Here is a 56,988-nt window from a genome sequence, read left to right as displayed (position 1 = left end):
CTACTAACAAATAATATAGTTTGGCACTTACAGTAATACAAATAGAAAAGATAAATATTAAAAAAGCCAAGATTCTATACTAAGAACCTTGGCTTTTTCTATTATTCTTTCGGAGCAATCATTTTTTTCGGATCTACAATTTCATCAAATTGTTCTTCTGTTAGTAACCCAGAGTGCAGTGCTGCTTCTTTTAAAGTTAACCCTTCTTTATGAGCATGCTTCGCAATTTTCGCTGCATTTTCATATCCGATGTGCGGGTTTAATGCTGTGACAAGCATTAATGAACGATTCACATTCTCTTTAATTACTTCTTCATCTGCTTCAATACCAACTGCACAATTATCATTAAATGAAACAATTGCATCTGCTAATAAGTGAGCGGATTGTAAGAAGTTATATGCAATAACTGGTTTAAATACGTTTAACTCAAAATTACCTTGGCTAGCAGCAAATCCAATTGTTGCGTCATTTCCCATCACTTGCGCTACAACCATCGTTAACGCTTCACTTTGTGTTGGATTTACTTTACCTGGCATAATAGAGCTTCCTGGCTCATTTGCCGGAATAATAATTTCTCCTAGACCACTACGTGGACCACTTGCCAACCAGCGCACATCATTCGCGATCTTCATCAAATCAGCTGCTAATGCTTTTAATGCACCATGCGTATATACAACTTCATCATGGCTCGTTAATGCGTGGAACTTATTTGGCGCAGAAATAAATTGCTTACCTGTAAATTGGCTAATTTCCTCTGATACCATCTCACCAAATTTAGGGTGAGCATTAATACCTGTTCCAACTGCAGTACCACCAATCGCAAGCTCTTTCATATATGTATTGCTCTCTGCAATCATACGCTCTGTTTTTTCAAGCATACGGTGCCATCCGCTAATTTCTTGTCCTAATGTTAACGGCGTTGCATCTTGCAAATGTGTGCGACCAATTTTTATAATATGTTCAAATGCAGTTACTTTTCCTGCTAAAGTTTCTTTTAATTTCGTAATTGCTGGTAATACGTGATTTTCTACTGCGATTACACACGCTACATGAAGCGCCGTTGGAAATGTATCATTTGAACTTTGAGACATGTTCACATCATCATTCGGATGAATATGTACATCAGATCCCTTCTCTTTCAAAATTTGATTCCCACGGTTTGCAATTACTTCATTCACATTCATGTTTGACTGTGTACCACTACCCGTTTGCCAGACGACAAGCGGAAAATGTTCATTCCATTTCCCTGCAATTACTTCATCTGCTGCTTCCACAATTGCTTCTGCTTTTTCTTCTGATAGCTTTCCTAATTTTTGATTGCTAAGCGCTGCACTCTTCTTTAAAATTGCAAATGCTTTTACAATTTCAAGCGGCATTTGCTCTGTTCCAATTGGGAAGTTTTCTTTACTACGTTGTGTTTGTGCTGCCCATAATTTATCAGCTGGAACTTTTATTTCTCCTATTGTATCTCTTTCAATTCTGTACTCCATTTTTTCATCCCCTTGAAAATAAAATACCTACATCTCTTATAATAACAGACTTTCTCTTAAATGATAAGGATTCTCACTCTTATATATAGATATTCTGTATTTATTTTTAAAAATTCCTCTTGACCTAAACTTAAGTTTAGGCTGTATCCTTTCCTTTGTAACCTACTATAACAATACTGGAGGAATTCAATATGAAAAAATATGCTTTCATAACAGGTGCGAATAAAGGAATTGGATATGAACTTGTTCGTCAATTAGCCGAAAAAGATTATCACGTATTTTTAGGCGCTCGCAATAAACAGCTTGGACAACAAGCTGTACAATCTTTACATGTATCAAACGTTTCCTATATTCAAGTAGATATTTCAAGTTCACAATCCATTCAAGAAGCAAACAAGAAAATTCATGAAACGACTGACCACTTAGATTTATTAATCAATAACGCAGGCATAGCACTAGACTTCAACACGCTACCTAGTGAATTAAATATTGAAACTTTACGTCAAGGATTTGAAGTTAACTTTTTTGGAACATTCCAAATGGTGCAAGCCTTTTTACCATTATTAAAGAAATCAAGCAACAGTAAAATTATCAATATAACAACTGACATGGCTTCATTAACAATGTTTGCTAATGGTGAAACACATCCAATTAATGCGTTAGGGTATAATTCTTCAAAAACAGCTATTAATGCTTTAATATTAGCTTTTAGTAAAGAATTTAGTACAAACGGCCCAGAAATTTTTGGAGTAACTCCCGGTTTTACAACTACTGACCTTAATGGTAATTCCCCAGGTGGCCATACGACCAATGAAAGTGCTAAAATTATTATTAAATATGCAGTAAGTGAAACAAACTATAATGGTAAAATATTAAATAAAGATGGAATTATAACTTGGTAGTAAAAGGATGAATTCTATGTATTATACGATCGGTCAAGTCGCCAAAATGCAACACTTAACTATTTCTCAAATACGTTATTACGATAAACAAGGACTGTTCCCTTTTCTTCAAAGAAATGAAAAAGGGGATCGAGTTTTTGACGAAGAAGCACTGAAATATTTAGAAATGATTTTATGCTTAAAAAACACCGGTATGCCAATTCAAAAAATAAAACAATTTATCGACTGGTCTATGGAGGGAGAACCTACTATCCTTCAACGGTTGGAATTAATGAAACAACAGGAGACCAATGTCTTACAGCTCATTCAAGACACTGAAAAAAACTTAAAAAAGATACAACAAAAAATTGCTAATTATGAGAACGAAATAACTTTAGCAAATACTATTACCAAATAAAAAAATCACCTTCTACATGTTGTAGAAGGTGATTTTCATTTTATGATGCTTGCTTTCCTTTATCTGCATCATCCACATACCAAATGAATTTGCCTGTATATCCATAAATAACTGCTAAGATTAATGAAACAAAGCTTAACCACATAAATGGAACGTATGAGAACGTTGCTACACCTAAAATACCAGCCATAAAAATACCATTATCAGACCATGGAACCATACCTGAAGTTAGCGTTCCACCTACTTCTGAGTTACGTGCTAATACACGACGGTCTATTTTTAATTTATCATAGCTATCTTCCATAATTTTCGGTGTTAAAATTAGTGATACATACATCGCACAACCAAATATATTGGCTAAGAATGCTACGATTAATGTAGACAATGTTACATTACCCGCAGAATTTAATTTCTTCTCAAATTTTGATACAATCACTTTTAAAACACCTAGTTTTTCAAGTAATCCACCAAATCCTAAACCGAAAATGATAACGGCTACTGAGCCAAGCATACCGTTAATTCCACCACGGTTTAATAACTTGTCAACAAACTCAACACCAGATTGAATTGAGAATCCGTTATACGCTGTTCCAATCGCATCTCCAAAGTTCATTCCTTGGAAAAGAGTTGCCCAAATTGCACCAATTAATGCTCCCATTGCAATTGTTGGCATAGACGGTTTCTTCATTGCTAATAGTACAATGACAATGATCGCCGGAACTAACATCCATATTTTAATATCAAAGTGTTTTAATAATGATTCCTTTAAAAATTCTACTCGATTTAAATCTACGTTATCTCCGCCATACATCCAACCAGCTACAGTAAACATAATGCTAGTGATAATATACGCTGGAACGTCTAATACGAGCATAGCTCGTACGTGTGCAATAACATCTACTTTTGCCATAGATGCTGCAAGTACTGTACTATCAGAAAGTGGTGATAATTTATCTCCGAAATAAGCTCCTGAAAGAACTGCACCAGCAACAAGTGGTAATGGTAACCCAAGACCTTCACCAATTGCCATCATAGCAATACCTGCTGTTCCAACTGTTCCCCATGATGTTCCTGTCGCGATAGAAGTTATCGAACAAATAATTAATGTTGCTAATAGGAATATGCTAGGATGAATAAATTCTAATCCATAATAGATTAATGTTGGTACAACACCACCAGCAATCCATGTTCCAATTAAAGCACCTACTGCAACTAAAATGAGTATTGCTTCTAATCCGTTAGAAATCCCTTTCGTAATTGCATCTTGCAATTCTTGATAACGAAATCCTAATCTTAATCCAAGCGCAATTACTAAAAACCATGAAATAAATAGCGCTAATTGAATTGGGAGATCAAAAATCGTTTGGAAGGAAAAGACAACAGCAAGAAATAGTAATAAAAGAACTATGATTTCTAGCATCGATGGTAATCTTACACTTTTCATTTTTTTCTCTCCTTACAAGTCGATAACATGACGTATGTCGTCTTACATGTATGTAATATACAATTAGCGAAGACAAAACAAAATTTTCATATTATTTCGATTTATTTTTCCAGTATAATATATGGACACCTTTTCTATTGTAAAAGTAGATGCTACTTTTCGCAATGGAAAATATAAAAAATGTTACATTTTTTATATTTAACAATCAAAGAGTAACTTTTTTTATATTTGCTACCATAAAACTTTTTACTATTATGCTCACCGTTTTAAGGACTATCATTATTCCCCACATAAAAAAAGCACACATCATTCAAATGATGCGTGCTCCACTTTTATTTATACATATCTTGTATTTCTTCTTTATTTTTAAGGATTTCCACAAAATTATCGCTACAACCTTTCGGAAATAACACTCCAAGCCCATATGAATGCTCAAACTGAAAATGAGGATACTTCGCTTTGACCTCATCCCAAAATTTATACACACCGAAGTTTCGATCTTTCACCTCAATATCGTGAAATAGCACGATACCGTTATTCGCAAGTTTCGGTAACCATGTTTTATAATCATGAGAAACTGCTTCATACGTATGATAGCCATCAATGTGCAACAAATTTATCGTTCCATCTTGAAACTGATCCACAGCCTCGTCAAAAGTAGACCGAATTAAATTACCTATATTTGGATAACTCATATTTACCACTTTATCTACGATTTGGAAAACACCTTCTCCATATGGACCTGTATGCCCGTCTCCTGTCCAAGTATCTACAGCAAAACATTTTGTAGCTAATCCCCCATCCTTTACCCCTTGACAAAAACTGAAAAAAGAAGCGCCTAGATGTGTACCTAGCTCAACTAATATTTCTGGTTTTTCAAATCTTACTAAATCGTATGCGAACTCCAAATGCCCAAGCCAGGCAGTATTCGCACGAATAAATGGACTAAAATTATCAAATTCAAATGTTGGTTTATGAGTAACCCAGTTCATCGCTTATCTCCTTCTACACATATTTTTAACAAACCAAATTACTCTTATCTTTATTTTTTTATCGTCATGATTATGATTCTATTTCATGAAAATATGAAGAATTAATCCTTTTTTATTGTGGTAAAGCATCATATACATATGGGTCTGTTGGCTTATTAATTTTCTCCACTTTACTAATTTTCACAAGTGGAAATAGCGTTCTTTTATATGTCGTTTTATCTAATATCCCTGTTACTTTTACCCATGTTTCTTCTGAAATTTTTTCAACATCTTGTCCCATAACAATCATCCCCCAGACCGATGCATCTGCAATGCAACAAGTTATGCCATATCGAGCCACTACTGCTTTATTCCCCGTCACATCTCTATCCTTATATATGAACCCTGCGAATGTAATTTCTTTCCCTTTAAATCCATTAACATCTTGACCAATTATACTCATTGTTTGAACATAGTCCTTATCCTCTACTTGTATTTTACGCTGCCCTAACATACTTTTTGTTAATTGCTCTTCTGTTTGATAATTTGTTGATAAATTCGAAATTTCATCTTGATCAACTAATACTTCTCGCCAATCTGAATTAACCTGCCTTCCTTCTATTTCGTTCTTTTTCATACTTATCGCTTGGGCACTTTGATTCATACCCCTTTTTCCTGCTAAACTTCCATCAATTGTTACACTTCCAAAGAGAAAAGCGCTAATTATCGGAACAACAAATAAAACATATACAAACAAACTTTTCATCCCTAATTTTGATTCTGTATGATGCTTACAACAATTACAATCATCCTGTTTTTCTCTCCCATCTCTCCAAACTTGTAAAGAACCAAGAAGTAAGATCACTACAAAAGCTATATACATAAATTTAATCATTTTTGGAGCGATAAAATTATATATATTTCCGGTTACAAGTAATTTAAATAAGAGCATTGCTAAACCAATTAAAATAATGCCACGGATATAACGATGATATGCTTTCTGCTCCTCTTTCTCCATTGTCTCTCACCTCCTATAACATTGTAATTTGCACGACTGTGTACACCGATAAAATAATAATTCCAATCAAAAAGAATACAAATCTCCTTTGAAAATATGCAAATAGCATGAACGTATTTTTCATATCAAGCATAGGTCCAAACACAAGAAATGCGAGAAGCGCCTTTACCGAAAAAACATGTCCAAAAGATGCGGCTATAAACGCATCGGCTGCAGAGCAAATTGATAAAACATAACCAAATCCCATCATTATAATTGGAGCAATTACTTCGTTATGTGCTACTGTATCCAGTACATTCCGATCGAAAAACGTTTGAAATACACTTGCTAAAAAAGCACCAATTAATAAATACTTACCAGTATCAAAAAACTCATCTACAGTGTGATTTATAACATCTTTCCAACTCTTATTTTTGCTTTTTTGAACGGAAACCTCTACGTCTTTTAAAACATTTCTCCCGCGATAGCAATAATACACAATTAGACCTATGAATAGAGCAACAAGAATTGTTATCCCAAAGCGTGCATATACAACGTAATCATTTTTTTGAAACGCATATATGGTAGATAAAAGAACAACTGGATTCATTATAGGTACACTTAATAAAATAACAATGCCAACATGAAGAGGTAACCCCTTTTGAATGAGCCTTCTTACAATTGGTATAATGACACATTCACACATTGGAAAAAGAATCCCCACAAATACTGCTGGAATCATTGCAACAATTGGAGATTTCAGCATTACTTTTTGAATCATATCTTCTGTCACAAACACTTGAATGAGTGAAGAAACGATTACGCCTAATAAAATAAAAGGTACTGCTTCAAAAATAATACTTAAAAAGAGTGTGTTCACATTCAACCATACTTGTGGCACACTTTTGTGTAAATTTGCTAGGCTTGTAAAATCTACAAAAAATAATAAAAAGAGAAAAATAACAATAAGTACTATGCCTGCTAATTCTTTTGAAACTCTATTAAAAACCAACCTTCTCGCCTCCATTTTATTTATACGTAAACATGTGCTTGTCCAAATGCTTCTGCTACTACAACACAAATTTTATAGTCTATTCCTATTCTTAAATCGTAATCATTATGATTTATTATTGATTTTTTCTTTTTCATCACTTATTATAAAACGTAATCATTACGATTTAAAGGGGAGAGAGAATTTCATGAAAAAAGTACCTATCACTGTATTAAGTGGGTTTTTAGGAGCCGGAAAAACTACCTTAATACATCATATTTTGACTAATAAGAACAACTTAAAAGTAGCTGTTATCGTTAATGATATGAGCGAAATAAACATTGATGCCTCCCTTATAAAAAAAGGTGGTTTTTCACGTACGGAGGAAAAACTAGTAGAAATTCAAAATGGCTGTATTTGTTGTACACTACGAGAAGATTTAATAATAGAAGTGAATCGTCTTGTTGAAAACGGAGATATTGACTATATTGTAATTGAATCTTCTGGTATAAGTGAGCCTATTCCAGTTGCTCAAACGTTTACTTATACAGATGAAGTTCTTAACATTGATTTAACAACAAATTGTCGCCTCGACACGATGGTTACCGTTGTAGATGCAAATAGATTTTGGGATGATTTTGCAGATGGAGAAAGTTTATTAGATCGAAAACAAGCAATCGATGAAAATGATACTCGGGAAGTTATTGATTTATTAATAGATCAAATTGAGTTTGCAAATGTAATTATCCTTAATAAGATAGACCTACTAGAAAAAGAAGATATGATAGAACTTCATTATTTACTAAAGAGACTAAACCCTAGTGCAAAAATTATTGAATCTTCATTTAGCAACGTACCACTGCAAGAAATTTTAAATACAAATTTATTCAATTATGAGGAAGCCAGTCAATCGGCTGGCTGGATACAGGAATTAAACAGTGAACATCATACACCCGAAACGGAAGAATACGGTATCAATTCCTTTGTGTACCGTCGTAAATACCCTTTCCATCCTGAGCGTCTTATGAATTGGTTAGAAAAATGGCCTGTTGATGTTGTAAGAGCGAAAGGCTTTTTCTGGCTTGCATCTCGAAATAATATGATAGGGCTTCTATCTCAAGCAGGTTCCTCTATTACAATTCAAGGAGCTGGTGAATGGATAGCAGCATTACCTGAAACTGAAAGAAATCAAATGATTGCAGAAGAACCGGAAGTATTAAAAAACTGGGATGAACAATATGGAGATCGAATAACTGAGCTCGTATTTATCGGAATTGACATGAATTGTTCTTTAATTGAACAATCATTAGATAGTTGTCTACTAACAGAGAAAGAAATGAAACAAGATTGGGATATATTTATTGATCCTATTCCAGCTTTTACTTACAGTTCATAATAAACAACAAGAAGGCTTCCTTAAAATGGAGCCTTCTTCACTTTGTCGTACTCTTATTTAGCAGATTCGCTTTAATAATAAACACAATTGTCCCTAAAACAACTAATATAATATATACGATCGCAACCACATCACCTATTTTTTCTAGGCCAAACGGTAATATGATTGTGGAAACTCCGACTATATAAGAAAACACCCCTGAAAGCTTCGCTAATTTATTTTTATCTCCAACAAACGTCTCTTCCTGATAACCTGCCAACAAAAACAATCGCTTTTTCACCTGTATTTGATATCCTAAAAAGATAATAAGTAATCCAACAAATAAACAAACCAAAAATCCCGCTTGCATATCATCCCCCCTTTACAATATTTTACTACACACAAAAAAAGTTTTTAATAAGAAATTTCAGTTTATTAATACTCCATTTCGTGATATATTGCATATTGTATCCAATATCTATTTTCAGAAAGGCGGATTTTAAATCATATGAATCCCAATCGATTAAAAGGAATTATAATGGTCATAATCGGTGCTTGTTTATGGGGGGTGTCCGGAACAGCTGCACAACAACTTTTTCAATATGACAATGTTTCTACTGAATGGTTAGTTACAATTCGATTGCTTATATCCGGCGTTATCTTGCTCATTATTTCATCATTCGGAACGAGAAAAAAAGAAATATTCGGCATATGGAAACAAAGATCGGATGCTTATAAAATGATATTGTTTGGCCTATTCGGTATGCTTGCTGTACAGTACACATATTTTGCTTCTATTAAAGAAGGAAATGCTGCCGTCGCAACATTATTACAATATTTAGCTCCTATATTCATCACTGTATACTTACTTTTCAAATGGAACGTTCGTCCATCAAAAATTGATTTCATTTCAATTACTCTTTCATTAGTAGGTACTTTTCTCTTACTAACAAACGGGTCTGTTCATAACTTGGCTGTTTCTACACCAGCTATTGTTTGGGGCATTTTATCTGGATTATCTCTTGCTTTTTATAGTTTATATTCAAAGGAATTGTTAGAAAAATGGTCTTCCTCTGTTATCGTTGGATGGGGCATGATTATTGGGGGTATTGGTGTAACGATTCTACACTTTATTTCTACAAACGAATTCATTTTATTATCGACTATGAAATATGTAAAACTAAGTACCCTACCACTCATCACATTTGTCGTCATTTTCGGGACACTTATTGCCTTTTATTTATACTTAGACAGCATACGATACCTGACTCCGAAAGAAACAACATTATTCGGTTGCACAGAACCACTCGCAGCTATTATTTCTTCTGTACTTATATTGCACGTGCCCTTTCAATCTTTTCAGTTATTAGGCGCTTTTTGTGTCATTGTTATGGTACTCATCTTAAGCCAAAAACCGGATGAAGGAAAACAAAAATTAAAGCTTGTTAATGCCAAAAAGGAAACTATACAATGAAAGGATTGAATTCACTATGCCTGTCCCTCAAAATTATAAAAAACCAGGAAGAGTTTCGGCAAAATCACTCGTTTTAAATCAACTACAAGATTGGATTATTGAAGGCGTACTTCAACCTGATGAAAAAATCAATGATGGGGAATTGGCTGAAGCACTAGGAGTAAGCCGAACACCTGTAAGAGAAGCACTTCAAATATTAGAACTTTCTGGTTTAGTGGAAATGGTACCTGGACAAAAAACGAAAATTGCTCCTATTAAGTTAGACGACATATCTATCATTTATGAAACGATGGCTGGTCTTCACTCTATTATAGGAAAGCAAGCACTTCAAAACATTACAGACGTTGACATTAAACTACTTTCTGAAATAAATGATGATTTTCAGTGCTCTATAGAGAAAAAAAACTCAAAACAAGCTTTAGAATTAGATATACAATTTCACAATACAATTTCTTCTATTGCTAAAAACCAATATATTGAACCCTTTCTAGAAAATATGCAACTTCACGTTTTACGCCTTGAATATTTGTTTTTCCAAAACTTTGTTCCAGCAAGTCAATCTATTGAAGAACATTATTCTATTATTCAAGCATTGCAGAAGCAGGACGAAAAACAAATGGAACAAATGATGTCTCAAAACTGGCTCCGTCCAATGAAAGAAATACAAAGAATAATTTCTACAAAATAATAAAAGAGCTGGCTACACAAAATCGTAACCAGCTCACCTTTTACTAATTTATATAGCTATGCCTGAATATTCGCATAATCTTCCATATCTTCGTACTCTTTTTCCAATTCCTCTAAAGACAGCTCGTATAATTGTCGGTCGCGAATTTTAAACACACCTGCTCCAATTAACTCATCAATTAAATGCCTCTTACGATTTTCAACAGCAAAACGGAGTTGACTACTCATCTTTTAAAAAACTCCTTTCTACGATCATTGAAAATGATAATCTTTATCAATTACCACTTTTGATTATAAAAGATGACTCTTTATAAGTAAAGTAATTTCATGAAATATTTACCTTGCAAAGTATTTGTGGCCACATTATATATATGTATGCCGTACAAAAAATGTTATGACACTTTTTCTTATCCTTTTTCTTTCATACTTTGCAAGTTGTCTCACTATGATGAAATTCACCATCTATTTCTACTTGAATGGTGACATGTTCTACATGAAACTTCTCCTTTAATACATCCGTAGCCTCTTTTAATACATTTTGCGTTTCATTACCTTCAATAATTAAGTGGCAAGTTAATACTTGAAAATCCGATGTGACAGACCATATGTGCAAATCATGAACTTCTTTTACAACCGGAATATTTAATAATGTACTTTTTACCTCTTCAACATTTATGTGCTGTGGTGCACCTTCCATTAATATATGAACCGTATCACGTGTGACACGCCATCCACTAATAATGACTAAAATAGACACAAGAATACTAGCAATCGCATCTGCAGCAGTCCATCCGAAAAATTTAATAAGTAGCGCAGCAATAATCGCTCCAACTGATCCTAATAGATCACCTAATACGTGTAAGAAAGCACTTCTTAAATTCAAATTACCTTTCACATCGCCGCCTCTCATTAATATCCAAGCTGATAAAATATTAATAAGCAGACCAAGTACAGCAATAATGAGCATTCCATTACTAGCAATCTCAACTGGTTCTTTAAAACGGCGAATTGCTTCAATAAAAATGTATACTGAAATGACAATAAGAACGACACCGTTGCATAATGCCGCTAACATTTCGACTCGCTTATATCCATATGTTTTCGCAATTGTTGCTGTTTTTTCTCCGAGCTTAAACGCAAGTAAACTTAAAGCTAAAGATACTGCATCACTTAACATATGCCCCGCGTCAGATAATAGTGCTAAGCTATTTGTTACAAACCCGCCAATTACTTCAGCAATCATAAAACTTGTTGTTAGTAAGAATGCAAGTAGTAACGCCTTTTTATTGTTAGAATGCCCATGATCATGCGAATGTCCCATACAAATGCTCCTTTAAGTGCAATATCTGTACATTAGTATGAAACAAACTCCCCGTCTTTATCCCGTATTAATTGCCCGTAAACGCCCGCTTCCTCTGTATACAAACTTCGCTACTTTTTAAATAAGTCCTTTTTCTCAACAAAAAATAAGACTACTTCTTTTTCAGCTTCATATTGTTTACTAATGAAAGAATTTTTAAGGAGGTTACGAAAATGAAACGTTTATTTCTCTGTATGGAGCGTGAACTTGTTGTAGTGAAAGAACAATATGGTAACTATGAAACAGCGTATCACTTACAAAATATGCAGCCTACCTGTATCGCTGTTGATCCATTTCAAAAGAATCGTATATATTGCGGTACATTTGGACGAGGCCTCTGGTTAAGTGACGATAGTGGAGATTCGTGGAGACCGATTGGAGATTCTTATCGTTACTTTGATTTCCCGAAAGAAGATGGTATTTTACATTCTTCAATCACTTCCATTACGATAAGCCCTAATGAACAAGTTAACGGCTATGGCGTCGTTTATGTTGGCACAGAACCGAGCGCTTTATTCCGCTCTGAAAATGGTGGTGAAACGTGGACGGAACTTAAAAATATGAAATCATTATTATCTTCTTATACGTGGGCTTTCCCGCCTAGACCTTTTACTCATCACGTACGCTGGATTACAGTTGATCCAAACAATCCAAATACAATTCATGTTTCAATTGAAGCTGGTGCTGTTATTCAAAGTAACGATAAAGGACATACATGGATTGATAAAAAATTCGGTGCTCCTATCGATGCTCATCAATTACTCATGCACCCTGAAGCCCCAAATCGCCTTTATGCATCATGTGGTGACGGGTTTATGGGCGGACCTGATCGCGCATACCTTGAAAGTTATAACAGCGGAAACAACTGGATTTCATGTAGTGATGGACTGGAGCATCATTATTTATATAGCATGGCTATCGATCCAGCTGATTGCGATACAATTCTCGTTTCTGCTGCACCGAGTGCTGATCTTGCTCATCACCGTATTCCTTATGAATCTTATATTTATCGTAAAACGAAAGATACTCCGTTCCAGCAAGTACAGCAAGGACTACCATCAGCAATCGGTACAGTCATTTCGATGCTTGCGACAAACGAAGCAGAACCACATACATTTTACACTTTAAATAACAATGGCGTGTTTCAATCCACTACTAGCGGCGAATCGTGGGAACAACTAAACATTCCGTGGAAAGATGAGTATAAAACGCAGCATCCGCATGCGTTGCTCGTTACTAGTTCTTAACGAAAAAAAGACTGCCTAATGGTTTTAGGCAGTCTCTCTTTTATTTCTTTAAATCAATAACGATATCATCTAATATAATATCTTTCTTTTTCGCTTCTTTATTCGGCACTTCAATTTTCTTCTCTTTTCCATTCACATACTCCACTCCACCATGATTTTCAGGTGTATGCACTCGTAAGTGCACACGAGGTGTAACGATAAGCTTTGTTGCATTTTCGTTTAACTTTTGGAATGTAGCACTCCAACTACTTTTATGTGGCTCTGCTACTGTACTAGTTCCACCATTTCCTTCACCTGCATATTTATTTCCTAAATCATCTTTTATTTCTAATTCCACATCAGCGCTATCCCATATACTTCGTAACGCCTTAGATTCTTCCTGATTGAAAAAAACGATAAATGACATCGGGGTTACTTCCATTTTGTCTATATTTACTTTTATTAATTCATTTTCAGAAGCCCCATTAACCTTTACTTCCTTACTATCCATTGCCTTTAAACTAAGTGCGAAATTCCAATTCCCCTTAATTGAATTACCTTTATAATCCATCTCAATTTCTTCCATATCCCACCAAACATTTGCAACATCTAACCTTTTACTACTATTACCACTCATTGTAGTCATACCTACGTACTTTTTCTCTCCAACTTTTGTTACTTGAGAGCTTCCTCCCCCGCCATTAAACCCCATCACCTGCGGATATCCAAATATATTTGGCTTCTCCCCTAAATCTTTATCACTCTCAATAGAGTATGTGATTGTGATTGTTCTACCATCGAACACAGCATCATTAATTGTAACCTTAACCCCATTACTCTCCCGCGTCATATTCAATTCAGTCGAAAACTCTTTATAATTTTCATATAACCCTGTTCTACCATTATCTAAAAATCGGAATATGTCCCCTACTATTGGTAATCCTCCAGCGTATGTAGGAAATCCGATGCCAAGCATGGCAACCGATACGCCGACTAAAATAGATGCAGCAGCGACACCCTTTTTCCAACTTTTCATCTTTTTCTTCGTACGTATCGATTGTTTTAAGTTACGCTTCACTTTTTCTTTTTCAATTTCAGAAGTCTCAATTTCCTTAAGTTCTTTTTCATCTATATCAATATCATTTAATAGTTCATAAATGTCTTTCATATTGCACTACCTCCAAAACTAATATTCGTAGCATTTTGTTGTAGTTTCTTTTTCCCCCGGTACACTCGATTATCGATTGCTGCCCGGGTTAATCCTAACTTGTCTCCTATTTCCTCGGTCTTCATACCGAGAAGATATTTCATAATGAACACTTTTTGATCTAACGGTTCTAATTGATTAATAAGCTTCAATAATTCTTCTCTATCTTCCATAACGATTAATTCGTCTTCTGCTGATTTCTCCGTACTGATATGAAATTCATCCGAAATAATTTCTACTTTTTTAGTCGCTTTCCGGTAATAATCAATTGCTTTAAACTTCGCAATTGCCGCAATCCATTTTTTAAAATCACTCGGCTCCCCATGAAACTTATTTGCATTATTCCAAATGGATAGGAAAATATCATTTACACATTCCTCTATCAATCCATCATTTTGAACCGGAAGCAGAACTTTGTGCGTGATTCCCTTTATGAGTGGTAAATATGTATCGACAACAAATTCTAGCGCATCTTCTTTTTGCCGCTTTAATCTTTTTATATAATTTTTCTCATTTGATTTCATGTAGCGATTCCCCTTATTTTTTTGTAAAAGCTTTTACACCCTATATAACGTCTTAAAAAATATTTTCTCTCATCTTTTTATTATTTTTTGTATGTAATGGAATACTTTCCCTTAGCCATTGTCTCACATAACTATGCATTCAAAGAAAATTTTCTCAAGTCTGTAATTTAATTCATGTAGTACACTATTTATATAGTCATTCTTTAACTTAGTGTACATTTTATTTCGTTAATCTACTTTTTAAAATTAGGAGATGAGATGTGTATGTGTGGAATTACAGGTTGGGTAAATTGGAATAAAGATCTTTCTAATGAACATGTTATTTTAGAAAATATGGCAAATAGTATTCAGCATCGTGGTCCTGATGCTGAAGGATTTTGGTTTTCACCTCGTGCGGCCTTTGCACACCGGCGTTTAATTGTAATTGATCCAGAAGGCGGAACACAGCCGAAGACATTTCGTACTGGTGATTATACGTATGCTCTTACTTATAATGGGGAAATTTATAATTTCCGTGAACTGAGGGAACAACTTCAAAAATGTGGTCATACATTTGAAACGCATTCAGATACAGAAGTGTTACTACATGCTTATTTAGAATGGAAAGAATACTGCGTACAACATTTAAACGGCATTTTCGCTTTCGCCTTATGGGATGATCAGAAGCAACAACTGTTTTTAGCTCGTGATCATTTAGGCGTAAAACCACTCTTTTATACAGAAAGAAATGACAGTATTATTTTCGGCTCTGAAATAAAAGCATTATTAGCTCATCCATCTGTCCCTGCTGAAATTGATGCGAATGGCATAAATGAAATATTTGGATTAGGCTTATTTCGAACTCCAGGATGTGGCGTCTTTAAACATATTCAGGAAGTGCGTGCCGGACATTCTATAACATTTACACGTGATAAAAAAGTGGTTCAAAAGTATTGGAATTTAGAAAGTAAGATCCATACAGATTCTATAGAAGATACATCATCACATATTTTATCTATTTTACAAGATACAGTAAAAAGACAATTAATTGCCGACGTCCCTCTCGTTTGCATGTTATCAGGAGGATTAGATTCTAGCGGTATTACTGCACTAGCGGGGAAAGAATTTGCTGCTGAAAATAAAACACTTCATACGTATTCCGTTGACTTCGTAAATAGCGCAAAAGATTTCGAGCTGACATTTGCTCGCACTGGTTTAGACGCTCCTTGGGTAAAACGCGTTTCTGAACATGTAGGGACATCTCATCATGATATTATTGTGAATGCTGAAGAATTAGCAAAACACTTATTCGTTCCCCTTCTTGCAAAAGATTTACCGAGCGCTGGTGAAATGGAAACTTCACTATATTTACTATTTTGCGAAATGAAAAAAGATGCGACCGTAGCTTTATCCGGCGAATCTGCTGATGAAGTATTCGGTGGATACCCTTGGTTTCATCAAGAAGAATTACTATATGTAGATAAGTTTCCTTGGCTAACAAATTGGAAGAATACATCTCCTCTTCTACTAAATGAAGTAAGTAACCAATGTAATCTAGAAAACTATATTGATACACGATTCCAAGAAGCGATACTTGAAGTACCTACTCTTGAAGGCGAAAGTAAAAAATCCGCGAAACAACGTCAAATGTTTTATTTATTTTTAACGAGATTTCTCCCATTCTTACTTGACCGTAAAGACCGTATGAGTATGGCTGTAGGATTTGAAGTTCGTGTACCATTTTGCGATTATAGATTAGTTGAATATTTATGGAACGTTCCTTTCAACATAAAAAGCATTGATAATATTGAAAAAGGCATTTTACGTAGAGCACTGAAACCTGCTTTACCTGACGATGTACGCAATAGAAGAAAAAGTGCGTATCCAACTTCACAAGACCCACATTATTTACAAACAATCCGTCATTTATCACTCGACATGTGCAGTAATAAAAACAATCCTATTTTCTCACTTATTAATCATTCCACATTACTTGCCATTGCCGATCAGAGTAATAAAGAAATTAACAATTTCGAAGCAAGAAGTGCTATGGAATATATGCTTCAAGTAAATGAATGGTTAAAAACGTATCACATCCATATCGCTTAACAAAAAGGAGTTCAAGGACAAAAACCTTGAACTCCTTTTTATATTAATTAGCACATTGTTTATTTTCAGTGTCAATGGACCATCCAATAATTGTGGCGCAATCTCTACCTTTCCACTGCAGTACATTTGTTAATACTGGTTCAATCTGCAAGCAACTTCCGTCGTGCAATATTTCTATTAAAGATTGCTCATCATCAAACCTTCGTTTATCACACTCTAAAATACCGTCCGTTGCCATTACAATGTGATTCATTCCTTTTTCTAATCCTCTTACACCTGACGTAAAGCAAGGTGTATTTGCTGCAAAAATATTTTTCCTACCGATATATTCGTAATTCTTCCGTTTATTTAATCGCCCTTTTCCATTTTTCGTTTTCTCAGAATGAAATAAATAAGCGAAGCAATCACCAACTGATAGCCAATATAAAAATTCACCTTTTCGTAAACATATTAAACATGCAAGTTCCTCATCCTCTTGATCACATTTTTCAATAAACAACTCATCTGTAAATAACGCTAATAAGTACATATGTGTATGATGAAAAGCTAAATGTATCGGGTAGGAAAATAACTCTTTTAGTTTCTCTTTTCTTTCTGAAATTGCTTCTATTATATAATCTATATTTTTTGTTTTGTGGTGTGTATCAAAAATCATAACAAATTCAAATTGTAATTCAGGATCCCACCAAGCAAGCACCGCATCTCCTCGTTCAAATGCATCACTCTCTTGATTCCCCCCATATACGCCGACTGAAAGAGGACCACATTTTTCAACATGTATTTCATCTACATACATCTGTTCATGACTCATCCATTTGAATGTATTCACAGCTATCATCCTCTCTCTTGCTAAATGTATACCTTTACACATAGATTACCTTATATTTCAATAAAAATAAACTTTTTCAATATTTTTTATCCAAATAAAAGGATTTTACTTCTAAGTTAACGAATATATCTTATTATACGATATAAAAACAGGGGGATATATTATTATGAAAGACATCAATGAACATTGGGAAAGCATTTATTATCACTTACGATATGAGTATGAAGACAACCTTTCCCACCAAGCTATTCGTATTTTACAAATCGTTTCTCGTGAGAAAGATATAACAATTGGAAAAGTTGCTACTGAGCTTAGTCTCTCCCATAACACAGCGTCTGAGCATGTAAAGCGCCTTATTCAAAAAGGATTTATCATAAAAGAAAGAAACAAACAAGATGAACGAGTGGTGAACCTTACATTAACGAAAGAAGGAATTGAAGTATTAGAAAAGCATACTTTACTAGATAAAGAAAAGATAAAAATATTAGAATCTCAGTTATCAAAAGAAGAACAACAATTAATAGAAAAAGCCTTTTCGTTATTAGCGAAGGAGGCAAAGTATGCATTTCCTCGTTAAAGTAATTGTTTCGGCACTTATTATCGGCGTTATTACTGAAGTCGCTAAACATTTTAGTACGATAGGCGGCTTTATTGCTGCCCTTCCTCTCGTAAGTTTACTAAGCCTATTTTGGATTTCTTTCGAAGGCGGGAACAAACAAGAATTGAGCCAATTTGCTATAGGCGTATTATATGGATTTCCTGCATCCGCACTACTATTATTTATCGTCTATATTGGTTTAAAAAATTCGTTTTCACTTAGTACATCTGTCCTATTCGGTATAGGTGTTTGGTGCATTGTTTTTGCTTGTCAAAAATTATTTCAAGCTTAGGTGGGGATTATTATTCGTAAAATTGTAGAGGTATTAGGAAAAAATATAGAAGTAAATATAAAAGGAAGTAGTAAACAAACTGTAGTCATTCAAACCGGAATGAGTTGCTCGTTTTATGATTGGCTTCCTATTATAGAAAAGCTTTCACAACATTTTACAGTCGTTTCATACCATCGCCCAGGTTACGGAAGAAGTCAATTAGGGAATTATTCGCGTACTACAAGACAAGTGACAAAAGAGCTACATATGTTACTACAGAAATTAGCTATTCACGAGCCTATCATTCTCATTGATCATTCCTATGGAGGCTTATGTGCACAACATTTTGCGATGTTACATGAAGATAAGTTGCAAGCACTTATTTTAGTTGATTCTACTTCTATGAACTTACACCGATTAGATGAACTTCATTTACCAATTTCTGATCAGACTGATTCTGATGATATGTGGCTGCAAAAATATAATATATACTCCCAAATGGATGTAGACATGCTTTATAATGAACTAAAACCAATGCTAGCCGATCAATCAAGACAGCAAATTGAATTTTCTACCTCTCCTTCATTATATAAAGCGACAGCTTCTGAACTATGTGAGTGGAAAAATTGTGCCCGCTCAATAAAAGAGCTATATAAAACATTAGAAACATCTTTAATCGTTATAGGTAGAGACCCTCAATATTCTATTACTAAGTTGACTGCGGACGGCATGCCAAAAGAGGAAGCGATACAACTTGAAGCAATGTGGCAAAAACTGCTTCATGAACAATTACAAATCTCAATAAATAGCCAATATATAGTTGCTGAACATGCTAGTCATGGGATAGAAAATGATCGACCAGATATTATCATCGAAGCGGTTCACTCCCTAAAAATAAAAAAAGGAAGCAACTAAAGCTGCTTCCTTACTTATCTATTCATAATCTTCTTCATCATCGATTTCTTCGTAATACGAATTCCCATTACTTACATATATAGGACCATTCGCAACATCAATACGTAATACCCATGCCCATGGCACAGCTAAACGCTTATGTATTGCTCGCCAAAAGCTCATTGATTTTCTTTCGTACTCCTGGAACTCCTGAAGTAACTCTTTGTAGGAGGAACCGTCTAACTGAATATTTGCTTCTAACAAACGAGAATGGGCATAGTACTGCAGCTCTAGTTCAGCAGCAATTTCCATTTCTTCTTCCGTTGCCATACCAATAATTGTTCCATCTGCTGGTGCAATTTCATATACGTTGTGAACTTCAATAAGCCCTTCTTTCTCTTTCTCAAACATGTAAACAGCCTCCTTTAACATATATTTTTTATGTTACAAAGTCATACTTCTACAATAACATCTCTCTTTCCTCTTTTTTTGATAAACTTTTACAAATTATTTATCTGATAATCTGTAGACTCTAATCTTTCAGCAGAACTGAAACGATTATTATCAAAAACTAATTTATACACATCAGGCATATGAATGGTTTTCCAAAACTGAAAATCATATTTTGAATCAAAATAATTCATAAGTAATACCATAATATTCCCATGCGTACCTATTACAATATTCTTACCTTTATATTTTTTTAATATACTTTGCATACATATTACAGCGCGTCTTTGTGCTACATCATTTGATTCTCCGCCTTCGTATGCAAAACTCCAATCTTCCCACACATTCTCAATAGCATCATTAAAATCTGCTACTGGCTCTGAACTTAATAACCTTTCTCGTAAATCTTCTTCTATTTGTATCGATATATTATATGTATTCGCAATTCCTTGTACAGTTTGAATTGCTCTTTTGTACGGGCTAGAGATCACAACATCTATATGTTTATCTTTTAATAAGTGCGTTACATTCTCTGCGTCACAATGCCCTTTTTCAGATAAAGGCCGTTCCCGTTCGTCTTTTGTATATGTAGAATGGGCATGGCGAACGAAATATATTGTCGTCATTTATTCATCCCCCTTTTTTATTTCTATCCAAATTCAATACATTACCATCAAATCCCTTTACCTTTATAATAAGTGCTGTCAAATTTAAATGTTGATTTTCATATTAATAAAAGGGAAACACCTCATATGGTATTTCCCTCAATTAAAATAGACTACATTCAATTAAATACTTTATCGATTTTATTTCTATCGTATTCTAATATCCAATCATTATATGTATGATAAATATCCCTAATTGTATTGGGGGAGGTAGCTAATACATCACAACCTCTATCATCATAAACGTGAAATATAGTATTCTTGTTAACATTTATAAAATACACCCTATGAAAAATACTCGGTTTTATTCCCATATCTTGATTACAAATTGCTTTTAGCATAGGAATGTATTTCAAGTCTGAAACTTTACATTTCAAAGTATATCTATGCGTTTTATATACCCCGTCTTCATCGTCTTCATCGTCTTCATCGTCTTCTGGAAAAATATAAGGGATTGTATTTTTCTGTAACTTAAACAAATCGGACTTCTCTTTGACATACTTAGAAAAGATATTCAATTTGTGTTTGAAAGTTTCACCGTCTGCATAGTCATTTACATCCACTACGATATAAATATCATCTTCTGTTGCATGTAAAGACTGAAATAAAGTAATCGCTCTATTATAAACGCCTTCTAAATATGGGCAGTTTTCATAAATGTTATTGCAATCATAATTCACACCTAGTCTAAAGCGAATACCAATATCCCCATTATAAAATAGAGGTGGTCTAAGTTCTAAATTTGGAAACGTTTCAAGCATATACTCATTCAACCTCATCTCAACACCTACCTTTAATAGCATCTTGTTTACATAATAAAATTATTCTATTATAATTTATTTTTGAATTCCTCACTTGTTATAATGTCTCGAATAAAATAATCTACATTATTTCTCAGCTTTTGATATGCAACTTGATCTTCTATATCGTTAAACATAATGACAACTTCTACTTTATTCCCTTTCTTATCTGTAGTATACAAGCTTTTTGTCAATACGAATGCGGTAGAACCACCTTTTTGACCAGCATATTCGAACTTACTATTTTTAACTGTTCCTTTGAAAATGTTCTCGATTTCTTCTTGCATTGATTTGGGAAAATACTTTCTACTATTTATTTTTTCCATTATACTCATATAATCTTTAGCGTTTGCACCCACTAATCGATCTGACCAAATTCGCTGAAATTCCATATCTACCTTTAATGGGATATCCCGTTTTTTCCATTCTTCTTCGTCTTTCATCCATTCATGAATTTGTAATACATGTTTATTATACTCATCCTTTGACATGTTACGTATCATTTCTAACGATTGATTTTCTGGCTCATGAAGCTCTTTTTCTACATACCCTCTCATATATAATGAAGCAGTATACGAAGAGAACTTGTCATGACTAGTAAGCTCTAACTCTTTTATACTTTCATTTACTCTTTCTATTCCAAGCTTATCTAACAAATATGTTGTATTTGCATTAGAACTATAATGAATCATCCCTTTAGCGACTTCTTCTAAAGCGATCTGTCCATTTTTCACTAATTCTCTCGCTTTAGCATCTTCTAACCAGTCAGGATGCGCTCCACCATCAGTGTTTTTAACGTAATATTTTTCTAACTCGTGCAATGAAATTTGTTCATCTCGACTTATTTTTCCTTCTGACACTTGCTTAGCAAATTCAACTGCTATGACGATTTTCGCCGTACTCGCTAATGGTAATTTTTTATTTGTATTTATAGAAGTTAATACTTCTCCATTTCTTTTAATAAATAATGAGCATGTTTCATCATCTTTATGTTCTTTTATGTACTTTAATACATAACCAGGATCTTCTTTTGACAAATAGTACTTCATAATGACAAAGAAAGCTATAACGGCTACTATAATCACTCCTGCAACAATTCCTATAATCTTTAATATGTTCACAATATGCCCCCTCTAATAAATCCGCTTCTATATAATCATTATAACGAATTAAATTACAAATTTATACAAAATAGAGTAACTCTTCCTAAAAAAGAAAGAGTTACTCTATTTTACATGATGTTATTTGTCCATTTAACGTAACGACTATATTTGAGTCGTCACTTTCTTTAACACTTTTTAGTCGATTTGAATTAGGAGGACCAATTACAACTGACTCCTTAATTGGCGAAAGTTCCTTCCCTAATTTTTCTGCACTTACACCGTATGCAGCTTGAAATACTTCTGGTGGTGTTAATCTAAGTATGTCTGACCCTTCTGCTGTTTCAAACTGATCATTATTGAAGAACAAATGTAATTGTACTTCTTCTGTTACCGCTGTGATCCAATGCCACCATCCCATTGGAATAAATACAGTTTGCCCCGCTTTTACATGATAATTTTGCAATTGATTCGTTTCGGGATTTAAGATAGATGTAATTGCTTCTCCTGATACAACAACATCCAATTCCCACGCATTCGGATGCCAATGCGGTTCTCGCATATGCCCTTTTGTCATAAACAAATCAACAAACGCTCCTCCTATCATCGCTGGTAACTGCGTTGACGTAACTTCATATGCAACGTTTTTCTCATCCCTTTTAAAAAAGATATTTTTTCTTGAATCAAAGAAAAGATTTGGAGTTCCTGAACTTTTCTTTAAATTTTTATTATCTGGAACATAACCTGAACTACTCATTTTATCCCTCTTTTCCACTCCGAACATTTCGACTTTCACACTGTATCGTATGGAAAAAATGTATGAATGTGCCTAAGCATTGATATAACAAAAAAACATGCCTTCATAAGGAGAGCATGTTTTGTGATATTCTTTACATTAATTAGCTAAAAATAAACTTTTTACTTACCATGATGTAACATTAAATCACTAAGTTCTTCTTCAATGTGATTTAATTTCGCAACGCCTTCTTTCCATTTATGAATATAACGTGAAACCCCAACGAAAAATAAAACGATAATTGTGGAAAGAATAATACCATACACGATTGCTACAGTACTCATAGTTACACTTCCTTGTAATTAGTAATGTGGTTATTAGTTATATTTTTATTATAAACCTTTTTCTTTTAAAATACTTCGATTTCAACTTTTTGTAACAAAATTGATTTTTCTAATATTTCGTTCGTGAAAATAGCATATTTTTCACAAATTATACAAAACTTCACCATATGTACTATTACCATATGAGTTATATTATTTAATAGGAAAAAGGGGATGATATAGTATGACGACTTGGTTTATTGTAATGTTAGTTGTATTTGGGGCATTTAAAATTATTGTTTCTAGCCTTCCTAACACTGTTATTGAATCCATTATTAGCAAGTACGAAACACATCCACAACTCGAAGAAGAGAATGTGACTGTTACAATCCATGGAAATAACGTAGAAGGTGAAAAGAAATCCAAAATTATTCATGATTTTAACGAAGGTTTATTTTTAGATCGCTATTATGCACCGCCACACAATGAAGGTACTCCTTTAATTATTCATGCAAAACGTGGCAAAAAAGATTTTACATTTTATATTTATAGCCATGAAGAGCATGTTGATGTTGTTAAGCAACATAAAAAGAAAGTAGTTGCTTATAGTTTACGCTCTAAAAATCTTCAAAATAGTGATATGTTCGTGTCAGCTGATTTAGCTTAATACTCATATATTTGAAAAAGGAATCCATGACATATGGATTCCTTTTTACTATTCACTGAAAAATAAGCTCTGTCTTCAAACTATCTTTCGGTAACAGCCATCCTTTTTGTTCTAAACTCTTCATTAATAATTCTCTTTGTTCTTTCGCAATACTCTCCTCATTTGTTTTAAACGACACTTCTATTACGAAATCATCTTCTATTTTCCCTGTATTACTTAGTGGCCAAACTTCAATATTCGTTTTACTATTTTGAAATTCACCTGTATACCTTTTCATTAATACAGGACCATAAATACGAGAATTCCTTAACATCTCTTCTCCCCAATTCTTATACAACCATTTGTTCATTTTCCCTGGTAACTTCTCTATTAACATGTTTTGAGCAGCTTGTTCGTTTGGTAAATCAAGTACTCCATATCCTTTAGCACTATAACTTTTCTTATTTGAAATACTTAACGTTTTCTTCTCAAATCCCCAGTCTATTTCTGCCTCATAATTATCCGTTTTACTATCAAATCCATCTTCTTTAGCTACTTCTAGTGCATCTTGAATTACACCATTTTGAATCGGATATCTTTTTTTATATGTTAGCTCAAAATCTTTACTAAATTCTTTCTTTCGAATTCTCGCAAACCAACCTTCATTACTTAAATTTTTATTTGCCGTATCTAAAAATTGCACTTGTATCCTTTCATAATTTGTAACCGCCTGGAAATATTCTAGTACTTCTTGCTTCATCTCTTTGTTAGGACCTAGTACTTGTTCTGGTTTTACTAATAATTTCACTTCAAAACTAGGTTCCATTGGACTAGCAGCAAACCCTTCCTTAACGTTATAAAGGAAACAACAAAAGAAAATGCTTACGAATACAAATACCTTTTTCATATACCTATCTCCCTTACATTTTAAATGACTTCTATACGTTCCATAGTAAGTGAATATATATTTTCATACCCAGCTACGCTAAGTTTTTTTTGTAATCGATCCGTATCCTCTTTCAAAGCATGTACTAACACCGTATGTTCCGGTAATAATGTATTTAACATCTCTTTCACATCTCTTATACTTTGATGAACTTTATATGGAACTCGCTTCACCCTACATTCTTTGCCTACACGTTCTTTCAAAACTTTTTCTGCAAAACTCCCTTTAGCAATATGTCCAGTAAAGATAATAGAATTTCGTTCTTCATACTGAATTTGTTCATAATATAATTGAGCTCGTTTCGTTTGCATATTCGCATCACTCATTACAACTATTCCATAACTATGTTGCGTACCAATGTCATCATCCATAACTATTACGTTTCTTTTTAAACTCTCCATTAGCTCTTCAAGTTCTTCATTATTTTTGATCCAATCTTTATATACGATCATCTCTTCGAATCCATCCAAAATTTCTTGATCTACTATAATGGGAAGTCCTTTATATTTTTCATATAAATACAATACGATATCTTGCGCTCTACCAAGCGATGGCAATGGTAATAATGCCATTCCCTTCTTTTGAGCAACTCGTTCAATTTCTGCACATAGTTCGTCTACTCGTTCATTTTGCGAAACATCATCAGTGTGATACGCGGCATCTACGATTGCAACTTTTATATCGACATGCAATTTCTCAGGTAAATTAGCTCGTAGTATGTTAGACTCTGCTGAATAATCGCCAGAATAAAATACATATGTATGACTCATATCCACTAAAAACCAAACAGCCCCTAATACATGCCCACTATACCCCCATTGAAACCGCAATGTAGGAGTAATTTGTATCCATTCATTTGGATTACTAATCTCATCAATATATACATAATTTAAATCCTTTATGTTTTGATCACTATAAGGTACATTCCATCCTCGCGTCAGATTGTAGTTTCTCCATTTTTCATAATAAGTTGGAAGTTGCTCCTTCGTATAACGAGTCGTCCAAATTTTTTTCTTATATCCATACTTCGCTAATAAAGGTAAACCCATCGTATGATCTTCATGAATATGTGATAAAAATACTGCATCTAAAAACGGCACAACTTCCCTCTCTATTTTTGGATAACTATCCTCATATGATCGATTAATACCACAATCAAATAATATTTTCGTCTCTTTATTTTTCACAAAATAGCAGGAACGACCGTATTCTCCCGCTCCTCCCCATACTTCCATCCTCATCATGCTACCCCTTTTCGTTTTTGCTCCATATGTTGCAGAAGTAATAAGCACATTGTTGTAAGTCCAACAGAAACGACAGCCATCGCCATTCCTATAGATACTTCTCCTTGTTCAAATTGAGCAAAAATAAATGTTGCTGACGTTTCTACTGATGGAGGTAGTACGAGAAGCGATGCTACTAACTCTCTTATCGATATCGTAAATGTCATCGCCCATCCAGCAAGAATGCCTGGGATAATAAGAGGTAATATTATTTTTCTAAAAATATAAATATAATTTCCAGAAAAAATACTTCCTGCCTGTACAAGAGAATCATCAATTTGTCCGAGCGATGCTTTTACATACTGCACCGTATAAGGTAAAAAAAGAACAACATACGTTACAATAACCATAACTGGTGTATTGTAAATGTACAGAGGCATATAGGGTGAGTTCCAAAATAATATAAGACCTACAACCATCACAATTCCTGGTACCATATTCGGTAACATACCGCACATATCAAGCCATTTTTCAGAGGACTTTTTCCCCCTTCGGATCATAAGTGCCAAAAACACTCCAATCATAACAGCAATAATTGCTGTTATAAGTGAAAAAAGAAAACTGTTCCATAAAGCTTCTAATCCTGGGGATCCCATTGTAAACAATGCTTCATAATGACTCGTTGTAAAGTTATTTACATGTAAACCGCCGCCTCTTAATTTTGACAAAGAAGCAATCAATATAGAAAAGTATGGGATTCCAATTGATACGATTAATAAACCAATTACATAAATCCATGCTACAACACGTGTAACGATGGACAAAGTATACCTTTTAGATTTCACACCTTTCCCACTAACCATTGCATATGAATATTTTCGATTTAATACATTTTGCATATACCAAATGAGCATACACGCGCTAAGTAATAAAGAAGACAATGCTGTTGCACTACTAAAATCAATCGGCCAACTCGAAATAAATTTATGAATTTCTGATGTTAGCACATGGAACCCTATTCTCCGCCCGAATGTAGCCGGCGTTCCAAATTCAGCAATCGTCTTTACGAAAATGAGTAAAGCACCCATTACATAACTTGATACTAATAACGGCAATATTATTTTTCTTAAACGATAGAAGAAGCTTCCGCCATGAACTGCTGCTGCTTCTTCTTTACTACTCCCAATTTGAAGTAACGTGTTTTTCAACATGAAATAAAGGAATGGGAATAAATGCAGACTCATAATTAAAACCATACCTCCTAAACTAAAAAATGAGGATGATATCGTCTTTAGCATCGGAAAAAACTGTTCGAAATAGCCGTTCGGTTGCATGAACAAAATCCAGCCCATCGATCCAATATACGGCGGAGTCATAAATGGAATCATAAAAACAATATCTAGCTTGCTATACTTTCCGACATCTGTTTTGCTCATAATGAAAGCCAATGGAAATGCAAATACAGTAGCTCCTATTACTACAAGTACACCGAGAAGCATCGAGTTTAGAAAAATCCCAGCTAATCCACCACTCTGCATCACTTCAAAAGGCTTTAAAAAATCCCAACTACTATTTTCATATACACTAGAAAGTAAAATGAGAAAAAGCGGAATGACGATTAACATCGCCACAAGTAACAACGCTACCGTCATTCCAACTTGTCTTACTGATACGAATCGATTTACCATGTAATCACCATCTTATTGAAATACTTTCTTAAATTGTTTTCCTATTTCATCTTGTTCTTTCTCAACTGTTTTCCAATCAATATTTAATACTGGAATCTCTTCCACATTTGGTCTATTTTCAGCTTTTATATCTGTTCTACCAGGCAATAAATATGCTTTAGAAATTTGTTTTTGCACATCATCTGATAATAAATAATCAATAAACTCTTTTGCACCTTCTACATTTTTACTATCCTTCATAATACCTGCTGCGCGTGGACTAATGACTGTTCCGCTTTTTGGATATACGATATCAACTGGTTCACCCTTTGCTTTTGCACTGTACGTCATATAATCAACACCCGCAATGACCATATCTTTTGCACCTGTTACAACTGGATCTAATGCTTCTTGGTTTGCCCCCGCTACTGTAACTTCATTTTTCTTAAGTTGTTCAAATAAGTTCCATCCATCTTTTCCATTCTTTTTCACGTATCCTGTTACAAAGTCTAAAGCCGAACCTGAAAGTGCTGGATCTGGAAGATTCACCTTCCCTTTCCATTCTCCTTTTGTTATATCGCTCCAATCTTCAGGTGCTGTCTTCACATTTTTTGTATTGTACACAATTCCTAATGCTGAAGCACTATATCCAAAATAATGTCCTTTATCATCCGACCATTCAGAACGAAGTTTATCAGCTTGTTTCGCTTCTTTATAAGCTAACGTTTGACCATCTTTCTTTAATCCTTCCATCGCTGGTAAAGAAGCAAGTACCACTACGTCAACGACTGGTTTTTTCTTTTCAGCTTCCATTCTCGCTAAAATTTTTCCAGTTGTCCCTTGAAACATTTCCACTTTTATACCCGTTTTCTTTTCAAAGTCCTTTTGAATTTTTTCTGCTAATCCTTTTGGCCCTGCACTATATACAACAATTTTCTTTTCATTAGTAGTTTTACTTTTTGCATCTGCATTACCTGTCTTTGAGCTACACCCTGTTACTACTGCAGAAAACAGTAAAGTACATACAAATAAAGACTTAAGCGAACTGAATTTCTTCATACGATTCTCCCCCTATATGATGAATACATTTTTCCGGTACATATAACGATACTGGTTTCCCGATGCTTAGCTTACTAGTGTGATAAGCTGTCCATACACCGAGTGTCCCCATGTCTACTTTCACTTCATAACGTTCTCCTACATATGTAACGTGCTGAATTTCACCTGTATACATTTCACACACTTCATTTTTCGTCCAGCTCACATACTCTGGACGAACCATTTGTTTACCCTCTACAAGCCAATTTGCCTTACCAACAAATTTTGCAACAAATTCATGAGATGGCTTCACATAAATATCTTCTGGTGTTCCTTTTTGTAATACTTCTCCTTGTTTCATAACAATAATTTGGTCTGACATTGACATAGCTTCTGTTTGATCGTGCGTTACATACAATGCCGTTAAACCGATCGAATGAACGATATCCATAAGCTCTACTCTCATTTCTTCTCGTAAAATTGCATCGAGTGCACTGAGCGGTTCATCAAACAAAATAAAATGTGGCTTTGTTACAATCGCTCTAGCAAATGCGACACGTTGCTGCTGTCCGCCAGAGAGTTCATGCGGATATCTTTTCTCCATTCCTTGCAGGCGAACTCGCTTTATCGCATCTTCTACTTTTTCCCGTAATTGATTCGTTTGCTTTGTAGCCCTTAAACCAAATGCGACATTTTCAAATACAGTCATGTGTGGCCATAAAGCAAAATCTTGAAATACCATACCGATATTACGTTCATGAGGAGATGTTTTTATTTTTTTTGCACCAGAATACATGCACGTATCTCCAAAATATATTTCACCCTTATCTGGCTCTTCAAGTCCTGCAATCATTCTAAGTAAAGTCGTTTTTCCGCATCCCGAAGGCCCTAAAAGTGTGGTGAATTCACCTTGTTTCATGACAATTTGTAACGGCTTTAACGCCTGCGTTTTTCCAAAATTCTTTTCTAATCCAATAATTTTAATGTCCATCGTTTCACCTCTCTCCCCTCACTCTTAACCTGCTTTCATTCTATATGGAAGATTTATACTGAATGTTAATGTACTGTAAAGATTAAATTAAAAAACTTCTAATAAACTATTTATTTCTATAGATTTTTTCTATAGTTAAAATAAAAAAGGCGGCAATTCATAATGAATCTCTTAAAATTGGAAATTGTAGTGCTTATTAAGAAATACAAAAAGCTTACGATCGTTGCAGAAAAACTAGGTGTTAAACAACCTACTATTACATTCCATATAAAAAGCCTAGAAGAGGAACTCGGTGTATCTTTATTCGAATTACGTTCGGGAAGGTATTTCTTAACAGAGGCTGGTGAGGCATTACATCATTATGCTTGTAAAATAGATGCACTTATGAAAGAAGCTAGACGGGTCACGCAAGAGTTTAAAGATTTTCATAAAGGCGCTATAACAATTGGCGCTAGTTATGTACCAGCGACTTATCTTTTACCAGAAATTGTTCATCAATTTCAACGCGAATTTCCAAATATAAAAATAACACTTATGGTAAAAACAGCTCCTGAGATTCGAACGATGCTACAAAATCATGAAATTGATCTCGGTGTAATTTCCGCAGCACCGTTTGATGAATTACTTTTAAAACAGGCAAATGTAATGCCTGATACACTTGTTCTTGCTTTCTCCAAAGAACATCATTTTTCGAAAAAAGAAAATGTATCACTACAAGATATTGAAAAAGAACGTATACTATTGCATCGTAACCCATCTACAACGAGAGATTTACTTACACAATGGACGTTAGCACATAACATTACATTCCAATGTGAAATTGAATTAGATTCACTAGAAACGATGAAACAAATTTTAAAATATGGTAATGGCGTCGCTTTTATTTCTAAACTCGCTATTGAACAGGAAGTACAACGAAATGAACTATGCTATATGCCCATCCCTGGATTTGAATTTCAGCGTAACATTTATACGATTCATCATGAGGACAGATGGAATTCTAAGATTATTTCTTTTTTACTACACAGCATCACTTCTTATACAGCAAAAAATTAAAAGGCTGTCGTTATACACGACAGCCTTTTAAACTATAACTCTATTTATTTTTCTTCGCTTCAATTTTTGCTTGCGCCTCTTCAGCCTTATCTAATGCTTCTGAAACTTTTTTCTCTTTTTCTTTCACGTCATCTATGCTATCGACAGCTTTAATGAGTTTATCAATTCCTTCTTCTTCTACTTTTCTACGTTTGGCTACTCTTTCATTTACTTTCTCTTCTACATCTTTTGCTTTTTGAAGCAAATTCTCTGCATTTGATGTTACAGCTTTTTCAAGTACATCGTCTTTTTTCTTTTGTAACACTTCATTTGCAATATTTTTCGCTTCTAAATACTTACCGTCTTTTAATGCTGTTGCCCCGTGATCCATTCTCTCTGCAACTTCTTTATATGATTTCGCTTCATTTCCTGATTTCTCTTTTTCTGCTTTTTCAAACCACATTGTTGCATCACTATATTTTTCATCTTTCAATGATTGCATACCTGTTTCAATATATGTGTCATAATTGCTGCATCCAGCCATTACGACTAATAGAAAAAGCATAACAAAACTTAATTTTTTCATGCTGTTGTCTCCTTTTCTTTGCCTGCTCACTATACTGTAACATACATGAAAAAGAGTTTCAAAAACTAAAATACTAATTCGGTCATTTTTATAATGATACGTCAAATTTTTATTATTTTCTTATTTTTAAGCCGACACATCTACTTGTTTTTTCGCCATATGTTGCTTTACTCCAACTAATACGACTAACAATAAACCTCCGCCTATTGTCATCATAACAATGCTAGTTGGCAACATATCTAATAATAATCCATATACAATCATACCAAGCGGTGCGATTGCAGTAGCAATTGTTTCAAGTAGGCCAAACACACGCCCTAGGTAGCTCGGATCTGTCGTTTTTTGCATATGTACTTGCATCGGGATGTTTACAATCATAATTGCTATACCAGTTAACATCATGAAAGCAATATAGTAAATAAAACTTGCTACTTTTGGAATGATAACTAACAACGGAAAGACTGTACATAAACTTAAACTCGCAAATAAAAACAGGCCAGTATAAATAGAACGAAACGGATTATTCACTTCTTTACGCACTGATAAAGCAATCGCACCCATTAGCATCCCAACTGCTAACATTCCCTCTACAGTACCGAGTTGCTTTGAAGATAAATGCAATGTATGTATGATAATGTATGGAAGTGCAACGGTTAGCCCACACGCAAAAAAGTTTACCCACAATGCTATTTTCATTAAGCTATATATTTCATGCTGTCGTTTTACATATAAAAAACCTTCTTTTATACTCGTCAAGAAATGCTCTGTACTCTCAGCTACTTCTTTTTTATATAAATCAAATACAATAAATAATTGCAAAATAACCGCTAAAAAGAATGTAATGCTATTTAACAAAAAGAACGACTGAATTGAAAAGAAACCAAATACAACTCCACCAATAATCGGCCCTAAAATATTTGATAAAGAAGCTGCCGTTTGATTTAAAGCACTCGCTTTTTGAATACGCCCCTCATCTACTAAACTCGGAATAGACGACGTTAATGCAACAGAATAAAAACTTGCACAAATTGATAATAATGCTGCTGAAATATAAATAAAAAGAAGTGATGGTCCAAATATAGTAGCAAGAATAAACATAATAAGCATCGTTAAACTACTTAATAAATCAGTACCAATGACAAGCCACTTTCGATTCACACGGTCTGCTACAGCACCTGCAATCGGACCACAAATCATCCTTGGAAGTGATCCGCAAACGAGCGTAATTGCAAACCCCATTCCTGAACCAGTTGTCTTTAGTACGTATAACCCCATTGCGAACGTATAAATACCTGCTCCTAATAAAGACGTCATTTTTCCAATCATCATTAAAATGATATTTCTTGTTGCAATCTTCATTCTTGAATCAGCTTGACCTATACTTACATCTTCCATTATGATACTCTCCCCTTAAAAGTTAAATTGTGTTAAACTTATTATATAATCAACTTTCCAATTATTACAACAAAAAGTTTAATTGTATTTAACTTTTTTAATTATAAAGGAGCTACAATATGGCAACTCTCGGAGAAAAAATTAAGGCATTGCGAAAAGAAAAAAAGCTTACTCAAACAGCACTGGCAGGTTCCGAATTGACAAAAAGCATGCTTAGTCAAATTGAAAATGGAAAAGCTACACCTTCTATGAAAACATTACAATATATTGCAGAAAAACTTGAATGTGAAACGAGTTTTTTATTAGAAGATGATGTAGAAATTGTAGCACTCATTCAAAAAATGGAGCCATTAATAAAAGCAAATAAATGCGATGAAGTATATGAGACTTTACTACCTATCGTTCAAAAAGAACTACCTCTTACTTTAAATACAGCACGTTTATATAAACAGTTCATAACTGGAGCGGCTATTATGAACGATTATAATATTGAATATTACGTTGAAAAAGCTGTTTTTATATTTGAAAAATATACTTTGTATCGCGAAAGTACTGAAACGAAACTACTGTTTTACTATATGCTCTACAAACGGAAAAAATATAAAGAATGTTTACAGTTGATTACCAGAATTCGCGATGAATATAAAACGAAGAATTTAGAAATGGATCTTATTACACATATACAATTATATTTAAAAGAAGCAATTATTTTACTCGCATATGGTAATTATGAAAAATGTGAAAAAGTCATTTTAGATGCACTTGCATTTTCAAAAAAACATCAAGTGTATTATAAAACAGATGAATTTTACCGTATTTTATCTTATCAAAAAATCATTACAACTGATAAAGAAAGATATTTATATTACATAAAAAAATCTGAGCAATTTGCCATTTTTACAGAAGATACTTTATCTGCTGCAAATATAGATATATTAAAAGCTTATTACTATAACACCGTTACGAATGAATATACAATCGCATTGGAACACCTAGAACAATTCCGAGAAAAACTAAAAGATGACCCCATTTTTCAAGACGATGGACTGCATTATCTTGAAAAAGGAAAATCTTTGTATGGCTTAAAACATTATAAGGAGGCTTTGGAAACATTAAAACACGCTACCATACCAGATTATATGAGTCATCCACTTGATCAATCGTGGTTATTAACAGCTGGATCTTATCGTGCTCTTTGCTATATAGAACTTCAAGATAAAAAATCTGCCTTGAAAGAAGCAAAAAAAGCAGTTCAAGCGATAGATGGCTATCCTGATTCCATCTTCTCTTCATTTATTAAAGAAACATTACAAATAATACAAAAACTTTAAAAATGTCTCGAAATGGTATATTATTCCTCCTTTTTTGCAAAGATAATAATGATGGGAGGAATATAAATGAATATACAACGCGCAAAAGAGCTTTCCGAGTCATCTGAAGAAGCCAATGTCAGTTTTCAAGGCATGCCTGTTATGATTCAACACGTCGATGAAAGCAACGAAACCGCCCGCATATATGAAGTAACAAATCCAAAACGCGAATTAACTGTTCCAGTTAATAGCTTAGAGGAAATATAAAAAATGCCACTTCGACTTTTGAAGTGGCATTTTTCTTCCTTTAGATTACTTATTATAAATTTCTTCTATCTTCTATTTTACAGGAGCTAAAAAAATAAGAATTTTCTACTTCTTTTCTTTTTGTGACCTGCTAAAATACAAACTATGGATTAATCATTCACACTATACATTAAGGGGGAAAAATAATGGCATCTAATTTAGAAAAAAACAAGTCTTATTATGCAGTTATATTCACTTCTAATTTATCAAATAATACAACAGATTATAGTAACGTTGCCGACAAAATGGAGGAACTTGCAAAGCAGCAACCTGGATTTCTAGGTGTAGAAAGTGCGCGAGATCATTCAGGACTTGGAATCACAATTTCTTATTGGGAATCACTTGAGGCAATTGAAAATTGGAAACAGAACGCCTTACATAAAGAAGCGAAAAAAAGAGGCCGTGAGCAATGGTACGAAAACTTCCACCTGCGCATCTGCCTTGTTGAGAAAGAATTTAAGTTTCATAGAGGTACATTGTAACGATGAAGAAAAAATTAGCTCTCGTTGTTGTTCATGAAATATATGGTATGAACGACCATATGCATCACGTTACCCACCACTTCACTTCATCTCATATAGATGTATTCTGTCCTAACCTTCTACAATCACAACACGCATTTCTTTATAGTGATGAAGAAAAAGCATATGAACATTTTGTAAATCATATTGGGTTTGATGATGGGAAATACAAAATTGAAGAATTCATCAATACTCTTTCAAGTAATTATACACATATTGGACTTATCGGCTTTAGCGTTGGAGCTACCATCTCATGGCTATGTAGTAACAATCCGAAAATAGATTTTATTATCGGATGTTACGGTTCTCGTATACGCGACTATGTTCACATAAAACCTACATGCGCTACATTACTTATATTCCCTGAAAAAGAATCGAGTTTTTCAGTATCCTCTTTAATCCAAACATTGCAGCAACAAAAGAATCCTTTATTAGAAATAACACAACTACACGGTGAACATGGTTTTCTAAATCCGTACACTGAAAAATATAACGTGCACTCTACAAAACAAGCATACCATTTAATAGATTCATTTCTTGTCAAAACAATCTTATAAAGGAGATTTAAATGCCGTTTACATTACTCTTACTTATTTTCATATTCATTACCTTTTTCTCAGCGCTAACTATCATTTTTGTAACCGTAAAAAAGGGGAGTTTTCCAAACGTCCCTACTTACAATCTATTATCGTTTACATTTTATTTTTTACAAATTGGATCTTATATTTATCAACTTTTTATGCGTTACTCCCTGAGAAAGTTAGCGAGTTCATATTCTTGCCCATTTGGTTTTCCCTTTGTATTTTAGGTTTTATAACTTTCTGGCGTGAATGGAGAAATAGTCGTGTGTTCTCCATATGTATTGGTTTTCTTTCCTTTATGAGTTTTATATTTGGGCTGTTTTTGTTAGTTCTTTCGGGGATGTGACTATAAAATGGGAGTAAAGACCTAATTACTTTCTTTCATTAACAGCTTTGACCTGAACTTGGTATAATATCAAGTTTGGGTCTTTTAATTTCCCCTTAATCTTAATGTGATTATTAAATCCATAGTACTAAAGAACTGCCCGGCCGCTTCATTCTCCTCAATATATTTTTGAAGTCGTATAATCATACCAGTTTTAATCAATTCTCTAATTATTTTTTAACAATTGAACTCTCTTCTTTTAAATAAATTGAAACTATATGGCATTTTCTTAATGATCGTAAAACCAATGTAAAAAATTATTAATCTTTATACTTTATTATTTACGTGTTCAATTAAATAGATTATCCTCTTTATTGAGAAGTCCTCTCAACAATAAATTAACAGGGAGAAACATATGAAGACAAAAATTTTTTCTATTATCACTGCCTTAACTTTAATGACATGTTTCGCTATACCAACATTAGCAGCATCTAGTAGTTACAGTTTTAAAATGGACTATCGAGTGGTAGATGGTAGTAAAAACAAACAATTTCACACACTTTCTAAAGGTAGTGTATATATCAATGGGAGTGCATATGTATATTCTACTGATGGAGGAGCTGCGGGACCTTACGATGTAAATTATACTCTGTATAGATCTGCATGGGGTTCGGATCCTAGTTATGGAACAGTTAATGGCGGCATAAATAAATCTTTCTCTGGTGCATATAATGTTGATACAAATTCAAATGAATACTACTTATTTATTTGGAAAACAAATGACGATGGACAAAATATACGAGGGAATGGGAAAATATCTAATTAAAATATTACCACTAAACTATGAGGGTTTTACACATGCTAATTGACTTTGATGGTTTTATTCTTATTGGAGCGTTTATTATGTTGTTATTTTTACTTCTCTTTTTTAAGTTACACCTAAAAAAGAGAAACATGCACTTACTATTTTTCTCAATATTTTATTTGTACCTTTGTATGGTATTTAATTATACCCAATTCCCAATTATTATAGATGAAAATATGAAAAAAGAAATTGGACAAAATGTATGGAGAGATGCTAATTTTATACCATTTAACACGGAACATTTTGCTATAACAACATCAATACTTAATATACTACTAACAATTCCTTTTGGCTTTGGTTTTCCTTATATAAAAAAGACGAATTTCAAACATGTTGTTTTATTAGGGATTGTATTAGGAGTCTTATTAGAAACTTTACAACTTTTATCAGCACTTTATGCCGGATTCACTTTTCGATATGTCGATATAAACGATGTAATATTTAATTGTATGGGTGTCATTTTAGGATACAGTATATCAAAAGGTTTTACCCTTGTGTATAGAGCATTTATACACAAATTTGATATTAAATTGAATTCTTTTTTAAGGTATATTTATGAAACGAACGACCGGTCTATATAATTTGGTCTTTAAAATTAATACAAACACAAGTATTTATACACCGCGGACAAAAATGGATGTTCCAAAAATAGTTACTCAGCTATCTTTGGAACATCTCTCTATCTTTTTATATTGCATCATACATGGAATTATAAAATATAAAGCATAAGCAATAACCAGCCAAATAGTAAAGAAGGAAGAAAAGTCAACTTTCAACTTTTCTTCCTTCTATGTTTACCTTTAGATTTCACTGTCACTGATTCACAAGGTGTATAATAAATTTGAGGTGTTGCCCTATCAACAAACATCATAAATGTAATAAAACCGATAATAAAGAAAATAAACAACGTTAACAAAATTGCTCCTATCGTTAAAAGTATCATAACACCACCCCTATATCTTTCATGTAATTACACTTTTCGCTATTATATGAGCTGAATCCTTTTTAGAAAAAGAAACGTAACAAAATAATCACAATCACGCCAGTTAATACTGTACCTAATAGACTGCGAGTATATATTGCGACAAGAAATGTTGGAATTGCTGCGATAAGGTAATCCCACTGCATCGTCTCATACATAAATAAAACTTGTGCTAAAAGTGCTGCTAGTATCGCAATTGGTATGTAATTTAACCATTTTAAACCCCAGTCTGGAATTTGAAGTTTGCTAAATACGAGTAGAGGTAAAATACGTGGCACGAGTGTGACAGCACCGGCTGCTAATAAAAGTAATAATACGTCTAATCTCATTTCCATTTTTCAATCACCACTCCAATCGTCGCAGCTAGTAATGTTGCGATAATAACCGCTATACTATCTGGCATAAATAAGTTTGAAACGTACGCAATTATAATCGCTACAATTGCAACAGTAAGATGAATTGCCAGTTTCGGTTTACTACTTATGAGCTGAAGTACAAATAACCCGATAAACATCGCTGGTAATGCATAATCCATTCCGTACGTATGCGGGTCTGGTATCCACTCGCCAAACAGCCCCCCGATAATAGTAGCAAGTATCCAATTTAAATATGCTGTTACATTAAGTCCAATCATCCATCTTTCACCTAAATATCCTTTTTGCGCTGCATGCTGCACTGCAACACCGAACGTTTCATCTGTAATTTGCGAACCAATTAGTAAGTTTTTAAATAGAGGCAGTTTTGTAAAGTACGGCGCAAGTGCAGCACTCATAAGAAGGTGGCGCAAGTTAACAAAAAATACAGTGAAAATAATTGCGGAAGCAGGAGCACCAGCTGCATACATACCAGCTAATATAAATTGGGCAGAACCTGCATAAATTAAAGTGGACATAAACGCAATTTCAATGATGGAGAAACCTGCTGTTTTTGCAATTACACCAGCTGCTATACCGATGCTTAAATAACCAAATACAGTTGGTAAACAATCTTTTACTCCTTGCTGAAATGTATCATCGCTTTGCAAAGCTACATGTGCCTGAGCTTTACTCATCTCTATCATCCTCCATTCCTTTCAAAGTCCGTTTTCCTGTTACGACATGAACTAAATCTATATTTTCACGCCATAACGTATCTAACTTATCAGCTCCAAATTCCTTCGTGATTTCTTCAACCATAATATCGTGCCGAACATACTCGGTAGCAACGAGAACTAGTGCTGGGTCATACGTTGTAACAGCCCATGAAGTGCTATCATTTGAGAAATTCGCAATTAATACTTCTTCCCCGTCACGCGCGATTACAGTTAAATGACCACCCATTCTCTTTTCAACAACGTGAGGCGTCATATAATTATGGTGAAACGTCGCGCCTATTTTTGTTTTGGGAGCGCCAAATAAGATTGAAAATATATGTACACCTTCCTCTTCCTTTTGATGAATGTATGGCTCAATTTCATGCACTTGATCTTCCCATACAGAAATCCATAACTCTTCCTTCGCTCTATTAATTATATTGCATATTTCTTTCAAAACACGATCATTTGAGCGAATATGCGAAATTACATCTATTTGTCGCTCTTGTTCTAAACCATTTAATTTCTCATCTAAAAATTCAAAGGACTTTTCAAAGTCTTTTCGCATTCGATTCATTAATTCGGTAGCTGGTACTGGTACATATTTAACTGGTTCAGAAGGTACAATATGTACCGCTCCTTTATCCATTAACTTACCGAGTACCTCGTAAATCATAGAACGAGGTACTCCTGTTTGTTTACTCACTTCATACCCAGTTACTGGGGAATGTTTTAGTAGTCCAATATACGCTTTACATTCGTACTGGGAAAACCCCAGCTTTTGTAATTCCTTTATAATTTCATCCATCGGTAACCCCTCACAATCTAAATCGCTCTAACTTCAAAACGACGATTTTGTTTCCCTTTACTTTTTACTTTATCAATAACAAGTGTTCCTATTTCACTCGTATTTTTCACATGTGTGCCTCCACAAGCTTGTTCATCTAAATTTTCAATGGTAACAATGCGTATTTCTTGGATAGTAGTTGGCAGGAGGTTTATTGCTGTTTTAATCATTCCTACAGCATTTTCTGCTTCTTCGCGGCTCATATAACGAGTAGAAATTTCTTTATTTTGTTCAATAAGTTTATTCACTTCCTTAACAATTCCTTCTACTTCCACGCTCGATAACTCTTGTAACTCATTAAAATCGATACGTGCTTTGTCAGGATAAATTTGATTTCCAGTGCATAGAGCTCCATACTTTTCATAAACGACAGCTCCGATAAGATGCAGTAAAGAATGATGGCCCATTAAATTATGACGTCTTTCCCAATTAATCTCTAATTTAACAGGACCTAATTTTACTTGTGCTCCATCTTTTATATAGTGAACTATTCCTCCCTGCTCCTTTTTTACTTTTTCAACTTTAAATACAGACCCATCTTGTACAATGACACCCGTATCACATTCCTGCCCCCCACCAGTTGGATAAAAAACTGTTTCTTTTACAAATACTTTATTCCCTTCTACTTTTATCACTTCTGTTTCGCAACTCGTTTTGTATGCATCTTCTAAATATAATGCCGTTGTCATACTCTCACCTCTTTAGTAGTTATAGTTATACCTACTAATATAAAAAAGAAGCTCCGCAAAGTCAATTGATAATTCTGAAATCTCAAATTAATAAAAGACTCCTTTATTAGGAGTCTCCTATCTCAATATTTCATTCGCTTCTTTTTCATAAATTTTATCAAATGAAGTCATAACGCGTTGTGACGCTGAAATCATTTTTTGATCCGTCATAAGATCAGCCATCTCTTTCGTCATATCTACATTTGAATTTTCTAGCATATAATTTTTTACTGTCCCTACTCCGTTCGGTAAATCAGCAATGTTCCCTTCTGCTAGAGTAAAGCTTTTGTTCTCTCTTTGTACAAGACGATTATTCGCTTCTGCACCTACTGTTTTTGTTTGCAGGCGAGCAATATTATTTTGCGTCACTGCATCATATAAAGTACCGTCTGCTTGTACAGCTACCTTTGCTCCTTCTGGAATACGAATACGTTCATTATTCTCACCCATTACGAAAGCACCCGAAGTTGTTTGTAAATAACGATCACTATTTAATGTAAAACTGCCGTCTCTCGTTAAAAACGTTTCATTATTTTTAGATGTAACGAAAAACGAAGCTGTGCCAGCAGTTCCGTCATCTAAAAGGAAATCTGTAGCACTATTTGTCATTTGTATATTTCCTTGTACTAAGTTCACATGCGTCGCAGCTGGTACGACAGCATAATCGACCGAACCGATATTTGTCACAGCACCATCTCCGCGGCGATATGTGTCTTGTACATCAAATACTTTAGAAGTCATATTTTCTGCTTTAAATCCTGTCGTTTGAGCATTTGCAACGTTATTCGAATGAACATTAATACGCTGCATGTAATTCATCATACCCATAGAACCTATATAAAGACCGTTCATACTCGTTTGAATAAGGCAGTTGCCTTATCCTTCACCTCTTTTCTATGATGTTTGTAACATTTGTTTTGCTAAATGTTCCGCTGTAGCGATATGTATGTTTTTCTTTACGTCTTGTCCGTCTGTCATTAATACAATGGGAGCTGATGATACTGCTGGAATTTTCAATAATTCACCACTACTTGCTGTTTCATCAAATTTCGTAAATACGATACCATCAATATGAATATCTTTAAAGTTCGTAATGATTTCAATCATATCTTTACTTTTCATCGAAGCTGATAACGTTAAACAAATATAATCTGGCTCTACTTGTCCCATCGTTTCAATCATTTCTTCCACTGTTTCTGACGCACGATAATTTTTTCCAGCTGTATCAATTAAAATATAATCGACGCGCGCTTCTTCTTTAAAATACGTAAGCGCTCTTGTCATTGCAGCTTCATCACGTACCGCAATTACTTCAAATCCAATTGTCTTTACGTAATCTTGCAGTTGCTGAACTGTTCCAATGCGCGAATGATCTGTCGTAATAAAACCAACCGTTTTTTTCTTACCGTGAAATTGCCATGCCATTTTCGCAAGTGTCGTCGTTTTCCCAACACCAGTTGGTCCAATTAAAGCAATTGTTTGCACTTCTTTTTCAAATACGTTTTCCGTATTGAAATGAGATCTCATATCTTCCAATATATACCCGATCACATCTTCCTCTGTAATCATCGTTGCATTCTCAAATTTCACTTTTAACTTTTCAGCATATGCATGAATGAAGTATTGTTCTACATCGTTTTGCTCTAGCATCCGAATTACTTTTTGAATAATAAACGGTACAGATTCTTGTTTTTCTTTTTTTACAACCACTTCTTCTTTCTTGACGGGAACGACTTTTTTCACAGCTTTTTGCTTTTTCGTTACTTTCGTTTCTTCTGTCTGTTTCACAACGACGATTCCTTTTTCAAACAGCTTTAATAGTTTCTCTTTCTTTCTTGCCCATTCTTCACTATTTCCTGTTTGCATCGCCGCATATGACATAGGAGTCGTCACGTTTTCTAAATTGTGCAGTACCGATTGAATTCCGTTCGCCTTCATGATTTGTTCTGAAGGATCATTCACAACATCCATTAATTGTTCATGAAATTGAGCTGTACCCTCGTTCACTTCTTCCTGTTTATCCTCTGGAAAAGCAACTAACATTTCATAATTCTTTTTCCAAAAAAACGGGATATTTCGTTTTACACTTTCATCGACAACGTAATAATAATCTGTACCATATTGGTCAAATAACTTTCGATACAATTCATTTTTCGAAGCTGCTTTTATTCGCATTAACGCTTCTTTCTTTTCTGTACTTTCCATTACTTCACCCCCTACTATTCAATATAGGCAATTTGATCTACAACAATTTCTGGTGCTAATTCGCTAATACAAAGCACTTGTGCTTCTACTTGATAACGCTCAAGAAGTCTTACTATAGCAAATCTGAAATCTTTTCTACGCGTTAATAGCACTGGTTCTCTTCCCATTAAACGAGCTTGTTTAAAGACACGCTGTACTTGCTCAACGACTCGCGTTTCTAAATCTAAATCCCAGTTTAATAAATAACCTTGATAAGAATTGTTCACAACGTCTGCATCTAACTCAATTGAATCTGAGAAGAGCGCCGCATATATTTTACCGTCAGGATTTTTCGCATTTTCACAAATAACTTTTGAAATACATTCACGGACGAATGACGTTACACCGTCAACATGATTTTGATAAATTTCTTTTCCGTCAATAATACCTTCGATAATCGTTGGTAAATCACGAATAGAAATACCTTCTTTTAGCAGTTGTTTAATAACATTTTGAACGAGTGATAAATCGATTTCTTTCTTCTTAATTTCTTCTAATAAAACGCCGTTATCATTTTCAAGTGAGTTAATTAAGTCTTTTACATGTTGACGCTGAATTAATTCATGAAGATTACGTCTAACGACAACATCTAAATGCGTAATTAATATGCTAAGTGGCTCTAATACTTGATAGCCTTTCATTTGTGCATCTTGTACCATATGCTCTAAAATCCAATATCCATCTTCACCAAAAATCGGATCTTTCGCTGGTTCTGCATCTAAATCGGCCATTACATTCGGGGTTTTCAGTGCTAATAAGTAACCTGATTTTAAAACACCTTCAGCTGCCTTCGCGCCTTTAATACGAATAATGTAACGTCCGCGTGGTCTAAAACTCGTATTATCTTTAAAGTTAATTCCAGGAACATTAATACCAAGGTCGGTAATAATCGACTTCCTCATAAGAACAACTTTATCACGAGCTGTTTCCCCGTTAATTTTCTGCTTTACAAGTGCTGCTAAATCTAAGCCGAGTTCTACAATAATTGGATATTTATCTGTAAATACTCCAAATGAATCTTCCACTTGTTGCAGTTGCTCATCTTCGCCTTGAATCATTTCTATTTCTTTTTGAAGCTCGTCTTCTTTTTCTTTCTTTATTCGATTTTTATTACGAATTCCTAAGAAGATAATTGTTCCACCAACGAGTGCGAATGGTAGAAACGGTAGCGGAGTAAAAATACCCATTGCGATAAATAAACCACCAAGTGCATATACAACAACTTCATGCGCTAATAACTCTTTAAAGATACCTTCTGTTACTGTATCCGGTGAACCGTCAAATACACGCGTTACGATAATACCTGTTGAAATCGCAAGCATTAATGAACCAATTTGGTTTACGATTCCGTCACCGACAGTTAACTGTGTATAGTGAATAGCTGCTTCTGCAAAGCTCATTCCCTGTTGCATCATACCGACAATTAAACCAAAAATAATGTTTACGAATAAAATAACGATCCCGAAAATAACGTCCCCTTTAATGAACTTCCCGGCACCATCCATAGCTCCGTAAAACTCTGTTTCCATATTTAATTTTTTTCGTTTCGCCTGTGCATCTTTTTCTGTAATAATACGCTGGTTTAAATCCGCATCGATCGACATTTGTTTCCCTGGTAAAGAATCAAGTGTAAAACGAGCTGCAACTTCAGCTGTACGAGATGCACCGTTTGCAACGATAAACTGGAATATAATTAATACTGTAAAAATAACGATACCAATTAATAAGTTCCCGCCAATTACGAACTGGCCGAACTCTTCAATAACATGACCAGCATTTCCATCTGTCAAAATCGCTCGCGTCGTCGATACGTTAATCGATACGCGGAAAATCCCGATTAATAACAACATCGTCGGAAATGACTTTAATTCATCCCACTCATTAATACTTGTCGCTCGCATATAAATAAGCACTGACATGCTTAGTAGAAAAACGATAATGATATCAAGTATAAATGGTGGAAGTGGAATTAAGAGCGCCACTACGAATGACGCTGCTAAAAAGATAGAAAAATAGGTTCTTGCAGAATCTATCTTAAACAAAGAGATCTCCTCCAACCGCGCTATTATACTTCAAGTTCATTCGTTTGAATTAAATAGCGCATAACTTCAATTACAGCTACGTATAAATCTTCTGGAATCGTCTCATCTTCCTCGACTTGATAATATAAAGAACGAGCAAGCGGACGGTTTTCCACCATTGGTATTTCTTGTTCACGGGCAAGCGTTCGTATATATAATGCGAGCTCATCTTCCCCTTTTGCAACGACAATTGGAGCTGCATCAACTTGTTTATTGTAACGAAGTACGACCGAAATATGAGTCGGGTTGTTTACAATAAACGTTGCACCATCCATCTTCTTCGCAATTGTTCCTTGCAAAATCGCATGCATAAAGTTTTTTCGTTTCCCCTTTACTTGTGGGTCTCCTTCATTATCTTTATGCTCTTGTTTTACTTCTTCTTTTTTCATCTTAATATCTTGTTCATACTCCCATTTTTGATAAATAAAATCAATAATAGAAAGAACGATTAAAATAATTAAAATTGCTAAGAAAATAAATTTAATTTGCCTAATAATTTCAGTAAGTGACGCAGTCCAGTTAAATCCAATCATACTTACGATTTTCTCTAAATTCTTTTTAAAGAGAACGTAAGCAACGTAACCGATTAATCCCATATAAAACAGTGATTTCAAAATATCTACTAAACTTTTACGACTAAACAATCTCGTAAAATAGTTTTTTGGATTAATACGTGACGCTTTCGGCTTAATGACTTTAGAAGAAAATAAGAAACCGACTTGAATCATATAATTAAATAAATGAAAAGCGTATACGAGTATTAATATTGGAGCCGATACTTTCAGTAGTAAAATCCCCATTAAATAAAAATACTCGGTTGAATCTGTATTTTTTCCAATTTGATCAAACAACACGGCGACGGAATTGGCAATCTCATAACCGAGCCAATCTCCGAAAAAGTAAACGACAACTGCTAATACAAGTATGGAAAATAAATTATTTAAATCTTTACTCCGGGCAATATTCCCTTCTTCACGCGATTTCTTACGCTTCTGCGGGGTGGCCTTTTCTGTTTTATTATCCTTTGCCATGCGCGTCCCCCTACTTCGTTAAGAAAAAGTTAAATAGTTTCGTATATTCTTCAAGTAATACATCCGTCATATTTTTAAACACATAACCGAGCATCGGTACACTCATCGCAATAAACAAAATACCACACGTAATTTTAATTACATATGCATTCATAAAAACGTTTAATTGCGGAGCGTTTTTTGCGATTAAAATTAAAACAAAGTTAATGATGAACAAACTTCCCATTAGCGGAAGAGCAATTTCAACCGCTGATGTGATCGCAAATAATAACGTTGCGAGTAGACTATCTAAGAAACTAGTCGTCAGCAATTTTGAAATCGCCTCTGTATATTGAAACGACTTTAAAATCGTGGCAACGAAATAATTAATGCCGCCAAGTGAAATAAAAATAATGAGAAAAAATATATCAAAAATGGTTGATAGTAAAGTAGACTGTGAACCTGCATTTACATCAAACAAACTTGCCTGTGATAAACCGATATCAAAGTCTAAAATATGCCCAGCCATTTTCGGAATGTTCCACAGCATTTCTACAATTTTTGAAAGTGATAATCCAATTACAATTTGCGTTCCTGCATAAGCTGCAACGTCCCAAACTGTCTTTATGTGCGAGACATCAACTTGATCAGCAACAGTAATCGAAAGAGCAAGTCCAACTGTAACCTTCGCCATTGCTGGAATGGATCGACCTGAGAAAAACGGTAAAAAATATAAAAATGAAGTAATGCGGCAAAACGCAAAAAACGTCGCCGCCCATAATTCCATATTCATTTCAGTCCACCTATCTTAGTACGAACGCAATAGCGATGGAATTTTATCGAATAAATCTAAAATAAGCGTCGTTAACTCTTGAAACATCCACGGACCTAAAATGATAATAACGAGTACAATACTCGCCATCTTCGGTAAAAACGTCAACGTTTGTTCTTGAATTTGCATCATTGCCATAATGACAGCAATAATAATAACGACAATCATACTTACGCCGGCAACCGGCATTAAAATCATAACCCCTTTATAAAAAAAGGTTTGAAAAATATCTATAATTGGTGACGTATTCATTTATATGACTCCTATCACATAGCATCAAACACTTCAGGCGACCGTTTTAAACATAATGTCGACGATTTTTGTATATCCACCTAAATATACGAAAACGAGTATTTTAAACGGTAAACTTAAAATCATCGGCGGTACCATCATCATCCCAAGGTACATTAACAGTGTACTAATAATCAAATCTATAAATACAAACGCTAAATAGATGAACATCCCCGTCAACAACCCTTTTTGGATTTGCGTTAACGTAAAGGATGGTACGAGCGTAAATAAGGAAAGATCTTTTAAATCTTTCGGCAACTCTTCTCCGCGTACTTTCAGCATCATTTTTAAATCATGCTTATATGTATGCTTTGACATATACTCTTTCATAATCGGAGCTGTCGTTTCCGCAGCTTGACTTACTGTTATTTTCTCTTTCGTCATCGGATCCCACACATCGCTCTTTAGCTGCCCAAGAACAGGCTGCATCGTAAAGAGTGATAAAAATAAGGCAAGTCCAACGAGCACTTGGTTCGGTGGTAAATTCATTACCCCAAGTCCTTGACGTGTAATTCCAAGAACGATCATAAAATAAGTAAAATGTGTAAATAATAGAACGATAGATGAAGATAATGATAAAAGGGTAACGAGCGCAAATAACTGTACACTTGAATTACTCGTAAACTCTTTTCCATTTTCGAAATTAATAAAACCGTTTTGGGCTGCATACGCTGGATTTACAAAAATAATTGAAAAAACGATAGAAAATACGAAAATAACGGCTAATATTGATAACTGTTTCTTTATTCTCATGATGGATCCTCTACTTTTTTCGTTTCACTCTTCACCGCGTCTTCTAGCGCTTGTTGAAACTGATTTCCTGTTCCTGTTAATTGCACAGATTGTACACCGTTATTACTAATAACAGTGAACACTTGCTTGCCGTCTACTTCAAATAAAAAGGCGCTCGTTTGATGATTTAAATACACACCGTCTTTCACTTGAATATGGCCATTTTCACCTTGTTTAAAAAACTGCTGCTTGCGCGTCTTTTTCGTCATATAGTATGCACCGTAGCCGAGCGCACCAAACAGTAAAACGACTTGAAATAAGGTCGTCATATACGACATATGACTCCTCCTCTACTCTTTATCTTGCATTTGACTTTGCGCTTTCATAAGCGCGGCTTGCTTCTTGTCAGCTTCAATTTCAGAAATGATAATACCGAACTTTTCGTCCATTACGATCGCTTCCCCAATGCCGACTTTCATATTACTTAAATATACATCTACTTTATGTCCTAAATTTTTCTCTACTTCAAGAACATCGCCAACTTTTAATTGCTTCACATCACCGAGCGTAATAGATGATTTCCCAAGCTTTACACCAAGTTCAATCGAAATATCTGAAACAGTATCAATATGTGCTTTACTTGCTTCATTTCGCTTTCCTACAAAATCTTCTAATCCCATTAATGACACAGGAGATACTTCATGCTTCATATGGATCCTCCTACTCTACAAAACTTTTAAATAAGAGCGCCTTACGCGTTCCATCTTTTCCAATAAAACAATTAAATTTATGCTTTCCATCTACATAACCAAGTAATTCCTCCGAAACTTTCGTATGGAGCGGAATAATATCGCCTTCTTCAATTTGTTCAATGTCACCCATTGTCATCTTTTGCTCGCCAATTGCAACGTGAACAGGTTTATACACTTGATTTACTTTCACTTCCACTTCAGACGTATACTTTTTACGTTTATCCGAAGAATGTTCGACAATATTTTCAGATGTTAACTTATCCATAATTTCTTCAACAGATAAGAATGGAATTCCGATGCGCACCGTCGTATCCCAAAACTCTGTTTTCATATTTACATTCAATAATGAAATAATATCGCTTGCTGTCGTAATCTTTAATGCATTCGGGTCTGTCTCCGTCGTTACAAATTTTGGTTCAATCGCAACAACGCTTTCAAATGATTGCTCTAAATTTTTACAAAGGAGCATAAAAATATTATCCAGTGTTAAAAACTCAAATGCGGTAAGTGGTCTGCGCATCGTAAAGTTACGCTTACTATCCCCGCCAAGCCAACATTCATGAATATAAATAACGAACGCTAAATCAATCTCAATAACAATTTCTCCAAGCTCTGGAAGGCCAAGATCAATAACGCAATATAAATAGTAATCTTTCGGCATTTTCTCCACATACTCACTCGTAAATGGAACTTGCTCAACCGTTGAAGGCTCTAACTCAATCGGAATACGCATACGCGCTGACAACGTCTGTGACGTCTGTTTACCAAATGTAGAAGCAATTGCTTGCAAGCTACGTAAATGCTCAACACCGAACTTCTCCGGTCTATTAAAATCATACTCTTGAAATTTATCTTGCTTTCCTGCTTCTTGTGCGAAAGCTGGCATTTCCTCGCCTTCATTTACCGCCTTCAGCAGGGCATCAATTTGCTCTTGGCTTAATTTTTCGCCACTCATGACAATCCCCTTCCCTACCTTTTCAATTCAACGATTTCAACGTACATCTTCCCGTTTTTCGTCAAAATCTTTCCGGTTCCAATCTCTTCATTCTCAAGCATAAGACGTACCGTATTTTTCGTTGAATTTTCAAGACGATACAATGTACCTTTCGTAATATGAAGCAAATCTTCAATTTTCTTTTTCGTATTTCCGATTTCAAAATAAATTGTTAACGGAATATCATCTTGTAATTTCAAATCTAGCCAACTCCCATATCATGTTCACGAAAATTTCATGTTCTCTCTATATATGAAACTTCTTATTTTGAAACGTCGATATTTAATATTTTTTTAATATATCCTTGCGTTTCTTTAAATGGTGGTACGCCTCCGTACTTTCTCACATTTCCAGGGCCAGCATTATAAGAAGCAAGTGCCAATACTAAGTCGCCGTTATTTTTCTTTAAATAACCGCTTAACTCTTTCACACCGCCCTCAATACTTTCAGCTGGTGAAAATGGATTTTTTATACCCATCTCTTTCACATTCGCTGGCATAAGCTGCATAAGACCCATCGCACCTGCATGTGACACCGTTTTCGGATTAAAATTAGACTCTACTTCAATCATTTTTTGAATTAACGTTTTCGGAATTCCGTATGTACGACTGACTCTATCAATAATATCCTCATACTTCCCTTCATTGGAAGAACGTATTTTTTGAATATTATACTTCTTCGTTAATTCCCACGTATCAGCAGCCTCATTTTTCGTTTCTGGGAAACGTCGTTCAAACTCTTTTTGTGCGACTTGCACTTCATCTACGTTCTTCGTTTCAGTCTTTTCTTCAGGCTTACTTGCTTCCTCTACTTTATTAATAGATTGTTCCGGTTTATGTACGACCGTTTCTATTTTCGTAGATTGTACCGGCTGACTCATATCCTCTACCTTTGCCGGCTGCGTAGTACCCTTCGTCTCATTCGCAGGTTCACTCTGCAACTTCTCTTGAAAACGACTACTAACGAATGCTTGTGGACTACTTAGCTTTTGCTGAATTTGTCCTTTCTTATATGCAAGCACTTCTTTTACTATATTTCCAACTATCATAATATCACCTTTTCGGTAAACAAAGATAATCTAATATTAGAGTTTTTTTTTAAAGTTTGCAATAATCCTTTTAATAATTATGTAATAAAAAAATGAATATATTGTTAAACTGTTATTTTTTTATATTTATTAATTCGAATTTTTAGTTGACACCCGCTATGACAGGGATTACAATAAATCTCGAAATTGATTTTTTCGCATATTACCGTTTTTCAATTTGCAGAAAAGTCAATATAAAAAAATGGGGGTTCTTAACATGAGAATTAATACAAACATTAATAGCATGCGTACGCAAGAGTACATGCGCCAAAACCAAGCTAAAATGAGTACTGCTATGGACCGTTTATCAAGCGGTAAACGTATCAACAACGCTTCTGACGATGCAGCAGGTCTTGCAATTGCAACTCGTATGCGTGCACGTGAAAGCGGATTAGGTGTTGCAGCTAACAACACGCAAGACGGTATTTCTTTAATCCGTACAGCTGATTCAGCAATGAACTCAGTATCTAACATCTTACTTCGTATGCGTGACCTTGCTAACCAATCTGCAAACGGCACAAATACAGATAAAAACCAAGCAGCATTAGATAAAGAATTTAACGCATTGAAAGAACAAATTGATTATATCTCTAAAAATACTGAGTTTAATGACAAAAAGTTACTTGATGGTTCTAACAAATCTATCGCAGTTCAAACGTTAGATAATGCCGATACTAGCAAACAAATTAATATTAATTTATCCAATACTTCTACTAAAGCACTAGAAATCAATACACTGACAATTAGTGGCACAACACCAATTGCAGGTAAAAACGAAACTTCTAAAATAACTGCTGAACAAATGGCTTCTGCAAAAGGCGACCTTGAAAGATTTACAAACGCAAAACAAGCTTTAGCAGATTTAACAGGGCCTACTTTAGATAATAATGGACAACCTCAGGCTGGTACAGGTAGCTCAGATAATGCTATCAAGGATGCTGTTAAAGAGTTCAAAGAAGCATTTAAAAATATTCAACCTTTAATGAGTGATGCAGATATTACAACAGTACAAGGTAAGATTGATCTTTTCGATGAAAATGCTCCAACTCTATCTGCTGCTCAACTTATCGGAACAACGTTTGCAGATTCAATGAAGCCTGCAGCAGATAAAGAAATTACTAAAGCTGCTGTTAAACCAAATGCATCTGATGCAATTGCAGCAATTGATGCTGCCCTTACAAAAGTTGCTGACAATCGTGCAACTCTAGGTGCTACATTAAACCGTCTAGACTTTAATGTGAACAACCTTAAGAGCCAAGCATCTAGCATGGCATCTGCTGCTTCTCAAGTAGAAGACGCTGACATGGCGAAAGAAATGTCTGAAATGACTAAGTTCAAAATCTTGAACGAAGCTGGTATCAGCATGCTTTCTCAAGCAAACCAAACTCCTCAAATGGTTTCTAAATTATTACAATAAGCCATTTGAGTTAGTTTCATGAATAAACCTCTCTGCTTGCGGAGAGGTTTATTTTTTATAAAAACTTCCTTTTTTGATGGAAGAGAGCATCTGCGGTGCATAGAAGCGGTTAGTGCTTATCTTGATCCCCTCTTATGCTAAAACAAAAATAGCAAATAAGCATAAGCCTTTTTATCTTTTCATGACCGTTTATTAACTTTAGAACACTAACTATATCAATCTATAAGGAGTGTCTATTATGCGTATTGGTACGAATGTTTTGAGTATGAATGCTAGGCAATCGTTTTATGAGAATGAGAAGCGTATGAATGTGGCGATGGAGCATTTGGCGACTGGTAAGAAGTTGAATAATGCTTCTGATAATCCTGCTAATGTCGCGATTGTAACTCGTATGCATGCGAGAGCGAGTGGTATGCGTGTGGCAATTCGTAATAATGAGAATGCGCTATCAATGCTTCGGACAGCGGAAGCGGCTCTTCAAACTATGACGAATGTTTTGCAACGCATGCGTGATTTAGCTGTTCAATCTGCTAATGATACGAATTCAAATAAAAACCGTGATTCGTTAAATAAAGAGTTTCATTCTTTAACAGAGCAAATTGGCTATATCGGTGAGACGACTGAGTTTAATGATTTATCCGTATTCGACGATGAAAACCGTCCTGTTACGTTAGATGATATTGGTCATACAGTAAATATGACGAAACATACTCCCCCTTCCCCTACACAACATGACATCAAGATTTCAACAGAACAAGAAGCAAAAGCGGCGATTCGTAAAATTGAAGAGGCTTTACAAAATGTATCACTTCATCGTGCTGATTTTGGGGCTATGATGAATCGTTTACAGTTTAATATTGAAAATTTAAATAATCAAAGTATGGCCCTAACAGATGCTGACTCTCGAATTGAAGATGCGGATATGGCGCAGGAAATGAGCGATTTTTTAAAGTTTAAATTGTTAACTGAAGTTGCCCTTAGTATGGTTTCACAAGCAAATCAAATACCGCAAATGGTTTCCAAGCTACTACAATCTTAAAAATCATCTTCCTTCTTTGAAACGATTCCATACAAAACAAAAGGGAAATACATATACACTATGTATCTCCCTTTTATTTTGTACCCAAATTTTATTACTGCGTTACAGTCATAACCTGCCCACTACGATCAACCATAATTTTCATTTTACCGTCTTGTGCGTTATATAACCCTAATTTATGCAAATCTTGTTTACATTCTTTTACGAAGTAAGGCAATGTGCGAATTTGATCGATATCAGAACTCGTAATGAAATGAATTAAATGATGCGTCATTTCTTTTATATCATGAACAAGCTCTTCCTTTTCTCGCTTGATCCTTTCATTTTCAGCTCGTAATACATGTAATTCGCCTTCGAGACCACGAGCATTCTTTTCATCTTTTGAACGCTCTGCAGCCATGCTAGAAAGCTTATAGATTCCTTCCATAAACTGATGTAGTTCATGCTCTTTTCTTTCACTACAATGGCTTATCGTTTCAAAATTATCAACAATACCAGATATAACTGTTACAAGGCTTTTTTCATTCTCTGTATTTTGAACTTCTTCTCTTAACTCTTGCTTGTTTTCTTTTTTCATCTCAACAATCGGTTCTTTTACAGGTGTATATTTTCGCTTTCGTCCTGGTTTTTGTTTTTCAATATTTTCAAACGGTATTTCACATTTTTTTAATTTGTAATACGTATTTTGCAATTGACTTTCTGTTTTTGGAAAAAGATTTAGTTCTTTTTTACTAACGTATTTTGAAATATTAATAATGTTTAAACCGTGACGTTGGGAAAATTGATACACTTCGTACAGTAACTCTAGCTCAGACTTCAGCCATGTAATCGCTGATTTTTCATATGCTCCCATCCCGCCATGTTTTTCTATATCTATTTGAAATAATACCATTCTATTATATAAATCAACTAGTTCTTCATATTTTACTTGGAATTGTTTTTCTATTTTTTTAAATTCCGCTTCTAGTTGCATATCGTTCATTTTATTATTTGACATGTTTTGTAAAAGACTTAATACATTGATTGCTGTGTGGTGATACATAATCTGTGTCACTCCCCCTCATCCTTTCACAATTCTCATCTGACTCCCATGTCTTCTCAGAAAATAGCAATTTTTTCATATCCATATTATAACATTTCGAAATTATCTGTCAAATATTAAACATACAAAAATGTATAGAAAGTATAGAAATAGAAAAATTATTTTTAATTAATATGTATAATTACATATTAATTATATTATATGGTATTTCGGATGTATTTTCACCGAAAAAGTTTGCGTTACTACGCAAACTTACTAGCATATTCCAAACGTACGCTCTCTTATATTTTCAAATAAACAAGTCCGCTATTTATTCATTAAACGAATTGAAAATCTCGAAGTAGAGACTATTCATACAGCCACAAACACTCCAGAAACGTTTAATCTTTCTACCTGTACAGCAGAGTATAGAATAAAAAAGGAACTAGCCAGTACTACTTATACGTGGCTAGTTCCCTCCTCCCTACTAAAAAAATAGAGTTGTATATCAGTTCTTCAAACCCTCAATTAAAGGCTCTTTTCTTCTACTGACCTAAAACCACTCCATATATCTGGTCTCACATCGCATAGGGCTCTATTTGGCACTGACCGCTCTACGCATGGTTAGAGCTTCTATTCCAGCTAAAAAAAGCTTTTCAAAACGTTTTTTACAGCACTAACTTATCAACTAAACCAATTAACTCTTGAATATCTGGCTTACTTACTTGAGCATTTGCCCCTACAGCTTCGCCTTTATGGAATAATTCATTTGTAATTAATGAAGAGAAAATAATGACCGGTAAACGATTCATTACTTCACTATCTTTAACCACTTTCGTTAAATGGTGTCCGTCCATTTTCGGCATTTCAATATCAGTAATTAGCAAGTGAATATGCTCAAACATTTTTTCCCCTTGCTCTTTCGCTAGTTTTTCAATTTGTGCTAATGCTTCTGCACCATTGCTGAAGAAATTCATTTTCGTATATCCAGCTGATGATAATGTTTCTTCTAATATTTGGCGGAGCATTGCTGAATCTTCTGCAATATAAATCACTTTTTCAGCTCGATCTGTTTTCTGTTCTAAACCTGCAAGTGATTTATTGTCATAACCAGTACCACTAATTTCACATACAATTTTTTCATAATCTAATAGCAAAATGATTTGCCCATCCAGTTTTACAATACCAGATGTCGTTTCTTCTAGTCCCATAGACAATGAAGCTGGTTCATCAATTTGTTCCCAAGAAATACGTTGAATACGATGCACTTCATCAACACGGAAAATAACTTTCATTTGGTTTAATTCAGAGATAATAAATTTCGTTTGATCAAGTGGCTTTGTCGATTTTAAATTAAGAGCTGTCGCTAAGTTAATAACAGGTAAAATTTCACCACGTACTTGTACAACACCTTCAACTGCATGATGAGATTCTGGCACAGTTGTAACAGGGAATGGATTAATGATTTCACGTACTTTCATTACGTTAATACTAAATAGGTTTTCACCAACAGTATATGTAACAATCTCTAATTCATTTGTTCCGCTTTCTAATAAAATACTTTGTGCTTGTGACATAAAGGTGTCGCTCCCCTTCCGTTAATTCCGTATATCTAATTATTAAGCTTTATAAAAGAGAAAAAGTCAACTATCTATATAAAAAATATAGATAGTTGGACGATTCATTTATTTAAAAAGACAATTAATCTTGTATAAACGAAGCAAGTGCCTCTAATAACACTTCTTGTGCTCCTACAATTTCTGTCGGCATTGCTTCCCACTTTTTCGAAAGCTCCGTTTCTACCCTTATTCTTAGCTCCGAATCCATTTCTTCTAGCACATATTCTTTCGTCGCTATATCAACATCAAGTAGCGCAAGTGCATATAATTCTGGATCATTTATTTTTTTAAATAATTGTTTCAATATAGATGGTGCTATATGTTTTAATTTTTCAATATGAATTTCCTTATCCGAAAACAGTAACTCATATTGAATAAACGTAACATTTTCTTTAATCACTTTAAAATAGCAATTATTTTTTTTATCATTTACAAAATAACCGTTCGGATCTGCAATAATACTCTCTACTTTACGAATTAAATCTGGCAAACTACTCGCCGCCATTACAGTCCGCTGCTCAACCTCACTTGGCGAAATGAATGTAACGCGATACTTATTTTGCGCCATCCTCCTCACCTCTCCTTTTATAGAAATCTATCGTCACATACTATTGAAAGGCACTGGTTTGCCATAAAACGATTAACCATCCCAGTAACCTTCCATAGATCCATTTTTGCAACTACACTTCACTTACAACTTCTCAAACTACTCTAGTAGCTCTCCATATCTCTGTCCTTACACATCGGTCGAGCACCCAAATAGGCACTGACCGCTACCACATACCGCCAGATCCTCTCTCAAAACCTAGAAAAGGCTTTTAAAAGCTTTTTAAGAGCTTTTCAATAACTCGATGTTATTGAACCAAAATGCAATCTGCTGATCCGTTATCCCTGATAGTGTAATAAAAAACTCACGGCATTTCATCTCGTCCTTAAACAGTTGATACTTCCATTCTCCTTCGCTACCAACACTTACGAAATAAAATTCATGAATACGGCCAATGAT

The 56,988-nt window shown here is 34.4% G+C and carries 67 protein-coding genes and 1 pseudogene (2 of these 68 cut by a window edge); 22 read left to right on the top strand and 46 right to left on the bottom strand.

Annotation, left to right across the window (positions count from 1 at the left end):
* Window positions 1-14: the final stretch of a PH domain-containing protein gene (locus ACQVV1_RS14060; protein ID WP_242251344.1), read on the top strand. Its footprint begins 409 nt before the window's first position; only the last 14 of its 423 coding nucleotides appear in the window; its start codon lies beyond the left edge, outside the window; its stop codon occupies window positions 12-14.
* 87 nt (window positions 15-101) lie between these two features.
* Here ACQVV1_RS14060 and fumC read toward each other — a convergent pair whose 3' ends face one another.
* Window positions 102-1,490, bottom strand: coding sequence for a class II fumarate hydratase (gene fumC / locus ACQVV1_RS14055; protein ID WP_242251342.1), 1,389 nt, complete (start codon window positions 1,488-1,490; stop codon window positions 102-104).
* Window positions 1,491-1,681: 191 nt separating this feature from the next.
* Here fumC and ACQVV1_RS14050 point away from each other — a divergent pair, with 191 nt between their 5' ends.
* A complete protein-coding gene (locus tag ACQVV1_RS14050) occupies window positions 1,682-2,392 on the top strand; it encodes an SDR family NAD(P)-dependent oxidoreductase (RefSeq protein ID WP_242251340.1) in 711 nt (236 codons plus the stop codon).
* A gap of 16 nt (window positions 2,393-2,408) precedes the next feature.
* On the top strand, window positions 2,409-2,789 hold the full coding sequence (locus ACQVV1_RS14045) for a MerR family transcriptional regulator (protein ID WP_242251338.1): 381 nt from the start codon (window positions 2,409-2,411) through the stop codon (window positions 2,787-2,789).
* Between the two features lie 40 nt (window positions 2,790-2,829).
* Here the strand turns inward: ACQVV1_RS14045 and nhaC are convergent, their stop codons facing one another.
* From nhaC to ACQVV1_RS14025, 4 genes are all read right to left on the bottom strand, one after another.
* Complete coding sequence (gene nhaC, locus ACQVV1_RS14040; RefSeq protein WP_309259966.1) at window positions 2,830-4,233, bottom strand: Na+/H+ antiporter NhaC; 1,404 nt, start codon at window positions 4,231-4,233, stop codon at window positions 2,830-2,832.
* Window positions 4,234-4,565: 332 nt separating this feature from the next.
* Window positions 4,566-5,225, bottom strand: coding sequence for a class I SAM-dependent methyltransferase (locus ACQVV1_RS14035; RefSeq protein WP_063224028.1), 660 nt, complete (start codon window positions 5,223-5,225; stop codon window positions 4,566-4,568).
* Window positions 5,226-5,337: 112 nt separating this feature from the next.
* Window positions 5,338-6,222 carry a TIGR03943 family putative permease subunit gene (locus ACQVV1_RS14030; RefSeq protein WP_431169006.1) on the bottom strand — a complete coding sequence of 295 codons (885 nt, stop codon included), beginning with the start codon at window positions 6,220-6,222 and terminating at the stop codon, window positions 5,338-5,340.
* Window positions 6,223-6,235: 13 nt separating this feature from the next.
* Window positions 6,236-7,213, bottom strand: coding sequence for a permease (locus ACQVV1_RS14025; RefSeq protein WP_242251331.1), 978 nt, complete (start codon window positions 7,211-7,213; stop codon window positions 6,236-6,238).
* A 187-nt stretch (window positions 7,214-7,400) separates the two neighbouring features.
* On the opposite strand from ACQVV1_RS14025, the gene ACQVV1_RS14020 reads away from it, so the two are divergent.
* Window positions 7,401-8,588 (top strand): GTP-binding protein, encoded by a 1,188-nt coding sequence (locus ACQVV1_RS14020; protein ID WP_431169005.1) that lies wholly within the window; start codon window positions 7,401-7,403, stop codon window positions 8,586-8,588.
* Window positions 8,589-8,625: 37 nt separating this feature from the next.
* Here the strand turns inward: ACQVV1_RS14020 and ACQVV1_RS14015 are convergent, their stop codons facing one another.
* Window positions 8,626-8,937 carry a DUF3784 domain-containing protein gene (locus ACQVV1_RS14015; protein WP_309259961.1) on the bottom strand — a complete coding sequence of 104 codons (312 nt, stop codon included), beginning with the start codon at window positions 8,935-8,937 and terminating at the stop codon, window positions 8,626-8,628.
* A 138-nt stretch (window positions 8,938-9,075) separates the two neighbouring features.
* Here ACQVV1_RS14015 and ACQVV1_RS14010 point away from each other — a divergent pair, with 138 nt between their 5' ends.
* Complete coding sequence (locus tag ACQVV1_RS14010; RefSeq protein WP_431169004.1) at window positions 9,076-10,041, top strand: DMT family transporter; 966 nt, start codon at window positions 9,076-9,078, stop codon at window positions 10,039-10,041.
* A 16-nt stretch (window positions 10,042-10,057) separates the two neighbouring features.
* On the top strand, window positions 10,058-10,729 hold the full coding sequence (locus tag ACQVV1_RS14005; RefSeq protein ID WP_431169003.1) for a GntR family transcriptional regulator: 672 nt from the start codon (window positions 10,058-10,060) through the stop codon (window positions 10,727-10,729).
* Between the two features lie 56 nt (window positions 10,730-10,785).
* Here the strand turns inward: ACQVV1_RS14005 and fbpA are convergent, their stop codons facing one another.
* Together fbpA and ACQVV1_RS13995 are read right to left on the bottom strand one after the other, a co-directional pair.
* Window positions 10,786-10,956, bottom strand: coding sequence for a Fur-regulated basic protein FbpA (fbpA, locus tag ACQVV1_RS14000; RefSeq protein WP_000098302.1), 171 nt, complete (start codon window positions 10,954-10,956; stop codon window positions 10,786-10,788).
* Window positions 10,957-11,149: 193 nt separating this feature from the next.
* Window positions 11,150-12,049, bottom strand: a complete 900-nt coding sequence (locus ACQVV1_RS13995) for a cation diffusion facilitator family transporter (RefSeq protein ID WP_431169002.1) — start codon at window positions 12,047-12,049, stop codon at window positions 11,150-11,152.
* 212 nt (window positions 12,050-12,261) lie between these two features.
* On the opposite strand from ACQVV1_RS13995, the gene ACQVV1_RS13990 reads away from it, so the two are divergent.
* A complete protein-coding gene (locus ACQVV1_RS13990) occupies window positions 12,262-13,335 on the top strand; it encodes a beta propeller repeat protein (RefSeq protein WP_242251322.1) in 1,074 nt (357 codons plus the stop codon).
* 40 nt (window positions 13,336-13,375) lie between these two features.
* Here the strand turns inward: ACQVV1_RS13990 and ACQVV1_RS13985 are convergent, their stop codons facing one another.
* Both ACQVV1_RS13985 and ACQVV1_RS13980 read right to left on the bottom strand, forming a co-directional pair.
* Entirely contained in the window at window positions 13,376-14,482 is a 1,107-nt protein-coding gene (locus ACQVV1_RS13985) for a DUF4179 domain-containing protein (RefSeq protein ID WP_431169001.1), read from the bottom strand.
* The gene (locus ACQVV1_RS13980) at window positions 14,479-15,045 is read right to left on the bottom strand and encodes a sigma-70 family RNA polymerase sigma factor (RefSeq protein ID WP_270794680.1); all 567 of its coding nucleotides are present in this window, start codon (window positions 15,043-15,045) and stop codon (window positions 14,479-14,481) included. Before ACQVV1_RS13980 ends, ACQVV1_RS13985 begins: the two co-directional genes overlap by 4 nt.
* Before the next feature lie 264 nt (window positions 15,046-15,309).
* On the opposite strand from ACQVV1_RS13980, the gene asnB reads away from it, so the two are divergent.
* Complete coding sequence (gene asnB, locus ACQVV1_RS13975) at window positions 15,310-17,133, top strand: asparagine synthase (glutamine-hydrolyzing) (protein ID WP_431169000.1); 1,824 nt, start codon at window positions 15,310-15,312, stop codon at window positions 17,131-17,133.
* Window positions 17,134-17,176: 43 nt separating this feature from the next.
* On the opposite strand, the gene ACQVV1_RS13970 is transcribed toward asnB, so the two are convergent.
* Complete coding sequence (locus ACQVV1_RS13970) at window positions 17,177-18,004, bottom strand: PP2C family serine/threonine-protein phosphatase (protein WP_063224040.1); 828 nt, start codon at window positions 18,002-18,004, stop codon at window positions 17,177-17,179.
* A 124-nt stretch (window positions 18,005-18,128) separates the two neighbouring features.
* Between ACQVV1_RS13970 and ACQVV1_RS13965 the strand changes: the two genes are divergently transcribed.
* Genes ACQVV1_RS13965 through ACQVV1_RS13955 form a run of 3 tightly spaced genes read left to right on the top strand, consistent with a single transcriptional unit; the run spans window position 18,129 to window position 19,746 of the window.
* Complete coding sequence (locus ACQVV1_RS13965; RefSeq protein WP_063224041.1) at window positions 18,129-18,539, top strand: MarR family winged helix-turn-helix transcriptional regulator; 411 nt, start codon at window positions 18,129-18,131, stop codon at window positions 18,537-18,539.
* Window positions 18,523-18,852, top strand: coding sequence for a DUF3147 family protein (locus ACQVV1_RS13960; protein WP_242251318.1), 330 nt, complete (start codon window positions 18,523-18,525; stop codon window positions 18,850-18,852). Before ACQVV1_RS13965 ends, ACQVV1_RS13960 begins: the two co-directional genes overlap by 17 nt.
* Before the next feature lie 57 nt (window positions 18,853-18,909).
* Complete coding sequence (locus ACQVV1_RS13955) at window positions 18,910-19,746, top strand: alpha/beta fold hydrolase (RefSeq protein ID WP_431169013.1); 837 nt, start codon at window positions 18,910-18,912, stop codon at window positions 19,744-19,746.
* 18 nt (window positions 19,747-19,764) lie between these two features.
* Here ACQVV1_RS13955 and ACQVV1_RS13950 read toward each other — a convergent pair whose 3' ends face one another.
* The 7 genes from ACQVV1_RS13950 to ACQVV1_RS13920 all read right to left on the bottom strand — a co-directional run bounded on the left by ACQVV1_RS13950 (window position 19,765) and on the right by ACQVV1_RS13920 (window position 24,002).
* On the bottom strand, window positions 19,765-20,136 hold the full coding sequence (locus tag ACQVV1_RS13950; protein ID WP_000461767.1) for a hypothetical protein: 372 nt from the start codon (window positions 20,134-20,136) through the stop codon (window positions 19,765-19,767).
* A gap of 89 nt (window positions 20,137-20,225) precedes the next feature.
* On the bottom strand, window positions 20,226-20,801 hold the full coding sequence (locus tag ACQVV1_RS13945) for a histidine phosphatase family protein (RefSeq protein WP_431168999.1): 576 nt from the start codon (window positions 20,799-20,801) through the stop codon (window positions 20,226-20,228).
* 158 nt (window positions 20,802-20,959) lie between these two features.
* Window positions 20,960-21,619 (bottom strand): DUF3885 domain-containing protein, encoded by a 660-nt coding sequence (locus ACQVV1_RS13940; RefSeq protein ID WP_431168998.1) that lies wholly within the window; start codon window positions 21,617-21,619, stop codon window positions 20,960-20,962.
* A 50-nt stretch (window positions 21,620-21,669) separates the two neighbouring features.
* The gene (locus tag ACQVV1_RS13935; RefSeq protein WP_431168997.1) at window positions 21,670-22,761 is read right to left on the bottom strand and encodes a serine hydrolase; all 1,092 of its coding nucleotides are present in this window, start codon (window positions 22,759-22,761) and stop codon (window positions 21,670-21,672) included.
* Between the two features lie 100 nt (window positions 22,762-22,861).
* Window positions 22,862-23,497: a cupin domain-containing protein gene (locus tag ACQVV1_RS13930; protein WP_431168996.1), complete on the bottom strand. Its 636-nt coding sequence runs from the start codon at window positions 23,495-23,497 to the stop codon at window positions 22,862-22,864.
* A gap of 161 nt (window positions 23,498-23,658) precedes the next feature.
* Window positions 23,659-23,820 carry a hypothetical protein gene (locus ACQVV1_RS13925; protein ID WP_000108701.1) on the bottom strand — a complete coding sequence of 54 codons (162 nt, stop codon included), beginning with the start codon at window positions 23,818-23,820 and terminating at the stop codon, window positions 23,659-23,661.
* A 65-nt stretch (window positions 23,821-23,885) separates the two neighbouring features.
* On the bottom strand, window positions 23,886-24,002 hold the full coding sequence (locus ACQVV1_RS13920) for a hypothetical protein (RefSeq protein ID WP_002011946.1): 117 nt from the start codon (window positions 24,000-24,002) through the stop codon (window positions 23,886-23,888).
* 41 nt (window positions 24,003-24,043) lie between these two features.
* Between ACQVV1_RS13920 and ACQVV1_RS13915 the strand changes: the two genes are divergently transcribed.
* The gene (locus ACQVV1_RS13915) at window positions 24,044-24,466 is read left to right on the top strand and encodes a YfmQ family protein (protein ID WP_309259953.1); all 423 of its coding nucleotides are present in this window, start codon (window positions 24,044-24,046) and stop codon (window positions 24,464-24,466) included.
* Between the two features lie 52 nt (window positions 24,467-24,518).
* Here the strand turns inward: ACQVV1_RS13915 and ACQVV1_RS13910 are convergent, their stop codons facing one another.
* From ACQVV1_RS13910 to ACQVV1_RS13890, 5 genes are read right to left on the bottom strand one after another with little or no spacing between them, the layout of a single operon-like run.
* Window positions 24,519-25,352 (bottom strand): hypothetical protein, encoded by an 834-nt coding sequence (locus ACQVV1_RS13910; protein ID WP_431168995.1) that lies wholly within the window; start codon window positions 25,350-25,352, stop codon window positions 24,519-24,521.
* 20 nt (window positions 25,353-25,372) lie between these two features.
* Window positions 25,373-26,635, bottom strand: coding sequence for an MBL fold metallo-hydrolase (locus ACQVV1_RS13905; protein WP_431168994.1), 1,263 nt, complete (start codon window positions 26,633-26,635; stop codon window positions 25,373-25,375).
* On the bottom strand, window positions 26,632-28,302 hold the full coding sequence (locus tag ACQVV1_RS13900; RefSeq protein ID WP_431168993.1) for an ABC transporter permease: 1,671 nt from the start codon (window positions 28,300-28,302) through the stop codon (window positions 26,632-26,634). Before ACQVV1_RS13900 ends, ACQVV1_RS13905 begins: the two co-directional genes overlap by 4 nt.
* A 12-nt stretch (window positions 28,303-28,314) precedes the next feature.
* Entirely contained in the window at window positions 28,315-29,340 is a 1,026-nt protein-coding gene (locus ACQVV1_RS13895; protein WP_000714691.1) for an ABC transporter substrate-binding protein, read from the bottom strand.
* On the bottom strand, window positions 29,318-30,310 hold the full coding sequence (locus tag ACQVV1_RS13890; protein ID WP_431168992.1) for an ABC transporter ATP-binding protein: 993 nt from the start codon (window positions 30,308-30,310) through the stop codon (window positions 29,318-29,320). The genes ACQVV1_RS13895 and ACQVV1_RS13890 overlap by 23 nt, the downstream gene beginning before the upstream one ends.
* 162 nt (window positions 30,311-30,472) lie before the next feature.
* Between ACQVV1_RS13890 and ACQVV1_RS13885 the strand changes: the two genes are divergently transcribed.
* Window positions 30,473-31,366, top strand: a complete 894-nt coding sequence (locus ACQVV1_RS13885; RefSeq protein ID WP_431168991.1) for a LysR substrate-binding domain-containing protein — start codon at window positions 30,473-30,475, stop codon at window positions 31,364-31,366.
* A 40-nt stretch (window positions 31,367-31,406) separates the two neighbouring features.
* Here the strand turns inward: ACQVV1_RS13885 and ACQVV1_RS13880 are convergent, their stop codons facing one another.
* Both ACQVV1_RS13880 and ACQVV1_RS13875 read right to left on the bottom strand, forming a co-directional pair.
* Window positions 31,407-31,931, bottom strand: a complete 525-nt coding sequence (locus ACQVV1_RS13880; protein ID WP_242251301.1) for a hypothetical protein — start codon at window positions 31,929-31,931, stop codon at window positions 31,407-31,409.
* Window positions 31,932-32,057: 126 nt separating this feature from the next.
* On the bottom strand, window positions 32,058-33,326 hold the full coding sequence (locus tag ACQVV1_RS13875) for an MFS transporter (protein WP_309259946.1): 1,269 nt from the start codon (window positions 33,324-33,326) through the stop codon (window positions 32,058-32,060).
* Window positions 33,327-33,445: 119 nt separating this feature from the next.
* Between ACQVV1_RS13875 and ACQVV1_RS13870 the strand changes: the two genes are divergently transcribed.
* From ACQVV1_RS13870 to ACQVV1_RS13840, 7 genes and pseudogenes are all read left to right on the top strand, one after another.
* Window positions 33,446-34,657, top strand: a complete 1,212-nt coding sequence (locus ACQVV1_RS13870) for a helix-turn-helix domain-containing protein (protein WP_242251299.1) — start codon at window positions 33,446-33,448, stop codon at window positions 34,655-34,657.
* A 66-nt stretch (window positions 34,658-34,723) separates the two neighbouring features.
* A complete protein-coding gene (locus tag ACQVV1_RS13865) occupies window positions 34,724-34,903 on the top strand; it encodes an H-type small acid-soluble spore protein (protein WP_001025736.1) in 180 nt (59 codons plus the stop codon).
* A 185-nt stretch (window positions 34,904-35,088) separates the two neighbouring features.
* On the top strand, window positions 35,089-35,424 hold the full coding sequence (locus ACQVV1_RS13860; RefSeq protein ID WP_242251298.1) for an antibiotic biosynthesis monooxygenase family protein: 336 nt from the start codon (window positions 35,089-35,091) through the stop codon (window positions 35,422-35,424).
* A 2-nt stretch (window positions 35,425-35,426) separates the two neighbouring features.
* Entirely contained in the window at window positions 35,427-36,020 is a 594-nt protein-coding gene (locus ACQVV1_RS13855) for a dienelactone hydrolase family protein (RefSeq protein WP_242251297.1), read from the top strand.
* Window positions 36,021-36,031: 11 nt separating this feature from the next.
* Window positions 36,032-36,390, top strand: a pseudogene (locus ACQVV1_RS13850) (hypothetical protein).
* 394 nt (window positions 36,391-36,784) lie between these two features.
* The gene (locus ACQVV1_RS13845) at window positions 36,785-37,195 is read left to right on the top strand and encodes a hypothetical protein (RefSeq protein WP_242251296.1); all 411 of its coding nucleotides are present in this window, start codon (window positions 36,785-36,787) and stop codon (window positions 37,193-37,195) included.
* A gap of 32 nt (window positions 37,196-37,227) precedes the next feature.
* On the top strand, window positions 37,228-37,815 hold the full coding sequence (locus tag ACQVV1_RS13840; RefSeq protein WP_063224059.1) for a VanZ family protein: 588 nt from the start codon (window positions 37,228-37,230) through the stop codon (window positions 37,813-37,815).
* Window positions 37,816-38,006: 191 nt separating this feature from the next.
* Here ACQVV1_RS13840 and ACQVV1_RS13835 read toward each other — a convergent pair whose 3' ends face one another.
* The 17 genes from ACQVV1_RS13835 to ACQVV1_RS13755 all read right to left on the bottom strand — a co-directional run bounded on the left by ACQVV1_RS13835 (window position 38,007) and on the right by ACQVV1_RS13755 (window position 50,847).
* Window positions 38,007-38,177 (bottom strand): DUF3951 domain-containing protein, encoded by a 171-nt coding sequence (locus ACQVV1_RS13835; RefSeq protein ID WP_063224060.1) that lies wholly within the window; start codon window positions 38,175-38,177, stop codon window positions 38,007-38,009.
* Window positions 38,178-38,239: 62 nt separating this feature from the next.
* Window positions 38,240-38,551 carry an AzlD domain-containing protein gene (locus tag ACQVV1_RS13830; protein WP_063224061.1) on the bottom strand — a complete coding sequence of 104 codons (312 nt, stop codon included), beginning with the start codon at window positions 38,549-38,551 and terminating at the stop codon, window positions 38,240-38,242.
* The gene (locus tag ACQVV1_RS13825) at window positions 38,542-39,267 is read right to left on the bottom strand and encodes an AzlC family ABC transporter permease (protein ID WP_242251295.1); all 726 of its coding nucleotides are present in this window, start codon (window positions 39,265-39,267) and stop codon (window positions 38,542-38,544) included. The genes ACQVV1_RS13830 and ACQVV1_RS13825 overlap by 10 nt, the downstream gene beginning before the upstream one ends.
* Window positions 39,260-40,096 (bottom strand): TrmB family transcriptional regulator, encoded by an 837-nt coding sequence (locus tag ACQVV1_RS13820; RefSeq protein ID WP_098198743.1) that lies wholly within the window; start codon window positions 40,094-40,096, stop codon window positions 39,260-39,262. The genes ACQVV1_RS13825 and ACQVV1_RS13820 overlap by 8 nt, the downstream gene beginning before the upstream one ends.
* A gap of 17 nt (window positions 40,097-40,113) precedes the next feature.
* Window positions 40,114-40,824, bottom strand: coding sequence for an alanyl-tRNA editing protein (locus tag ACQVV1_RS13815; RefSeq protein ID WP_242251294.1), 711 nt, complete (start codon window positions 40,822-40,824; stop codon window positions 40,114-40,116).
* A gap of 117 nt (window positions 40,825-40,941) precedes the next feature.
* Window positions 40,942-41,715 carry a flagellar basal-body rod protein FlgG gene (locus ACQVV1_RS13810; protein WP_098265038.1) on the bottom strand — a complete coding sequence of 258 codons (774 nt, stop codon included), beginning with the start codon at window positions 41,713-41,715 and terminating at the stop codon, window positions 40,942-40,944.
* Window positions 41,716-41,757: 42 nt separating this feature from the next.
* On the bottom strand, window positions 41,758-43,068 hold the full coding sequence (gene flhF / locus ACQVV1_RS13805) for a flagellar biosynthesis GTPase FlhF (RefSeq protein WP_242251293.1): 1,311 nt from the start codon (window positions 43,066-43,068) through the stop codon (window positions 41,758-41,760).
* Window positions 43,069-43,082: 14 nt separating this feature from the next.
* Window positions 43,083-45,149 (bottom strand): flagellar biosynthesis protein FlhA, encoded by a 2,067-nt coding sequence (flhA, locus tag ACQVV1_RS13800; RefSeq protein ID WP_242251292.1) that lies wholly within the window; start codon window positions 45,147-45,149, stop codon window positions 43,083-43,085.
* Window positions 45,150-45,172: 23 nt separating this feature from the next.
* On the bottom strand, window positions 45,173-46,219 hold the full coding sequence (gene flhB / locus ACQVV1_RS13795; RefSeq protein ID WP_001040116.1) for a flagellar type III secretion system protein FlhB: 1,047 nt from the start codon (window positions 46,217-46,219) through the stop codon (window positions 45,173-45,175).
* A gap of 10 nt (window positions 46,220-46,229) precedes the next feature.
* Window positions 46,230-46,991 carry a flagellar biosynthetic protein FliR gene (locus ACQVV1_RS13790; RefSeq protein ID WP_001055718.1) on the bottom strand — a complete coding sequence of 254 codons (762 nt, stop codon included), beginning with the start codon at window positions 46,989-46,991 and terminating at the stop codon, window positions 46,230-46,232.
* Window positions 46,992-47,006: 15 nt separating this feature from the next.
* On the bottom strand, window positions 47,007-47,282 hold the full coding sequence (locus ACQVV1_RS13785; RefSeq protein ID WP_001098085.1) for a flagellar biosynthetic protein FliQ: 276 nt from the start codon (window positions 47,280-47,282) through the stop codon (window positions 47,007-47,009).
* A gap of 33 nt (window positions 47,283-47,315) precedes the next feature.
* Window positions 47,316-48,074, bottom strand: coding sequence for a flagellar type III secretion system pore protein FliP (locus ACQVV1_RS13780; RefSeq protein WP_431168990.1), 759 nt, complete (start codon window positions 48,072-48,074; stop codon window positions 47,316-47,318).
* A complete protein-coding gene (locus ACQVV1_RS13775; RefSeq protein WP_000121176.1) occupies window positions 48,071-48,391 on the bottom strand; it encodes a hypothetical protein in 321 nt (106 codons plus the stop codon). The genes ACQVV1_RS13780 and ACQVV1_RS13775 overlap by 4 nt, the downstream gene beginning before the upstream one ends.
* A gap of 12 nt (window positions 48,392-48,403) precedes the next feature.
* Window positions 48,404-48,763, bottom strand: coding sequence for a flagellar motor switch protein FliN (gene fliN / locus ACQVV1_RS13770; RefSeq protein WP_431168989.1), 360 nt, complete (start codon window positions 48,761-48,763; stop codon window positions 48,404-48,406).
* 10 nt (window positions 48,764-48,773) lie between these two features.
* The gene (gene fliM, locus ACQVV1_RS13765; protein WP_431168988.1) at window positions 48,774-49,760 is read right to left on the bottom strand and encodes a flagellar motor switch protein FliM; all 987 of its coding nucleotides are present in this window, start codon (window positions 49,758-49,760) and stop codon (window positions 48,774-48,776) included.
* A gap of 14 nt (window positions 49,761-49,774) precedes the next feature.
* Window positions 49,775-49,999 carry a flagellar motor switch protein FliN gene (locus ACQVV1_RS13760; RefSeq protein WP_000775712.1) on the bottom strand — a complete coding sequence of 75 codons (225 nt, stop codon included), beginning with the start codon at window positions 49,997-49,999 and terminating at the stop codon, window positions 49,775-49,777.
* 62 nt (window positions 50,000-50,061) lie between these two features.
* Entirely contained in the window at window positions 50,062-50,847 is a 786-nt protein-coding gene (locus ACQVV1_RS13755) for a transglycosylase SLT domain-containing protein (RefSeq protein ID WP_431168987.1), read from the bottom strand.
* Between the two features lie 256 nt (window positions 50,848-51,103).
* Here ACQVV1_RS13755 and ACQVV1_RS13750 point away from each other — a divergent pair, with 256 nt between their 5' ends.
* Window positions 51,104-52,303: a flagellin N-terminal helical domain-containing protein gene (locus ACQVV1_RS13750; RefSeq protein WP_431168986.1), complete on the top strand. Its 1,200-nt coding sequence runs from the start codon at window positions 51,104-51,106 to the stop codon at window positions 52,301-52,303.
* A gap of 238 nt (window positions 52,304-52,541) precedes the next feature.
* On the top strand, window positions 52,542-53,342 hold the full coding sequence (locus tag ACQVV1_RS13745) for a flagellin N-terminal helical domain-containing protein (protein WP_431168985.1): 801 nt from the start codon (window positions 52,542-52,544) through the stop codon (window positions 53,340-53,342).
* A 94-nt stretch (window positions 53,343-53,436) separates the two neighbouring features.
* Here ACQVV1_RS13745 and ACQVV1_RS13740 read toward each other — a convergent pair whose 3' ends face one another.
* The 4 genes from ACQVV1_RS13740 to ACQVV1_RS13725 form a co-directional block, all read right to left on the bottom strand.
* Window positions 53,437-54,384, bottom strand: a complete 948-nt coding sequence (locus ACQVV1_RS13740; protein ID WP_431169012.1) for a DNA-binding domain-containing protein — start codon at window positions 54,382-54,384, stop codon at window positions 53,437-53,439.
* A 647-nt stretch (window positions 54,385-55,031) separates the two neighbouring features.
* Window positions 55,032-55,940 (bottom strand): chemotaxis protein, encoded by a 909-nt coding sequence (locus tag ACQVV1_RS13735; RefSeq protein ID WP_000075958.1) that lies wholly within the window; start codon window positions 55,938-55,940, stop codon window positions 55,032-55,034.
* A 124-nt stretch (window positions 55,941-56,064) separates the two neighbouring features.
* Complete coding sequence (locus ACQVV1_RS13730; protein WP_000068322.1) at window positions 56,065-56,550, bottom strand: hypothetical protein; 486 nt, start codon at window positions 56,548-56,550, stop codon at window positions 56,065-56,067.
* A 261-nt stretch (window positions 56,551-56,811) separates the two neighbouring features.
* On the bottom strand, window positions 56,812-56,988 hold the 3' portion of the coding sequence (locus ACQVV1_RS13725; protein WP_000198173.1) for a DUF3964 family protein. Its footprint extends 159 nt past the window's final position; 177 of the gene's 336 nt are visible here — the last part of the coding sequence; the start codon falls outside the window, past its right edge; the stop codon is at window positions 56,812-56,814.

Origin of the sequence: Bacillus basilensis (assembly GCF_050630465.1) — a bacterium.
Lineage (GTDB): Bacteria > Bacillota > Bacilli > Bacillales > Bacillaceae_G > Bacillus_A > Bacillus_A basilensis.
This window is presented reverse-complemented; position numbering and strand designations above follow the sequence as displayed.

Coding starts and splice junctions, on each gene's coding strand:
- ACQVV1_RS13740 (WP_431169012.1), bottom strand. CDS start 54,384: ATGTATCACCACACAGCAATCAATGTATTAAGTCTTTTACAAAACATG.
- ACQVV1_RS13900 (WP_431168993.1), bottom strand. CDS start 28,302: ATGGTAAATCGATTCGTATCAGTAAGACAAGTTGGAATGACGGTAGCG.
- ACQVV1_RS13830 (WP_063224061.1), bottom strand. CDS start 38,551: ATGGAAATGAGATTAGACGTATTATTACTTTTATTAGCAGCCGGTGCT.
- ACQVV1_RS13755 (WP_431168987.1), bottom strand. CDS start 50,847: ATGATAGTTGGAAATATAGTAAAAGAAGTGCTTGCATATAAGAAAGGA.
- ACQVV1_RS13745 (WP_431168985.1), top strand. CDS start 52,542: ATGCGTATTGGTACGAATGTTTTGAGTATGAATGCTAGGCAATCGTTT.
- ACQVV1_RS13945 (WP_431168999.1), bottom strand. CDS start 20,801: ATGACGACAATATATTTCGTTCGCCATGCCCATTCTACATATACAAAA.
- ACQVV1_RS13870 (WP_242251299.1), top strand. CDS start 33,446: ATGGCAACTCTCGGAGAAAAAATTAAGGCATTGCGAAAAGAAAAAAAG.
- ACQVV1_RS13820 (WP_098198743.1), bottom strand. CDS start 40,096: ATGGATGAAATTATAAAGGAATTACAAAAGCTGGGGTTTTCCCAGTAC.
- ACQVV1_RS13785 (WP_001098085.1), bottom strand. CDS start 47,282: ATGAATACGTCACCAATTATAGATATTTTTCAAACCTTTTTTTATAAA.
- ACQVV1_RS13815 (WP_242251294.1), bottom strand. CDS start 40,824: ATGACAACGGCATTATATTTAGAAGATGCATACAAAACGAGTTGCGAA.
- ACQVV1_RS14015 (WP_309259961.1), bottom strand. CDS start 8,937: ATGCAAGCGGGATTTTTGGTTTGTTTATTTGTTGGATTACTTATTATC.
- ACQVV1_RS13735 (WP_000075958.1), bottom strand. CDS start 55,940: ATGTCACAAGCACAAAGTATTTTATTAGAAAGCGGAACAAATGAATTA.
- ACQVV1_RS13750 (WP_431168986.1), top strand. CDS start 51,104: ATGAGAATTAATACAAACATTAATAGCATGCGTACGCAAGAGTACATG.
- fliM (WP_431168988.1), bottom strand. CDS start 49,760: ATGAGTGGCGAAAAATTAAGCCAAGAGCAAATTGATGCCCTGCTGAAG.
- ACQVV1_RS13860 (WP_242251298.1), top strand. CDS start 35,089: ATGGCATCTAATTTAGAAAAAAACAAGTCTTATTATGCAGTTATATTC.
- ACQVV1_RS13840 (WP_063224059.1), top strand. CDS start 37,228: ATGCTAATTGACTTTGATGGTTTTATTCTTATTGGAGCGTTTATTATG.
- ACQVV1_RS13875 (WP_309259946.1), bottom strand. CDS start 33,326: ATGGAAGATGTAAGTATAGGTCAAGCTGATTCAAGAATGAAGATTGCA.
- fbpA (WP_000098302.1), bottom strand. CDS start 10,956: ATGAGTAGTCAACTCCGTTTTGCTGTTGAAAATCGTAAGAGGCATTTA.
- ACQVV1_RS13925 (WP_000108701.1), bottom strand. CDS start 23,820: ATGAGTACTGTAGCAATCGTGTATGGTATTATTCTTTCCACAATTATC.
- flhB (WP_001040116.1), bottom strand. CDS start 46,219: ATGGCAAAGGATAATAAAACAGAAAAGGCCACCCCGCAGAAGCGTAAG.
- flhF (WP_242251293.1), bottom strand. CDS start 43,068: ATGGAAAGTACAGAAAAGAAAGAAGCGTTAATGCGAATAAAAGCAGCT.
- ACQVV1_RS14030 (WP_431169006.1), bottom strand. CDS start 6,222: ATGGAGAAAGAGGAGCAGAAAGCATATCATCGTTATATCCGTGGCATT.
- ACQVV1_RS13940 (WP_431168998.1), bottom strand. CDS start 21,619: ATGAGGTTGAATGAGTATATGCTTGAAACGTTTCCAAATTTAGAACTT.
- ACQVV1_RS13855 (WP_242251297.1), top strand. CDS start 35,427: ATGAAGAAAAAATTAGCTCTCGTTGTTGTTCATGAAATATATGGTATG.
- ACQVV1_RS14005 (WP_431169003.1), top strand. CDS start 10,058: ATGCCTGTCCCTCAAAATTATAAAAAACCAGGAAGAGTTTCGGCAAAA.
- ACQVV1_RS13865 (WP_001025736.1), top strand. CDS start 34,724: ATGAATATACAACGCGCAAAAGAGCTTTCCGAGTCATCTGAAGAAGCC.
- ACQVV1_RS13930 (WP_431168996.1), bottom strand. CDS start 23,497: ATGAGTAGTTCAGGTTATGTTCCAGATAATAAAAATTTAAAGAAAAGT.
- ACQVV1_RS13960 (WP_242251318.1), top strand. CDS start 18,523: ATGCATTTCCTCGTTAAAGTAATTGTTTCGGCACTTATTATCGGCGTT.
- ACQVV1_RS13910 (WP_431168995.1), bottom strand. CDS start 25,352: ATGAAAAAGGTATTTGTATTCGTAAGCATTTTCTTTTGTTGTTTCCTT.
- ACQVV1_RS13775 (WP_000121176.1), bottom strand. CDS start 48,391: ATGTCGTATATGACGACCTTATTTCAAGTCGTTTTACTGTTTGGTGCG.
- ACQVV1_RS13990 (WP_242251322.1), top strand. CDS start 12,262: ATGAAACGTTTATTTCTCTGTATGGAGCGTGAACTTGTTGTAGTGAAA.
- ACQVV1_RS13970 (WP_063224040.1), bottom strand. CDS start 18,004: ATGTGTAAAGGTATACATTTAGCAAGAGAGAGGATGATAGCTGTGAAT.
- ACQVV1_RS14035 (WP_063224028.1), bottom strand. CDS start 5,225: ATGAACTGGGTTACTCATAAACCAACATTTGAATTTGATAATTTTAGT.
- ACQVV1_RS13995 (WP_431169002.1), bottom strand. CDS start 12,049: ATGGGACATTCGCATGATCATGGGCATTCTAACAATAAAAAGGCGTTA.
- ACQVV1_RS14050 (WP_242251340.1), top strand. CDS start 1,682: ATGAAAAAATATGCTTTCATAACAGGTGCGAATAAAGGAATTGGATAT.
- ACQVV1_RS13730 (WP_000068322.1), bottom strand. CDS start 56,550: ATGGCGCAAAATAAGTATCGCGTTACATTCATTTCGCCAAGTGAGGTT.
- fliN (WP_431168989.1), bottom strand. CDS start 48,763: ATGAAGCATGAAGTATCTCCTGTGTCATTAATGGGATTAGAAGATTTT.
- ACQVV1_RS13905 (WP_431168994.1), bottom strand. CDS start 26,635: ATGATGAGGATGGAAGTATGGGGAGGAGCGGGAGAATACGGTCGTTCC.
- ACQVV1_RS13885 (WP_431168991.1), top strand. CDS start 30,473: ATGAATCTCTTAAAATTGGAAATTGTAGTGCTTATTAAGAAATACAAA.
- ACQVV1_RS14020 (WP_431169005.1), top strand. CDS start 7,401: ATGAAAAAAGTACCTATCACTGTATTAAGTGGGTTTTTAGGAGCCGGA.
- ACQVV1_RS13845 (WP_242251296.1), top strand. CDS start 36,785: ATGAAGACAAAAATTTTTTCTATTATCACTGCCTTAACTTTAATGACA.
- ACQVV1_RS13965 (WP_063224041.1), top strand. CDS start 18,129: ATGAAAGACATCAATGAACATTGGGAAAGCATTTATTATCACTTACGA.
- ACQVV1_RS13835 (WP_063224060.1), bottom strand. CDS start 38,177: ATGATACTTTTAACGATAGGAGCAATTTTGTTAACGTTGTTTATTTTC.
- ACQVV1_RS13980 (WP_270794680.1), bottom strand. CDS start 15,045: ATGAAATCAAATGAGAAAAATTATATAAAAAGATTAAAGCGGCAAAAA.
- asnB (WP_431169000.1), top strand. CDS start 15,310: ATGTGTGGAATTACAGGTTGGGTAAATTGGAATAAAGATCTTTCTAAT.
- ACQVV1_RS13950 (WP_000461767.1), bottom strand. CDS start 20,136: ATGTTTGAGAAAGAGAAAGAAGGGCTTATTGAAGTTCACAACGTATAT.
- ACQVV1_RS13915 (WP_309259953.1), top strand. CDS start 24,044: ATGACGACTTGGTTTATTGTAATGTTAGTTGTATTTGGGGCATTTAAA.
- ACQVV1_RS13780 (WP_431168990.1), bottom strand. CDS start 48,074: ATGAGAATAAAGAAACAGTTATCAATATTAGCCGTTATTTTCGTATTT.
- ACQVV1_RS13825 (WP_242251295.1), bottom strand. CDS start 39,267: ATGAGTAAAGCTCAGGCACATGTAGCTTTGCAAAGCGATGATACATTT.
- fumC (WP_242251342.1), bottom strand. CDS start 1,490: ATGGAGTACAGAATTGAAAGAGATACAATAGGAGAAATAAAAGTTCCA.
- ACQVV1_RS13890 (WP_431168992.1), bottom strand. CDS start 30,310: ATGGACATTAAAATTATTGGATTAGAAAAGAATTTTGGAAAAACGCAG.
- ACQVV1_RS14045 (WP_242251338.1), top strand. CDS start 2,409: ATGTATTATACGATCGGTCAAGTCGCCAAAATGCAACACTTAACTATT.
- ACQVV1_RS13810 (WP_098265038.1), bottom strand. CDS start 41,715: ATGAACGGTCTTTATATAGGTTCTATGGGTATGATGAATTACATGCAG.
- ACQVV1_RS13880 (WP_242251301.1), bottom strand. CDS start 31,931: ATGAAAAAATTAAGTTTTGTTATGCTTTTTCTATTAGTCGTAATGGCT.
- ACQVV1_RS13920 (WP_002011946.1), bottom strand. CDS start 24,002: ATGGTAATAGTACATATGGTGAAGTTTTGTATAATTTGTGAAAAATAT.
- nhaC (WP_309259966.1), bottom strand. CDS start 4,233: ATGAAAAGTGTAAGATTACCATCGATGCTAGAAATCATAGTTCTTTTA.
- ACQVV1_RS13790 (WP_001055718.1), bottom strand. CDS start 46,991: ATGAATATGGAATTATGGGCGGCGACGTTTTTTGCGTTTTGCCGCATT.
- ACQVV1_RS14010 (WP_431169004.1), top strand. CDS start 9,076: ATGAATCCCAATCGATTAAAAGGAATTATAATGGTCATAATCGGTGCT.
- ACQVV1_RS13895 (WP_000714691.1), bottom strand. CDS start 29,340: ATGAAGAAATTCAGTTCGCTTAAGTCTTTATTTGTATGTACTTTACTG.
- ACQVV1_RS13985 (WP_431169001.1), bottom strand. CDS start 14,482: ATGAAAGACATTTATGAACTATTAAATGATATTGATATAGATGAAAAA.